This window comes from Zavarzinia aquatilis (genome assembly GCF_003173035.1).
GTDB classification, from domain to species: Bacteria; Pseudomonadota; Alphaproteobacteria; order Zavarziniales; family Zavarziniaceae; genus Zavarzinia; species Zavarzinia aquatilis.
Genome location: NZ_QGLE01000011.1, coordinates 1 through 54,866, shown reverse-complemented (window position 1 = coordinate 54,866; position 54,866 = coordinate 1). Strand labels below are relative to the sequence as shown.

At 67.9% G+C, this 54,866-nt stretch carries 52 protein-coding genes, 3 tRNA genes and 1 pseudogene (1 of these 56 running past the window's edge); 27 read left to right on the top strand and 29 right to left on the bottom strand.

Translation table 11 applies throughout. From position 1 onward, the window contains the following. The 4 genes in view from gatC to DKG74_RS16725 are tightly spaced (at most 15 nt apart) and all read left to right on the top strand, a layout consistent with a single transcriptional unit that may run on beyond the window. Positions 1-241, top strand: the 3' portion of a protein-coding gene (gatC, locus tag DKG74_RS16740; RefSeq protein ID WP_109907324.1) for an Asp-tRNA(Asn)/Glu-tRNA(Gln) amidotransferase subunit GatC. The gene continues 47 nt to the left of window position 1, outside the view; 241 of the gene's 288 nt are visible here — the last part of the coding sequence; the start codon falls outside the window, past its left edge; it ends in the stop codon at positions 239-241. Then, the gene (gene gatA / locus DKG74_RS16735; RefSeq protein ID WP_109907323.1) at positions 241-1,719 is read left to right on the top strand and encodes an Asp-tRNA(Asn)/Glu-tRNA(Gln) amidotransferase subunit GatA; all 1,479 of its coding nucleotides are present in this window, start codon (positions 241-243) and stop codon (positions 1,717-1,719) included. The genes gatC and gatA overlap by 1 nt, the downstream gene beginning before the upstream one ends. 1 nt (position 1,720) lies before the next feature. Beyond that, entirely contained in the window at positions 1,721-3,175 is a 1,455-nt protein-coding gene (gene gatB / locus DKG74_RS16730) for an Asp-tRNA(Asn)/Glu-tRNA(Gln) amidotransferase subunit GatB (RefSeq protein ID WP_109907322.1), read from the top strand. 15 nt (positions 3,176-3,190) lie between these two features. Continuing rightward, positions 3,191-3,436 carry a hypothetical protein gene (locus tag DKG74_RS16725; protein WP_133251614.1) on the top strand — a complete coding sequence of 82 codons (246 nt, stop codon included), beginning with the start codon at positions 3,191-3,193 and terminating at the stop codon, positions 3,434-3,436. 12 nt (positions 3,437-3,448) lie between these two features. Here DKG74_RS16725 and DKG74_RS16720 read toward each other — a convergent pair whose 3' ends face one another. The 5 genes from DKG74_RS16720 to DKG74_RS16700 all read right to left on the bottom strand — a co-directional run bounded on the left by DKG74_RS16720 (position 3,449) and on the right by DKG74_RS16700 (position 9,398). After that, complete coding sequence (locus DKG74_RS16720; RefSeq protein ID WP_109907320.1) at positions 3,449-4,723, bottom strand: amidohydrolase family protein; 1,275 nt, start codon at positions 4,721-4,723, stop codon at positions 3,449-3,451. Then, complete coding sequence (locus DKG74_RS16715) at positions 4,720-5,664, bottom strand: ABC transporter permease (RefSeq protein WP_109907319.1); 945 nt, start codon at positions 5,662-5,664, stop codon at positions 4,720-4,722. The genes DKG74_RS16720 and DKG74_RS16715 overlap by 4 nt, the downstream gene beginning before the upstream one ends. Next, entirely contained in the window at positions 5,657-6,724 is a 1,068-nt protein-coding gene (locus DKG74_RS16710; RefSeq protein WP_109907318.1) for an ABC transporter permease, read from the bottom strand. The genes DKG74_RS16715 and DKG74_RS16710 overlap by 8 nt, the downstream gene beginning before the upstream one ends. Positions 6,725-6,851: 127 nt before the next feature. Further along, positions 6,852-8,360, bottom strand: a complete 1,509-nt coding sequence (locus DKG74_RS16705; protein ID WP_109907317.1) for an ABC transporter ATP-binding protein — start codon at positions 8,358-8,360, stop codon at positions 6,852-6,854. 6 nt (positions 8,361-8,366) lie between these two features. After that, positions 8,367-9,398: a BMP family protein gene (locus DKG74_RS16700; RefSeq protein ID WP_109907432.1), complete on the bottom strand. Its 1,032-nt coding sequence runs from the start codon at positions 9,396-9,398 to the stop codon at positions 8,367-8,369. A gap of 183 nt (positions 9,399-9,581) precedes the next feature. Between DKG74_RS16700 and DKG74_RS16695 the strand changes: the two genes are divergently transcribed. Both DKG74_RS16695 and msrA read left to right on the top strand, forming a co-directional pair. Continuing rightward, entirely contained in the window at positions 9,582-10,244 is a 663-nt protein-coding gene (locus tag DKG74_RS16695; RefSeq protein ID WP_109907316.1) for a TetR/AcrR family transcriptional regulator, read from the top strand. Positions 10,245-10,339: 95 nt separating this feature from the next. After that, positions 10,340-10,963, top strand: coding sequence for a peptide-methionine (S)-S-oxide reductase MsrA (gene msrA / locus DKG74_RS16690; protein ID WP_109907315.1), 624 nt, complete (start codon positions 10,340-10,342; stop codon positions 10,961-10,963). A 29-nt stretch (positions 10,964-10,992) separates the two neighbouring features. Here msrA and DKG74_RS16685 read toward each other — a convergent pair whose 3' ends face one another. Continuing rightward, positions 10,993-12,585: a serine protease gene (locus DKG74_RS16685; protein ID WP_207779392.1), complete on the bottom strand. Its 1,593-nt coding sequence runs from the start codon at positions 12,583-12,585 to the stop codon at positions 10,993-10,995. Positions 12,586-12,861: 276 nt separating this feature from the next. Here DKG74_RS16685 and DKG74_RS16680 point away from each other — a divergent pair, with 276 nt between their 5' ends. Both DKG74_RS16680 and DKG74_RS16675 read left to right on the top strand, forming a co-directional pair. Next, entirely contained in the window at positions 12,862-14,724 is a 1,863-nt protein-coding gene (locus DKG74_RS16680) for a hypothetical protein (RefSeq protein ID WP_109907313.1), read from the top strand. A gap of 83 nt (positions 14,725-14,807) precedes the next feature. Next, complete coding sequence (locus DKG74_RS16675) at positions 14,808-15,962, top strand: DUF3089 domain-containing protein (protein WP_109907312.1); 1,155 nt, start codon at positions 14,808-14,810, stop codon at positions 15,960-15,962. Positions 15,963-15,999: 37 nt separating this feature from the next. Here DKG74_RS16675 and DKG74_RS16670 read toward each other — a convergent pair whose 3' ends face one another. Beyond that, positions 16,000-16,752, bottom strand: a complete 753-nt coding sequence (locus tag DKG74_RS16670; RefSeq protein ID WP_109907311.1) for an esterase/lipase family protein — start codon at positions 16,750-16,752, stop codon at positions 16,000-16,002. Between the two features lie 124 nt (positions 16,753-16,876). Between DKG74_RS16670 and DKG74_RS16665 the strand changes: the two genes are divergently transcribed. The 4 genes from DKG74_RS16665 to DKG74_RS16650 all read left to right on the top strand — a co-directional run bounded on the left by DKG74_RS16665 (position 16,877) and on the right by DKG74_RS16650 (position 21,590). Further along, entirely contained in the window at positions 16,877-17,449 is a 573-nt protein-coding gene (locus DKG74_RS16665) for a glutathione peroxidase (RefSeq protein WP_109907310.1), read from the top strand. An 89-nt stretch (positions 17,450-17,538) separates the two neighbouring features. Then, positions 17,539-18,333, top strand: a complete 795-nt coding sequence (locus DKG74_RS16660; RefSeq protein WP_109907309.1) for a lipase family alpha/beta hydrolase — start codon at positions 17,539-17,541, stop codon at positions 18,331-18,333. Between the two features lie 58 nt (positions 18,334-18,391). Next, entirely contained in the window at positions 18,392-19,648 is a 1,257-nt protein-coding gene (locus tag DKG74_RS16655; protein ID WP_109907308.1) for a DUF445 domain-containing protein, read from the top strand. A gap of 151 nt (positions 19,649-19,799) precedes the next feature. Further along, positions 19,800-21,590 (top strand): putative bifunctional diguanylate cyclase/phosphodiesterase, encoded by a 1,791-nt coding sequence (locus tag DKG74_RS16650; RefSeq protein ID WP_109907431.1) that lies wholly within the window; start codon positions 19,800-19,802, stop codon positions 21,588-21,590. A gap of 171 nt (positions 21,591-21,761) precedes the next feature. On the opposite strand, the gene DKG74_RS16645 is transcribed toward DKG74_RS16650, so the two are convergent. Beyond that, complete coding sequence (locus tag DKG74_RS16645) at positions 21,762-22,709, bottom strand: alpha/beta fold hydrolase (RefSeq protein WP_109907307.1); 948 nt, start codon at positions 22,707-22,709, stop codon at positions 21,762-21,764. 133 nt (positions 22,710-22,842) lie between these two features. Here DKG74_RS16645 and DKG74_RS16640 point away from each other — a divergent pair, with 133 nt between their 5' ends. From DKG74_RS16640 to DKG74_RS16625, 4 genes are all read left to right on the top strand, one after another. Further along, the gene (locus DKG74_RS16640; protein ID WP_109907306.1) at positions 22,843-23,493 is read left to right on the top strand and encodes a CGNR zinc finger domain-containing protein; all 651 of its coding nucleotides are present in this window, start codon (positions 22,843-22,845) and stop codon (positions 23,491-23,493) included. A gap of 91 nt (positions 23,494-23,584) precedes the next feature. Then, entirely contained in the window at positions 23,585-24,127 is a 543-nt protein-coding gene (locus tag DKG74_RS16635; RefSeq protein WP_109907305.1) for a GlcG/HbpS family heme-binding protein, read from the top strand. A 145-nt stretch (positions 24,128-24,272) separates the two neighbouring features. Continuing rightward, positions 24,273-24,524: a BufA2 family periplasmic bufferin-type metallophore gene (gene bufA2 / locus DKG74_RS16630; protein WP_109907304.1), complete on the top strand. Its 252-nt coding sequence runs from the start codon at positions 24,273-24,275 to the stop codon at positions 24,522-24,524. A 159-nt stretch (positions 24,525-24,683) separates the two neighbouring features. Further along, positions 24,684-25,370 carry a DUF1223 domain-containing protein gene (locus DKG74_RS16625; protein ID WP_207779390.1) on the top strand — a complete coding sequence of 229 codons (687 nt, stop codon included), beginning with the start codon at positions 24,684-24,686 and terminating at the stop codon, positions 25,368-25,370. On the opposite strand, the gene DKG74_RS16620 is transcribed toward DKG74_RS16625, so the two are convergent. Next, positions 25,367-26,254, bottom strand: coding sequence for an AraC family transcriptional regulator (locus DKG74_RS16620; RefSeq protein ID WP_109907303.1), 888 nt, complete (start codon positions 26,252-26,254; stop codon positions 25,367-25,369). The genes DKG74_RS16625 and DKG74_RS16620 overlap by 4 nt on opposite strands. A gap of 179 nt (positions 26,255-26,433) precedes the next feature. On the opposite strand from DKG74_RS16620, the gene DKG74_RS16615 reads away from it, so the two are divergent. Next, entirely contained in the window at positions 26,434-27,165 is a 732-nt protein-coding gene (locus DKG74_RS16615; RefSeq protein WP_109907302.1) for an SDR family oxidoreductase, read from the top strand. A gap of 7 nt (positions 27,166-27,172) precedes the next feature. On the opposite strand, the gene DKG74_RS16610 is transcribed toward DKG74_RS16615, so the two are convergent. The 7 genes from DKG74_RS16610 to DKG74_RS16580 all read right to left on the bottom strand — a co-directional run bounded on the left by DKG74_RS16610 (position 27,173) and on the right by DKG74_RS16580 (position 35,403). Further along, positions 27,173-27,946 (bottom strand): haloacid dehalogenase type II, encoded by a 774-nt coding sequence (locus DKG74_RS16610; RefSeq protein WP_109907301.1) that lies wholly within the window; start codon positions 27,944-27,946, stop codon positions 27,173-27,175. 7 nt (positions 27,947-27,953) lie between these two features. Then, the gene (locus DKG74_RS16605) at positions 27,954-28,673 is read right to left on the bottom strand and encodes a cytochrome c biogenesis CcdA family protein (protein WP_109907300.1); all 720 of its coding nucleotides are present in this window, start codon (positions 28,671-28,673) and stop codon (positions 27,954-27,956) included. Positions 28,674-28,685: 12 nt separating this feature from the next. Further along, entirely contained in the window at positions 28,686-29,087 is a 402-nt protein-coding gene (locus tag DKG74_RS16600) for a thioredoxin family protein (RefSeq protein WP_109907299.1), read from the bottom strand. Positions 29,088-29,103: 16 nt separating this feature from the next. Beyond that, positions 29,104-29,754 carry a peroxiredoxin-like family protein gene (locus DKG74_RS16595; RefSeq protein ID WP_207779389.1) on the bottom strand — a complete coding sequence of 217 codons (651 nt, stop codon included), beginning with the start codon at positions 29,752-29,754 and terminating at the stop codon, positions 29,104-29,106. 137 nt (positions 29,755-29,891) lie between these two features. Then, positions 29,892-31,988 (bottom strand): calcium-binding protein, encoded by a 2,097-nt coding sequence (locus tag DKG74_RS16590; protein WP_109907297.1) that lies wholly within the window; start codon positions 31,986-31,988, stop codon positions 29,892-29,894. Positions 31,989-32,068: 80 nt separating this feature from the next. Beyond that, positions 32,069-34,510, bottom strand: coding sequence for a GcvT family protein (locus DKG74_RS16585; RefSeq protein ID WP_109907429.1), 2,442 nt, complete (start codon positions 34,508-34,510; stop codon positions 32,069-32,071). A gap of 2 nt (positions 34,511-34,512) precedes the next feature. Next, complete coding sequence (locus DKG74_RS16580) at positions 34,513-35,403, bottom strand: choline kinase family protein (protein WP_109907296.1); 891 nt, start codon at positions 35,401-35,403, stop codon at positions 34,513-34,515. 434 nt (positions 35,404-35,837) lie between these two features. Here DKG74_RS16580 and leuA point away from each other — a divergent pair, with 434 nt between their 5' ends. Then, complete coding sequence (gene leuA / locus DKG74_RS16575) at positions 35,838-37,529, top strand: 2-isopropylmalate synthase (RefSeq protein ID WP_109907295.1); 1,692 nt, start codon at positions 35,838-35,840, stop codon at positions 37,527-37,529. Between the two features lie 150 nt (positions 37,530-37,679). On the opposite strand, the gene DKG74_RS16570 is transcribed toward leuA, so the two are convergent. Beyond that, a complete protein-coding gene (locus DKG74_RS16570) occupies positions 37,680-38,075 on the bottom strand; it encodes a rhodanese-like domain-containing protein (RefSeq protein ID WP_109907294.1) in 396 nt (131 codons plus the stop codon). Between the two features lie 86 nt (positions 38,076-38,161). On the opposite strand from DKG74_RS16570, the gene ftrA reads away from it, so the two are divergent. Further along, the gene (gene ftrA, locus DKG74_RS16565) at positions 38,162-39,214 is read left to right on the top strand and encodes a transcriptional regulator FtrA (RefSeq protein ID WP_243404155.1); all 1,053 of its coding nucleotides are present in this window, start codon (positions 38,162-38,164) and stop codon (positions 39,212-39,214) included. Positions 39,215-39,293: 79 nt separating this feature from the next. Further along, on the top strand, positions 39,294-39,599 hold the full coding sequence (locus DKG74_RS16560) for a hypothetical protein (protein WP_109907292.1): 306 nt from the start codon (positions 39,294-39,296) through the stop codon (positions 39,597-39,599). A 36-nt stretch (positions 39,600-39,635) separates the two neighbouring features. Here the strand turns inward: DKG74_RS16560 and DKG74_RS16555 are convergent, their stop codons facing one another. The 4 genes from DKG74_RS16555 to DKG74_RS16540 are packed head-to-tail and all read right to left on the bottom strand — an operon-like array spanning position 39,636 to position 42,928. Continuing rightward, positions 39,636-40,406, bottom strand: a complete 771-nt coding sequence (locus DKG74_RS16555; RefSeq protein WP_109907291.1) for a hypothetical protein — start codon at positions 40,404-40,406, stop codon at positions 39,636-39,638. Between the two features lie 29 nt (positions 40,407-40,435). After that, positions 40,436-40,861 (bottom strand): DUF350 domain-containing protein, encoded by a 426-nt coding sequence (locus DKG74_RS16550; RefSeq protein ID WP_109907428.1) that lies wholly within the window; start codon positions 40,859-40,861, stop codon positions 40,436-40,438. 11 nt (positions 40,862-40,872) lie between these two features. Next, positions 40,873-42,501 (bottom strand): DUF2491 family protein, encoded by a 1,629-nt coding sequence (locus tag DKG74_RS16545; RefSeq protein WP_109907290.1) that lies wholly within the window; start codon positions 42,499-42,501, stop codon positions 40,873-40,875. A 16-nt stretch (positions 42,502-42,517) separates the two neighbouring features. Further along, complete coding sequence (locus tag DKG74_RS16540; RefSeq protein WP_109907289.1) at positions 42,518-42,928, bottom strand: DUF4332 domain-containing protein; 411 nt, start codon at positions 42,926-42,928, stop codon at positions 42,518-42,520. A gap of 162 nt (positions 42,929-43,090) precedes the next feature. Between DKG74_RS16540 and DKG74_RS16535 the strand changes: the two genes are divergently transcribed. Both DKG74_RS16535 and DKG74_RS16530 read left to right on the top strand, forming a co-directional pair. Next, positions 43,091-43,531: a universal stress protein gene (locus DKG74_RS16535; RefSeq protein WP_109907288.1), complete on the top strand. Its 441-nt coding sequence runs from the start codon at positions 43,091-43,093 to the stop codon at positions 43,529-43,531. A gap of 74 nt (positions 43,532-43,605) precedes the next feature. Next, complete coding sequence (locus DKG74_RS16530; protein WP_109907287.1) at positions 43,606-45,642, top strand: NAD(+) synthase; 2,037 nt, start codon at positions 43,606-43,608, stop codon at positions 45,640-45,642. 6 nt (positions 45,643-45,648) lie between these two features. Here DKG74_RS16530 and DKG74_RS16525 read toward each other — a convergent pair whose 3' ends face one another. Continuing rightward, a complete protein-coding gene (locus tag DKG74_RS16525) occupies positions 45,649-46,065 on the bottom strand; it encodes a DUF3775 domain-containing protein (protein ID WP_109907286.1) in 417 nt (138 codons plus the stop codon). A gap of 358 nt (positions 46,066-46,423) precedes the next feature. Here DKG74_RS16525 and pncA point away from each other — a divergent pair, with 358 nt between their 5' ends. Together pncA and DKG74_RS22315 are read left to right on the top strand one after the other, a co-directional pair. Further along, positions 46,424-47,077, top strand: a complete 654-nt coding sequence (pncA, locus tag DKG74_RS16520) for a bifunctional nicotinamidase/pyrazinamidase (protein ID WP_109907285.1) — start codon at positions 46,424-46,426, stop codon at positions 47,075-47,077. Continuing rightward, a pseudogene (locus DKG74_RS22315) lies at positions 47,074-48,330 on the top strand (DNA cytosine methyltransferase); the annotation flags it as partial. The gene pncA and the pseudogene DKG74_RS22315, both read left to right, overlap by 4 nt. A 70-nt stretch (positions 48,331-48,400) precedes the next feature. Here DKG74_RS22315 and DKG74_RS16510 read toward each other — a convergent pair. The 7 genes from DKG74_RS16510 to DKG74_RS16480 form a co-directional block, all read right to left on the bottom strand. Continuing rightward, positions 48,401-48,476 (bottom strand) — tRNA-Thr (locus DKG74_RS16510). A gap of 77 nt (positions 48,477-48,553) precedes the next feature. Continuing rightward, positions 48,554-49,492 (bottom strand): oxidoreductase, encoded by a 939-nt coding sequence (locus DKG74_RS16505; RefSeq protein ID WP_207779388.1) that lies wholly within the window; start codon positions 49,490-49,492, stop codon positions 48,554-48,556. A 28-nt stretch (positions 49,493-49,520) separates the two neighbouring features. Beyond that, on the bottom strand, positions 49,521-50,426 hold the full coding sequence (rlmB, locus tag DKG74_RS16500; RefSeq protein WP_109907284.1) for a 23S rRNA (guanosine(2251)-2'-O)-methyltransferase RlmB: 906 nt from the start codon (positions 50,424-50,426) through the stop codon (positions 49,521-49,523). Between the two features lie 36 nt (positions 50,427-50,462). Then, positions 50,463-51,596: an ABC transporter permease gene (locus DKG74_RS16495; protein ID WP_109907283.1), complete on the bottom strand. Its 1,134-nt coding sequence runs from the start codon at positions 51,594-51,596 to the stop codon at positions 50,463-50,465. Next, positions 51,593-52,519, bottom strand: coding sequence for an ABC transporter ATP-binding protein (locus DKG74_RS16490; RefSeq protein WP_109907282.1), 927 nt, complete (start codon positions 52,517-52,519; stop codon positions 51,593-51,595). The genes DKG74_RS16495 and DKG74_RS16490 overlap by 4 nt, the downstream gene beginning before the upstream one ends. Further along, on the bottom strand, positions 52,516-53,469 hold the full coding sequence (locus DKG74_RS16485; RefSeq protein ID WP_109907281.1) for an HlyD family secretion protein: 954 nt from the start codon (positions 53,467-53,469) through the stop codon (positions 52,516-52,518). The genes DKG74_RS16490 and DKG74_RS16485 overlap by 4 nt, the downstream gene beginning before the upstream one ends. Then, positions 53,466-54,125, bottom strand: coding sequence for a TetR/AcrR family transcriptional regulator (locus DKG74_RS16480; protein WP_165837728.1), 660 nt, complete (start codon positions 54,123-54,125; stop codon positions 53,466-53,468). Before DKG74_RS16480 ends, DKG74_RS16485 begins: the two co-directional genes overlap by 4 nt. 271 nt (positions 54,126-54,396) lie before the next feature. On the opposite strand from DKG74_RS16480, the gene DKG74_RS16475 reads away from it, so the two are divergent. From DKG74_RS16475 to DKG74_RS16465, 3 genes are all read left to right on the top strand, one after another. Continuing rightward, positions 54,397-54,482, top strand: a tRNA-Tyr gene (locus DKG74_RS16475). A gap of 81 nt (positions 54,483-54,563) precedes the next feature. Next, positions 54,564-54,637 (top strand) — tRNA-Gly (locus DKG74_RS16470). 106 nt (positions 54,638-54,743) lie between these two features. Further along, the coding region (locus tag DKG74_RS16465) for a GTP-binding protein (RefSeq protein WP_243404149.1) at positions 54,744-54,866 on the top strand (123 nt) is incomplete at its 3' end.

Below are 54,866 nucleotides of genomic sequence, written 5' to 3'. Positions count from 1 at the left end.
GATTCGCGTCGATGACGCCGAACTGCCCGCCCTCGCGGACGAGGTGAACGGCATTCTTCACTTCGTCGAACAGCTCCAGTCCGTCGATGTCACCGGCGTCGCGCCGCTGACCAGCGTCGTCCATCGCTCGCTGCCGCTGCGCGCCGACGTCATCACCGATGGCGGCGATCCGGAAAAGGTGCTGGCCAATGCGCCCGACCGGCTGGAGAGCTTCTTTACCGTGCCGAAGGTGATCGAGTGATGGCTTCCGATCTGACCCGCCTCTCCCTCGCCGAGGCCCGCGAGGGCCTGCGCGCCCGCAAGTTCTCGGCCGTCGAGCTGACCCGCGCCTATCTCGGCGCGATGGAAGCCGCGCGCGGCCTCAACGCCTATATCACCGAAACGCCGGACCTCGCCCTCGAGCAGGCGGCGGCCTCGGATGCGCGGCTCGCGGCGGGCACCGCCGGCAGCCTCGAAGGCCTGCCGCTGGCGATCAAGGACCTCTATGCTACGCGGGGCGTGCTCACGACCGCCGCCTCCCACATTCTCGACGGCTTCACGCCGACCTATGAGTCGACCGTGACCACCAGCCTGTGGCGCGAAGGCGCGGTCATGCTGGGCAAGGCCAATATGGACGAGTTCGCCATGGGCGGCTCGAACGAGAATTCCTACTACGGTCCGGTGGTGAACCCGTGGCGGCGCAACGGCGATACGGCCGCGCTCGTCCCCGGTGGCTCCTCCGGCGGCTCGGCCGCGGCGGTGGCGGCCGACCTCTGCGTCGCCGCGCTCGGCACCGACACGGGCGGCTCGATCCGTCAGCCGGCGGCCTTCACCGGCACCGTCGGCATCAAGCCGACCTATGGCCGCTGCTCGCGCTTTGGCATCATCGCCTTCGCCTCCTCGCTCGAACAGGCGGGGCCGATGACCAAGACGGTGACCGATGCCGCCATCCTGCTCGGCGCCATCGCCGGCCACGATCCGCATGATTCGACCAGCGTGCCGGTGCCGGTGCCCGATTACGCCGCCGCCCTGACCGGCGACCTGCGCGGCAAGAAGATCGGCATTCCGAAGGAATACCGGGTCGACGGGATGCCGGCCGAGATCGAGGCCTGGTGGCAGAAGGGCGCCGACTGGCTGCGCGCCGCCGGGGCCGAGGTGGTGGAGGTCTCGCTCCCCCATTCGAGGCACGCCCTGCCGGCCTATTACATCGTCGCGCCGGCCGAAGCCTCGTCCAACCTCGCGCGCTACGACGGCGTCCGCTTCGGCCTGCGCGTGCCGGGCAAGGACCTGACCGAGATGTATGAGAACACGCGGGGTGAAGGCTTCGGCAAGGAAGTGCGCCGCCGCATCCTGATCGGCACCTATGTGCTCTCGGCCGGCTATTACGACGCCTATTACAGCCGGGCGCAGAAGCTGCGCCGCCTGATCGCCAATGATTTCGAGACGGCCTTCGAGACGGTCGACGCCATTCTGGCGCCGACGACGCCGTCGGCCGCCTTCGCCTCGGGCGAGAAGGCCGATCCCCTCTCGATGTATCTGGGCGACGTCTTCACCGTGACCGCCAATCTGGCCGGCCTGCCGGCGATGTCGGTGCCCGCCGGCCTGTCGGCGGAAGGGCTGCCGCTCGGCCTGCAGGTGATCGGCAAGGCCTTCGACGAAGCGGGCGTTCTCAATGTCGGCTATGCGCTGGAGCGCGCCGCCGGCTTCGACGCCAAACCCGCGGCCTGGTGGAGGGCCTGACATGTCCGAACTGATCAAGGGCGCGACCGGCGATTGGGAAATGGTCATCGGCCTCGAGGTCCATGCCCAGGTGGTGTCCAACGCCAAACTGTTCTCGGGCGCGGCCACGGCCTTCGGCGCCGCCCCCAATTCCCAGGTCTCGACCGTCGACGCCGGTTTCCCTGGCATGTTGCCGGTGATTAACGCCTATTGCGTCGAACAGGCGGTGCGGACGGGTCTTGGCCTCAAGGCGAAGATCAACCTGACCTCGGTCTTCGACCGCAAGAACTACTTCTATGCCGATCTGCCGAACGGCTATCAGATCTCGCAGTACAAGGACCCCATCGTGGGCGAGGGGCGCCTGCTCCTCGACATGCCCGACGGCTCGACGCGCGAGATCGGCATCACCCGCCTGCACCTCGAACAGGACGCGGGCAAGTCGCTGCACGACCAGCACCCGAACCTGACCTTCGTCGACCTGAACCGGGCCGGCGTCGCGCTGATGGAAATCGTCTCCGAGCCGGACATGCGGACGGCGGAGGAAGCGGCGCTCTACATCACCAAGCTGCGCACCGTGCTGCGTTACCTCGGCACCTGCGACGGCAACATGGAGGAAGGCTCCATGCGCGCCGACGTGAACGTCTCGGTGCGCAGGCCCGGCGCGCCCTTCGGCACGCGCTGCGAGATCAAGAACGTCAACTCGATCCGCTTCGTGCGCGCGGCGATCGAATACGAGGCGCGGCGCCAGATCGAGATCCTCGAGGACGGCGGCGAAATCCGGCAGGAAACCCGCCTGTTCGATTCCGTGAAGGGCGTCACCCGTTCCATGCGCTCGAAGGAAGACGCGCATGATTACCGCTATTTCCCGGACCCGGACCTGCTGCCCCTCGTGCTCGATGCCGAATGGGTGAAGGGTATCGAGGCCGGCCTGCCGGAGTTGCCGGACGAGAAGAAGGCCCGCCTCGTCGCCGAATATGGCATCAAGCCCTATGACGCCTGGGTGCTGGTCGCCGAGCGCGAACCGGCCGACTTCTTCGAGGCGGTGGCGAAGGGCCGCGATCCCAAGCTGGCGGCAAGCTGGGTCATGGGCGATTTCTTCGCCATGCTGAACCGCCTCGGCAAGTCGGTGACGGAAAGCCCGGTGTCGGCGGAAAGCCTTGGCCAGCTGATCGACCTGATCTCCGACAACACGATTTCCGGGCGCATCGCCAAGGAAGTGTTCGAGGCGATGGTCGAGACCGGCAAGGCCCCGGCGGCCATCGTCGAGGAAAAAGGCCTGCGTCAGGTCACCGACACCGGCGCCATCGAGGCGGCGATCGACGACGTGCTGGCCAAGAACCAGGACAAGGTCGCCGAATATCGCAGCGGCAAGGACAAGCTCTTCGGCTTCTTCGTCGGCCAGGTGATGAAGGCGACCCAGGGCAAGGCCAATCCGGCGGCGGTGAACGATATCCTCAAGGCGAAGCTGCAGGGCTGAGCGAAGGGGAAGCGCATGTCGCGTCGGGATAGCCAGTCGGCGGTGGAGCGCCGCATCCGCCGCATCGCGGTGCGTTACGGCCTCAACCTCCTCAAGGCGCAGAAGCCGGACGCTCAGGTGCTGAAGCACGGCGGCTATATGCTGCGCGACGAGGAGACGGCGAAGATCGTCTTCGGCGAGAAGGACTACCGCTTCTCCGCCAGCATCGAGGACATCGAGGACTTCCTCACCCGTCTCGGCGAGACGGGTGAGGAGGCGTGACACGCCCGCCCGTCAGCGGGTGAAGTCGAGCGTGCTCCCGGCGCCGCCGAGGTTCAGATGCGCCTCGACCTTGGGGGTTTGCGCGATGACCGCGCCGCCCCGGATCACGAACAGGCGCGCGGGCTTCAGGCGCAGAGCCTCGAAGGGGCTGCGCGCCTGCAGGATGACGAGATCGCCCCGGCAGCCCCTGGCGATGCCGTAACCGTCGAGGTGCATTACCCGGGCGCCGTTGCCGGTGACCGACTGGAACATGGCGTCCATCTCGGCGACGCCGGTCATCTGGCCGACGTGCAGGCCCATGCTGGCGACTTCCAGCATGTCGTGGCTGCCAAGGGGATACCAGGGGTCCATCACGCAATCATGGCCGCAGGCGAGGGTAAGGCCGGCGGCGATCAATTCCTTCACCCGGGTCATGCCCCGGCGCTTGGGGTAGCTGTCGTGGCGGCCTTGCAGGGTGATGTTGATCAGCGGATTGGCGATGACATGCAGGTCCGCCTCGCGCATCAGGCCGATCAGCTTCGAGACATAGTAATTGTCCATCGAATGCATCGAGGTCAGATGCGATCCGGTCACCCGGCCCTGAAGGCCAAGGCGCGTGGTCTCGTAAGCCATGCTCTCGACATGGCGCGACCAGGGATCGTCGGATTCGTCGCAATGCATGTCGACGAGGAGGCCACGGTCCGCCGCGATCTCGCACAGCGCCTTCACCGAGGCGGCGCCATCCGCCATCGTCCGCTCGAAATGGGGAATGCCGCCGACGACATCGACGCCCTTGTCGAGGGCACGCTTCAGGTTCTCCACCGATCTGGCATAGCGGAAATAGCCGTCCTGCGGGAAGGCGACGAGCTGGAGGTCGAGCCAGGGCTTCATCTCCGCCCGGACTTCGAGCAGGGCATCGACCGCCAGCAGCCGGTCGTCGCAGACATCGACATGGCTGCGGATGGCCAGGGTGCCGCGGGCGATCGCCAGTTTGCAGAATTCGAGCGCGCGGGACTTGATCGCCTCGACGGTCAGATGCGGCTTCAGCTCGCCCCAGAGCGCGATGCCTTCGAGCAGCGTGCCCGACAGGTTCATGCGCGGCATCCCCAGCGACAGGGTCGAATCCATGTGGAAATGGCTGTCGACGAAGGGCGGGGTTGCCAGGAACCCTTCGCCCTCGATCACGCGGCCGGCCTCGGCCTCGATGCCGGGGGCAACCTCGACGATCACGCCCTTGTCGATGGCGATGTCGATGCCCGTGCGGCCATCGGGCAGGGCGATGTTGCGGATCAGGAGATCGAAACTCATCTCTCTTCCTTGCGGAACGGGGTCAACAGCGCGGCCGGCGCCCGGGCGTTGCGCGAGACCGCGGCCATGGCGACGATGGTCAGGACGAAGGGCAGCATCAGGAAGACCTGATAGGGCACGTCGATGACATTGGACGCCTGCAGGCGCAGCTGCAAGGTGTCGATGGCGGCGAAGATCAGGGCGCCCGCCGCGCATTTCCACGGGCTCCACTGACCGAAGACGACGAGGGCGATGCAGACCCAGCCGCGCCCCGAGATGACGCCGAAGGTAAAGGCGTTGAACTGCGCCATGCTGAGGAAGGCGCCGGCCGCGCCCATGAAGGCGCCGCCGAGGATCAGCGCCTGATAACGGGTGAGGGCGACATTCACCCCCGCCGAATCCGCCGCGCGCGGGCTCTCCCCCACCGCGCGCAGGGACAGGCCCCAGGGCGTGCGGAACAGGACGAAGGCGGCGACGGGCACGGCGAGCAGGGCGATATAGACGAGGGCGAACTGGTCGAACAGCACGGGACCGATCAGCGGAATATCGGACAGCAGCGGCACCTTCACGGTGGCGAAAGCCTCGATCGAGGGCGGCACGCCCGGCTGACCGAAGATCAGGCGATAGAAGAAGAAGGCGAAACCCGTGCACAGCAGGGTGACGCCGATGCCCGAAACATGCTGCGACAGGCCGAGGCTGACGGTGAGGAGGCCCATCAAGGCGCCCATGACCATGCCGGTCGCCATGGCGGCGGCAAGGCCGAGCCAGAGCGAGCCGGTGAAATAGGCGGTGGAAAAGCCGGTCATGGCCGCGAGCAGCATGATGCCCTCGATGCCGAGATTGAGCACGCCCGCCCGCTCGGCGAACATCTCGCCGAGCGAGGCGAGGATCAGCGGCGTCGCGATGCGCAAGAGGGCGGCGAAAAAGCCGACCTGGAAGATCTGGCCCCAGATGTCATCCATGGCCCACCCCCTTGAGACGCAGGCGATAGCGCGTGAACAGCAGCGCGATCAGCATGGTGATCAGGGCGGTGCCCTGGATGACGTCGGACAGATAAACGGGAATGCCGGTCGCCCGGCTCATCGCCTCCGCCCCCGTGATGACGATGGCGAAGAAGAAGGCGGCGGGCACGACGCCGAGCGGGTTCAGCCCGGCCAGCATGGCGATGACGATGCCGGTATAGCCGTAACCGGGCGAGATCCCGGCCATCACCTGATAATGCAGCCCGGCCACTTCGCCGACCCCGGCGAGACCGGCCATGGCGCCGGACAGCAGCGCGGTCGCCATGGTGACGCGGGCGGTGGAAAAGCCGGCATAGGCGGCGGCCTGCGCGTTCTCGCCGACGGCGCGAATGGCGAAGCCGAGCACGGTCTTGCGCATCAACACGAAGACGAGGGGGGCGGCGATCAGGGCGAGGCCGACGCCGAGATGAAGCCGCGTGCGGGGCAGCAGGATGGGAAAGCCCGCCTCCTCCCGGATATCCGGCGAATCCGGATAGCCGGACAGCGGGTCTTTCCACACGCCGTCGAGCAAGGCCATCATGCCGTAGAAGACGATGAAATTGAGGAGGAGGCTGACCACCACCTCGTCGACCTTGTAACGGGTGCGCAGCAGGGCGGGCACCAGGGCCCATATCCCCCCCGCCAGCGCCCCGGCGAGGATCATCAGCGGGATCAGCGAGACGGCGGGCAAGCCCTCCCGCCCGCCGATGAAGGCGGCGGCCATGGCGCCCATCAGCAATTGCCCCTCGCCGCCGATGTTCCAGAACTTCGCCCGGAAGGCGATGGCGACGGCAAGGCCGGTGAAGATCAGCGGCGCCGCCTTCACCGCCGTCTCGACCAGCGCGAAACGCGAGGCGACGGGGGAGAGGAACAGGGTACCGTAAGCCTCGATCACATCGCCGCCCGCGAGTACGACGAGCCCGGCGCAGAGCAGCAATGTCGCCAGCATGGCGGCGACCGGCAGCGCGACATAGAACCAGGCGGGTGTCGCCGCCCGCTGTTCGAGACGCAGGCGGATCATGGTGTGGCCACCGCGCCGCCCACCTCACCCCCCGCCCTCTCCCCCCGCGAGCGGGCGGAGAGGGGGCCATTTCTCCCTCTCCGCCCTTCAGGTGGGGAAGGCTCGATCCCCCATGCAACACCCGCCATCACGCCGCCTCCTGCCCGCTCATGAGAAGGCCGATGCGGGCGACCGAGGCCTGCGCGATGGGCAGCACATCCATGACCCGGCCTTCGAAGAAGACGGCGATGCGGTCGGAAATCTGGAACAATTCCTCGAGATCCTCGGAAATGACGATGACGGCGCGGCCGGCGGCGCGCAGGGCCAGGAACTGCTCATGCACGAAACGGGCGGCGCCGACGTCGAGGCCGCGAATGGGCTGGGCGGCGAGCAGCACGCGCGGGTCCTGCGACAGCTCGCGGGCCAGCAGCGCCTTTTGCAGATTACCGCCCGACAGGGTGCCGGTGCGGGCGTCGGGGCCGGCGGCGCGGATGCCGAAGGCGGTGATCTGTTCGGTCACGAAGCGGCGGATGGCGCCATGGTCGATGAAGCCGAAGCGGCTGAACGGCTTCTTGGCCACCAGGGGCAGGACCATGGAATCCGACAGCGGCAGGCTGGTGATCAGGCCGGTGGTCATGCGGTCTTCCGGCACCCGGCCGATGCCCAGGGCCTGCATGACGCGGGGCGAGGTCTCGCGCACCGCGAGGCCGCCGACCTGAAGCGTGCCCGAGGCGACGGGCAACATCCCGGCGATGACATCGGCCAGTTCGCGCTGACCATTGCCCGAGACCCCGGCGATGCCGAGGATCTCACCGCCGCGAACCTGAAGGCTGACATCGCGCAGCCGCACCCGGCGCCCGCCCGCGGTCGAGACACCATCGAGCGACAGAAGAACCTCGCCGGTCTCGCTCGCCGGCTTCACCGGCGGGGTCAGCTCGTGGCCGCACATCAATTCGGCCAGCTGGCGGTCGGTGATCGCGTCCGACATGGCGAGGCTGGCGGCGATGCGGCCCTGGCGCAGCACCGTGACCTTATGGGTCAGGCTGCGGATTTCGTGCAGCTTGTGCGAGATGAAGACGACGCCGAACCCCTCCGCCGCCATGGCGCGCAGGGCGGCGAATAGGCCCTCCGCTTCCTGCGGGGTGAGGACGGCGGTCGGCTCGTCCAGGATGACGATGCGGGCGCCCCGGAACAGCACCTTGATGATCTCGAGCCGCTGCTGCTCGCCAATGGCGAGGCCGGAGACGAGGGCATCCGGGTCGAGACCGAGGCCGAAACGTGCCTTCACGTCGGCGAGGCGGGCGCGGGCACCGGCTTCGTCCAGCCGCAGGCCCTTGCCCGGCAGGCCGATCATCAGGTTTTCCAGCACCGTCATCGACGGCACCAGATGGAAATGCTGATGCACCATGCCGATGCCGAGGGCGAGAGCATCCGCCGCCGAATGGATGGCGACCGGCTTGCCGTCGATCGCGATCGTGCCCTCGTCCGGGGCATAGGTGCCGAAGAGGACATTCATCAACGTCGTCTTGCCCGCGCCATTCTCGCCAAGAAGGCCGAGAATGTCGCCGGGCAGGAGGGAGAGGTCGACGCGGTCGTTGGCGACGACCGCGCCGAAGCGCTTGGTGATGCCCCGCATCTCCAGCAGGGCTTGCGCCATTGAAGATTACTCCGACTTCGGAATGGATTCGTCGACGTCGACGCGATAGGTGCCGTCCATGATCTCGGCCGTCTTCTTGGCGACGAGATCCTTCACCTCGGCGGGCAGGAGGGTGTCGAACTTGTGATAGGGCGCGAGGTAGGAGCCGCCCTTGGCCATGGTCGAGAAACCGCCGAAATCCTGCGCGGTGAAGACGCCGGCCTTCACCAGCTTCACCGCCTGGGCGATGGTCGGGCCCATGTCCCAGACCGGGCCGGTGATCACCGTGTCGGGGCCGAGCGAGGACTGGTCGGACATGTTGGAAATCGCCAGCACCTTCTTCTCGACCGCCGCCTCGATCACGCCGAAACGCTCGGCATAGATGACGTCGACGCCGGATTCGATCTGGGCGAGGGCGGCTTCCTTGGCCTTGGGCGGGTCGAAGAACGAGCCGATGAAGGAGAATTTGCACTTCACCGCCGGGTTCGCTTCCTTGGCCCCGGCGCAGAAGGCGTTGACGAGGCGGTTCACCTCGGGGATCGGCATGGCGGCGACGGCGCCGACCACATTGGTCTTGGTCATCTTGCCGGCGATCAGGCCCGACAGATAGGCCGGTTCGTGAATCCAGTTGTCGAAGACGCCGAAGTTGGGCTCCGCCGGGCCGATGCCCGAACCGAAGACGAAGGCGACGTCCGGGTAATCCTTGGCGACCTTGCGGGCGATGCGCTCGGCCCCGAAGGCATCGCCGGTGATCAGCTTGTAACCCTTCTCGGCATATTCGCGCATCACCCGCTCGAAATCGGCGGATTTCACGCTTTCCGAATAGGCATAGTCGATGCCGTGCTCGGTCTTGGCCTTTTCGAGCGCGACATGGATCTGGTTCACCCAGGGTTCCTCGATCGGGGTCTCGAACACGGCGGCGACCTTCAATTTCTCCTCGGCGGCGGCGGGCGCAGGCGATACGAAGGTGCCGACGAGAAGCGCGGCGGCGGCGAAAAGCCCGAACAGGCCGCGCCTGGTGGCGCCCCGGCCGACGGAAAGACGACGGACTGACAGCATCTGATCCCCCATGGTGCCCTGATTTTCGGCAAGCTTCGCGGCCCAGCCCGCGAGTGCCCGAAACTTTCCCATCCGCTTCGGGGGCGATCAAGAAAAATTGTCCAACTGGTTAGGTTTTCGGTCGCGGCGCCACTTCCTTTCGCTGTCCGCATCCGTTAACGATGGAGGGTGAGGGGAGGCGCGATGGTGCACAGCTTCGACATCGAAGACGACGGCGGCGCCGACGAGGCGCCCCAGGGCGGACGCATCCGTCAGCGCAACAAGGCGCGCATCATCGCGGCGGCGGAAAAGGTCTTCGCCGAACGCGGCTACGACGGCGCGACCACGGCCGAAATCGCCGAGATCGCCGGCCTCGCCAAATCCAACGTGCATTACTATTTCGGCACCAAGGAAGCGATCTACCGCGAGGTGGTGGCGGGCATCGTCGACCTGTGGCTGAAGGCTTTCGGCGAGATCACGGCCGAGGACGATCCGGCGACGGCGATCAGCGCCTATATCCGGCAGAAGCTGCTCTATTCGCGGAAACGCCCGCTGGCCTCGCGCATCTTCGCGACCGAGATCATCCGAGGCGCGCCCATCCTGCGCCCCTTCCTCGAGGTTGACCTCCGCGACTGGGTGGAGGCGAAGGCGAAGGTCCTCGCGCTCTGGGCGGCGCAGGGGCGGATGGACGCGGTCTCGCCCCATCACTTCTTCTTCATGATCTGGGCCGCGACGCAGACCTATGCCGACTTCGCCAGCCAGATTTCCGCCGTCCTCGGCCACAAGCGCCTGCGCGAGGCGGATTTCGAGCAGGCAATCGCGACGGTGACCGCCATCGTCCTGAAGGGCTGCGGCATCAAGGCCTAGCTTTACGCAAGCCTGGCATGACCGTAACCTTGGGTCCGGACCGGCGAACCTGTCCTTGCGGCAGGCGATGCCGCGACCGAGACGGAGAAGACACCATGACCTCCTGCCCGATTCCGACGGGGCGCGGCCTGAGCCCCGCCCAGTTTCCCGATCCCGCCCGCGACCTCGCCCCGGCGAGCGGCGAACAGGTCGCGGTCATCGCGGGCGGCTGCTTCTGGTGCACCGAGGCGGTTTACCGCGTGGTCGACGGCGTGATCGACGTCGTGCCCGGCTATGCCGGTGGCACGGCGGAAACCGCCGACTACAAGACCGTCTGCACCGGAAGAACAGACCATGCCGAGGCGATCCTGATCCGCTACGACGCGGGCAGGACCAGCTATGGCCAGCTGCTGAAGCTGTTCTTCTCGGTCGCCCATGATCCGACCCATCTGAACCGCCAGGGCAATGATGTCGGCCGGCAGTATCGCTCCGCCATCTTCTTCGCCAACGACGAGGAAAAGGCGGTGGCGGAGGCCTATATCGCCCAGCTGGAGGCGGCCGGCGCCTATACCGCGCCGATCGTCACCACGCTGGAGCCGCTGACCGCCTTCTACGAGGCGGAGGATTACCACCACGATTACGCGGCGCGGAACCCCTATCAGCCCTATATCGCCCATGTCTCGCGGCCCAAGGTCGACAAGCTGAAGGCCTATTTCCCCGAGCGGCTGAAGAAGGCGTAACGGCGGGGAGGGGGGCGTCGCCCCCCTCGTCAGTGATTGCCCGCGCTCGAGCCCGGGCGCAGGAATTCCTCGGCGGCGATGGCGAAATTCAGGTTCTGGGTATCCTTCAGCATGAAGGTGGTGATGCCCAGCAGGTTGCCGCGCGAATCGAACAGCCCGCCGCCGGACGAGCCGGGCGAGATGGGCGCGCTGGTCTGGACATATTGCTGGCCCTCGTGCCGGCGCTTCGACGAGACGAGACCCTCGCCCAGCGTCAGGTCGAGGCCGGAGGGGGCGCCGATCGTATAGGCGCGCTCGCCGATCACCACGTCCGAATGGCTGCGGATGGTGACGAAGCTCGGCAGGTCCGGCTTGTCGACCCGGATGATGCAGCGGTCCCCTTCCTCGTCGCGCAGCTTGATCGAGACGGGGCGCAGGTCCGACATATCCTCGTTCCTGAAGATGCCGAAGAACTGCTGGCCTTCGAGGACGTGGCAATTGGTGAACAGATGCTGGGCGGTCACCGCGACGGCAGAACCCTGGCTGTAACCATCCTCGAGATAGGGCTGGCCATTACGCATGGGCGCGGCGACGACGACCCAGACCGCGTCCTTCACCTTCTGAAAGACGCCCGAAGGGTCGAGAACCTGGGTCGCGACCGGCATCGGCAGGGTGGGCAGCGGCACCTGATCGCCGGCCTCGGCGGCGGCGGGCGGGCGGGCGGGCTTTCCGGGCTTGTCGGGGCGGCCCGGACGGGCGGGCGCGGCCGGTTCGTCCCCGGCGACATCGGGGCTGGAGGCGGTGGAGCCTTCCCGCGCCTCATCCTTGGCATAGAAGCCGACGGTGGTGTCGGGCGGCGTCGCCTCGGGCGGGCCGAGGCGGTCGGGCACGACGAATTCCGAGACGATGGCGGCGACCAGGCCCTTGTTCGCCGGCTCGTCGCCCGGCGGGAAATAATAGGTGAAGCCGACGAGGCCGTTTTCGCGCCGGTCGACCCGGCCGACAAAGCGCTGGCCGTCTTCCGTCCCCTCGAAGACGAAATAGGCGCCCATGTTGGTCGCCTTGGTTACCCGCTTTCCGCCGTCCTTCAGATTGCGGACAGTGTTGAAGAAGGTGAGGAAATCGGCTGCCGACATGGCGTCGATCACTTCGACGTCGAGGCGGCGCGATTCGTCGGCCGAGACGAAGGAGCGTCCGCCGCCGTCGCCGGGCTTGGTCTTGGTCAGCTGGACCGCCGGATAGCCGACGCGAAAGCCGAGATCCTGATTGATATAGGAGGTCCAGCCGACCTTCGCCCGTGCCTCCGCGCCGATGCGCAGCAGCTCCAGCGTCTGGTCGGTGGTCAGCGTGCCGGTGGGGCGGACGCCCGTGTCGCGCTGGAACGCCTTGATCGCATTGCGCGACGCCTCGTCCAGCGTGCCCGTCGCGATCTCGGTCGAATAGCCGGCCCAGATCAGGGCCAGCTGCAGGATGCGGGGATCGTTGGCCGCGGCGATTTCGGACAGCCCGTTGCTCGAATCGCCCTCGACCGAGCCGGCGGGGCCGGAGGGGGCTGCCGCCTCAGGGGCAGGGCGCGCGCCGCCCGGCCGGATGGAGCCTTTTTCGCCCGCCGCCGCGCCCTGCGCCGCGAGCGCCAGAACCATGATCGCCGCCGAAACGGACGATCCAAACCGCATCGCCATAAAAACGCCGCCTGTATGAGTTCCCCCTGAGGACACCGAGCCTATGCGATCCGGCCCCGCCGGCCAATCCCGGCGAGGGGCCGGGCGAAGAAATGCGGCGTCAACGTGTGACGAACAGCATTGTCTCGCCTCGGCGAAGCTGTTGGGCTAGGTTGCGCCCAGGAAACGGTCCGGTTCCCGTGCCGGGCCTGGGGGAGGCCCGGGACGGGCAGAGCATATCCACCGAGAGGGGAGACCATGAACAAGATTGTCGTTGGCGCTGTGACCGCCGTCGTGGTGGGCGTCGGGGCCGCCGCCGGCTGGTATTTCATCGGTAAGGAAAGCGGTCCCGGTGTCGCCGGTGTCTCGGGTGCGCCGCCGCTCGACTGCGCCAACATCAAGACCGATGTCGATGCGACGCTCGCGGCCCTGCCGCCGGAGCTGAAGGCGACCTATTCGGGTCTCGAATGCTCGGGCTCCAAGCTCAGTTTCGCGGAACTGCGCTTCGGCGTCCTTGGCGCGGGCGCGGTCGAGGAGGGCGCGGTCAAGATGACCGGTGTCGTCGTCGACGGCGGATTCGCCGCCAATGCGAAGAAAGTGTTCAACCCGGCATCCTATGTCGCCGGTCAGGCCCCCTCGGCCGAGCGGCTGCCCATCGCCTCGCGCATTACCGCGACCAAGGTGAATATCGGGCCGGAAACCGGCGGCGGCATCAGCTTCGAGAATTTCGAGATCGCGGACCTTTCGGCCCGGCAGTTCGCCAAGGCGCCGCCCGCGACCCTCGCCGACCTCGGCACCTCCGGCCCGGCCGAAGTCGCCGATCTGCTGCAGGCTTTCGGATTCTCCTCGATCGGCTTCAAGTCGATCGCCGGCGGCCCGCCCCCGGCGGAAGGCCAGACCGCGACGCCGGTGGTCTCCATCGCCTCGGTCGTGCTCTCGGCCTTCGACGGCCAGCGCCTCGGCGGCTTCGACCTGACCGGCCTGACCGGCAAGCCCGATTCCGGCAGCGGCAGCTTCGGTCTCGGCAGCCTGTCCCTCAAGGGGCTCGGCGTCGGCGACCTCGCCGCCATCTTCACCTCGGCCGCGGCCACCGGCATGGCCAATGCCGATGCCATGCAGGCCAAGGCCCTGCTGGCCATCAGCGCGGAATCGGCCAGTCTGAAGGATTTCAGCGTCGTCGGCTTCCAGGCCGCGACGGACGAGATCAAGATCGCCAGCATCACCCTCGACCAGTTCAAGGCGCTCAGCTTCTCGCAGCTGGCGATCGACGGCCTGTCCGGCCATGTCTCGGAAATCGGTTACGATTTCAAGCTGGCCCATCTCGCGCTCAAGGGCGTTGACGTCGGCGTGATGCTGCAGGATGTCGCCGCCGGCACCGCGACCGAGCCCGACTTCGCCAAGCTGAGGGTCGATGGCTATGACCTTTCGGACCTGTCCTTCGGGCCGAAGGACGGCGAGAAGGTCACCCTCGCCTCGATCGTCGCGACTTCGAGCGATTATGTCGACGGCATCGCGACCAAGGGCACGGGCAAGCTGACCGGCTTTGCCATGCCGATTTCCATCATCCCCGAGGAATACCGCGGCCCCTTCACCGATCTTGGCTATCCGACGATCAAGCTCGAGATGACGACGGATTACAGCTTCGATCCCAAGGCACTGTCGCTCGACGTCAAGGACGTGACCTTGAAGCTGATCGACGGTGGTGCGCTGTCGCTGAAGCTCAACCTCGGCAATTTCGACATGAAGGCGATCCAGGCGTCGTCCCAGTCGATGGAGCCGCCGGCGGCCCTGTTCGCGGCCAAGGTCGTTGCCGCCACGCTGGCCTATACGGATGACTCGCTGGTTTCCCGCGTGCTCAAGCTGATCGCCAAGGAACAGGCGACGACGCCGGAAGCCCTGCTGGAACAGGCCAAGGCGATGCTGAAGATGCAGGCGGACACGGCGCCGGGTCCGGTGACCAAGGCCTTCATCCATGGCCTCGAAGGCTTCGTCACCGGTCAGAAGAGCCTGACGATCAGTGTCGCGCCGTCGAAGCCCCTGTCCTTCGACGATATCGGCAACAAGTTCGAGAACCCCGAGGACGCAGCCGCCGCCCTCAAGCTGACCGCGGTCGGCAAGTAACGCGAACATGAGGGGCGCCGTCGGCGCCCCTCATTCTTGCCGGCGCCGGCTCGGTCCGCCGCCGGAACCAACGGGCAGGGTCAATGCGCCGCATCATCCTGATCATTCTCGCCGTCCTGGTCCTGCTCGGCATTGCTGCCTACCAGTACCGCTTCGCCTTGCTCGCCTTCATGGTGACGCCGTCCGGCGCCTTCGATGCGGCGAAGCTGCCACCCGCTCCGGACTATAGCCGGCCCGAGTCCTGGCTGGCCCTGCCCGAGCGACAGGATTCGGCCGACGAGGTGCCGGCGGGCGCCGTGCCGGGCGACAATCAGGGCCGGGCCCCGGCCGATGTTTTCTATGTCCATCCGACGACTTATGTCGATCCCGCGGGCTGGAACGCCCCCTGGGACGACCCGGACGCCGCCGAACTCGCCGCCGAACTGACCCAGGCTTCCGTCTTCAACGGATGTTGCCGTGTCTTCGCCCCCTATTATCGTCAGGCGACGCTGGCCACCTTCATGGAGGAGAGCCGGGCCGACGGCCGCGCGGCTCTCGAGGTCGCCTATGGCGACGTCGAACGGGCGTTCCGTCAATATCTGGCTGCCCGTGCCGACGACCGGCCCTTCATTCTCGCCGGCCACAGTCAGGGGGCCCTTCTGCTGCAGCGCCTGCTGGCGCGGGTGGTCGCGCCCGATCCGGCCCTGCGGGCCCGGCTCGTCGCCGCCTATGCCGTCGGCTATCCGTTGCCGCTCGACCAGTTCGATGGCGTGCTGGCGCCGCTCGGCCCCTGCAAGGCTTCGGGCATGACCGGCTGCGTGCTGACCTGGTCGTCGGTCCTGCGCGGCGGTGACGCCGGCTTCTATCAGCGCCGGGCGGAAATCTGGAACCCGGCCTCGGCCACCGGCTTTTCGCCCGTGGCCGGGCGCCCCATCCTCTGCGTCAATCCGATCAGCTTCCGGATGGACGACATCCAGATCCCGCGCGAGGCCAATCGGGGCGGCACGGTGCATTCGATGATCTCGGACGGGCCGGAGCCGCTGACCCGCGGTCTCGTCGATGCCCAGTGCCTCGACGGCATCCTGCGCATCTCGGAGCCGGAGCCCTTCGTTTTCCGGGCGATCCTGCTGCCCGGCAAGGACTATCACATCTACGATTACGCCCTGTTCTGGCAGGACATCCGGCTCGACGCCATCGCCCGGGTGAATGCCTATGTCGCGGCGCGCGCTCCCGCGCCTGTGCCGGCGCAGATGCCCTGAACCTGAACCTGAGCCGGTGCAGGCCCCCTGAGATCGGTCAGCGCGCGCCGATCTGGGCCTGACGATAGGGCCGCCACAGGCCTTCAGGCTGGGCGAGGCGGTCGGCGATGATGCGCAGGGCGAGCGGATTATGGGCGAGACCGAGGTGGCTGGAGAAAACCTCCACGCTCTCGTGCATCGGCCCTTCCGCCTCGAGACAGGCGCGCCATGACACGAGGCCGTCAGTCGGGCTGTAGATCGCCGTGGTCGGCACCGGTGGTGCCTTGGAGATACGCTCGCGCATCGAGCCGACCGCGAGACGCAGCGCCTCGATCAGGCTGACCGGTGCGTCTTCGCTGAACACGTCTTCCGAAGGCTGGCGGGTCGGGGTGCCGAGCGTGATCACCGTGCGGACCGAGCCCGGCCGGCTCTTGGCCGCTTCGCGGGCATAGATGCCGCCGACGGAGACGCCGATCAGGCTGACCCTTGTGCCGTGCAGATCGGCGAGATGGGCCACGCGGGCCTGGAGGATGGACATGACATCCGGCCGGGGCCCCAGATTGAAGCCCTGATCCCAGCCGTAGACGGCATAGCCCCGGTCGGCGAGGAACTGGCGCAGGGGCCAGGTGGCGATATCCCCGGTCAGAAATTCGGGAATGACCAGAACGGGATGGCCATCGCCCCTTGCCGTCGCCGACAGAAAACCCCAACTGGCAGCAAGGCCCGCCAATTCGAGGCCGGCCCGGGCCTCCGCCGCCAGCAGGAAGGAGCGGCGAAAGAAACTGAAGGCGCTGGTGATGCGGTCTGCCATGTCCTGCCTGTCGCGGCGTCTGTCGTGTTTATAATACGCCCAATGCCAACAAGGCGACTATCGCATCTGTCCGTCCTGGTGCATTGATGGACAAAAGGCGAAGACAAGGCCGAAGGAGAGCGCAATGCTGGGGAAACTGGGGAAGCTCCTGACCGATAATCCGCTGACCGGCATCGCTGCCGCGGCAATCGACAAGGCCACGGGCAAGGCGCCGGCCGGTTCGGCTCATCAGTTCAGTTTCGAGGCGCTGCGCGGCGGGGCCCTGCCTCTGTCGCAATTCGCCGGCAAGCCGCTGCTGGTCGTCAACACCGCCTCGAAATGCGGATTCACCCCGCAGTACAAGGGGCTCGAGGCGCTTTACGAGAAATATCACGACCGGGGCCTCGCCATCGTTGGCGTGCCGTCCAACGATTTCGCCAATCAGGAGCCGGGCGGCGCCGACGAGATCGCGGAATTCTGCGAGATCAATTACGGCGTCACCTTCCCCCTCGCCGCCAAGGTGCCGGTAACGGGCGAGGAGGCGCACCCCTTCTTCAAATGGCTCGCGGACGAGCGGCCGATGGCGCGTCCGCGCTGGAACTTCCACAAATATCTGTTCGACGGTCAGGGGCGGCTGGTCGAGGCCGTCGCTTCGGTCACCAGCCCGTCGACGCTGGCGCCCGCCATTGAAAAACTGCTCGCCACCCCGGCCAAATAGACCATGTCTTTACCATCGGACTGGTCGAATGCTGGAGTGGAGAAGCCGTGGCGGCCTATGGTCCGCCGGTAACGAGGTAGCGTGAACTGATGCATTCGATCGACAAGGATCCGGCCCCGCCGTCCACCCTGCTCGCCCTCGCCGAAGTGCGGGCGCTGGCGGAATTGTTGCAGTCGATCCAGGCGACGCCGCTGCTGCGCCTGGCGCCCCGGGGCGATGGTCACCCGGTGCTGGTGCTGCCGGGCTTTCTCGCCAGCGACCTGTCGACCGTGCTGTTGCGCCGCTTCCTGAAGCACCGCGGCTATACCGTCCATGCCTGGGATCTCGGCCGCAATCTCGGCCCCAACGCCGCGGTGGAGGAGGGGCTGCGCGAGCGCCTCGTCGATATCGTGCGCGAGCACGGGCGCAAGGTCTCGATCATCGGCTGGAGCCTTGGCGGCGTCTATGCCCGGGAAATCGCCCGCGAGGCACCGCAACTGGTGCGTCAGGTGATCACCCTCGGCAGCCCCATCGCCGTCGGTCCGAAATCGACCAATGCCTGGCAGATCTTCGAGCGCCTGAGCGGCCAGTCGGTGGACGAGGTGGCTCAGGAATATGTAGAGCGCCTGCGCCAGCCGGTCGAAGGTGTGCCCTCGACCGCGATCTTTTCCAAGTCGGACGGAATCGTCGCCTGGCGCGGCTGCCTCGAGGCGGATGGTCCCTTGCGCCAGAACATCAGGGTGCGGGGCAGCCACTGCGGTCTCGGCCATAATCTGTCGGTGCTGTTCATCATCGCCGACCGACTGGCGCAGGCCGAAGGCGCGTGGAAACCCTTCGTTCCCAGGGCGCCCCTGTCCTTTTTGCTCCCGGGGGGCGACCACCATCGCCGGTTGGCATCCGCTTGACCGCGCGCAGCGAATTGGCGACGACTGACAAATTATCGGAAACAACCGACCAGAGGCCATGTCACAAGCCCTGCCCATTCCCTTGAGCGACGAAGAAAAGGCGGCGGCCCTGCGCCGCATGAAGATCATGGCGGGGTCGATGATCCTCGTCATGGCCGCCGTCTTCCTGGCCAGCCGGTTCCTCGCGCCCATGACGCCCTGGGTCGAAATTCCAGGGGCCTTCGCCGAGGCGGCGCTGGTCGGCGGTCTCGCCGACTGGTTCGCGGTCACGGCCCTGTTCCGCCACCCCCTGGGCATTCCGATCCCCCACACGGCGATCGTGCCGCGCAATCAGGCGCGGATCGGCAGCACGCTGGGCCGCTTCGTCGCCAACAACTTCCTGAAGCCTGAAGAGGTGACGGCGAAACTGCGCCAGATCGACCTGCCGCGCATCATCGCCGACTGGCTGGACAAGCCGGAAAATCGCCACCGCGCGGCCGAGCGCATGGCGAAATCCGTGCCCGGCATCCTGAACGCCCTCGATGACGAGGATGTCGGCCGCTTCATGCAGACCAATCTGTCGGCCCGGGTGCGAGATATCGGCGTCGCGCCGATCCTCGGCCAGATCGTGCAGCTGCTGACCAACGAGGGGCACCACCAGCGCCTGCTCGACGAATTGCTGGAGAGAGCGGCGCGCCTCGTTCATGACAACCGCGAATTGATCGAGAAGCGGGTGGACGAGCAATTGCCGCGCTGGCTGCCCAAGGCCGTCGACCGCGCGGTCTATCAGAAGGTGCTCGCGGCCCTCGACAACACGCTCGAGGAAATCCGTAATCCCGAGGGGCCCTGGCGCCAGCAGTTCGACGAGGCGACGAGGGCCTTCGTCCACGAACTCCGCACCAGCCCCGAAATGCGGGCCAAGGGCGAGGATTTCCTGCACCGCCTGCTGAGCAACGACACGCTGAAGCAATATTTCCGCGATATCGCCCGCAGCCTGAAGGAGCGCATCCAGAAGGACGCCCTGTCGGACGATTCCGCGCTGCGTCGCCAGATCGACAGCGCCATGCGCGTCTATGGCGAGACCCTGACCCGCGATCCGGCGATCCGCGAGACGTTGCAGCACTGGATCGAACAGGCGGTGAATTCGACCGTGGTCGGCCGGCGCGAACAGATCGGCGAATGGATCGGCTCCATCGTGCAGAAATGGGATCCGGACACGATCGTGACCAAGCTGGAAACCCAGGTCGGCCGCGATCTTCAGTTCATCCGCATCAACGGCACGGTGGTCGGTGGCCTGATCGGACTGTGTCTCTATCTGGTCGAGCGCCTGATCTGAGGTAACGGGGGGCCGGCATCGCCTGCCGCATTCACGCTTGCAATTCTGCGTGCGAAGGCGAAATGTTCGCGTGGGGCGCAGCGGCCGCGGGTGGAAATACACGGGACGCTGGTGATTCTGCGGGGTGCGCCCGATGGCGGAGGTTGACACCATGGCGGAGCGAAGCCCGGTGTTCCAGATTGCAGCCAGCGCAGAGTCTTTCGAAACTCTGCTCGATGCCCTTCCCGCGCCCATTTTCGTGATGGGGCGCGACCATGGGATCGTGATCGCCAATGCGGCGGTGTGCCAGTTTTTCGGGGTCTCGCGCGAGGCGTTGCTTGAAAAGGGCGACGCTGCTGTGCTGGGCGAACAGCAGCGCAGCACGGTCCGGCAGGTCAATGACCGGGTCTTCGATACCGGGCAGCCGATCGACAACGAGGAGGTCGTGCCGAACGGTCGCGGGGGGCTGCGTGTCGTCAGGACATCGAAACGCCTCGTTCATCTGGACACAGCGTCCGGGCGGCAGCCGTTCATCGTCGCCTATATTCTCGACATCACCGAAGTCCGCGAGACCGAGGCCAACGCGCGTTACCGGGCGGAGCATGACGACCTGACCGGCTTGCTGAATCGTGGGCAATTCCTGTCCCGATTGTCCGCCGCGACGGGGGAGGCGGCCGATACCGGCAAGCTGGGTGCGCTGCTCATGCTCGACGTCGATGGCTTCGCGGCGATCAACGATCTTCACGGCAGCATTCTGGGCGACGAATTCCTGCGTAATCTGGCGCGGCGCCTCACCGGCCTCGTGCGCAGCAGCGATGTACTGGCTCGCATCGACGGTGACTGCTTCGGCATCATCGTTTCCGAGTTGCGTCGGCTGACCGATGTCGATCGCCTGGCCGAGCGCGTCCTGTCGGCGATCGGTGCTCCGCTGACGCTGGGCGGGCACGAATTTTCCCCTTCGGTTTCCATTGGCGCGGCGATTTTTCCGGTCGATGCCAGCACGGTCGAAGGTCTCGTGCGGCGTGCCGAGAACGCGATGCTGCGGTCTCGCAGGACCAAGCGCCACGCCTATCTGAGGGCGGATGGCACCAGCCCGGAAGAAATCCGTTCGGGCGAGCATCTGGCCCGGGACATGCGGGAGGCTCTCGGTCGCAACGAGTTCTACCTGGCTTTCCAGGCGCAGGTCGACGCCCGCACGGGTGAAACCACCGGCTTCGAAGCGTTGGCGCGCTGGCACCATCCCGAGCAGGGCCCGATATCGCCGGAAATTTTCATCGGCCTCGCCGAGGCGACGGGGTTCATCCATGAACTCGGGCGCTGGGTTCTGATCGAAGCCTGCCGCAAGGCCAAGGCCTGGCCCTGGCCGCTGCGGGTCGCGGTCAACGTCTCGCCGGTTCAACTCGAATCTCCGGATTTCCCGTTGTCGGTCGAGGCTGCGCTGGCCGAATCCGGCCTGCCTGTGGAGCGCCTGGAAATCGAGGTGACGGAGAGCGCGCTGCTCGGCAATACCGAGCAGGTGGTGCTCGCCATCGACCGGCTGAAGGCGCTCGGTGTCGCCATTGCCCTTGACGATTTCGGCACCGGATGGTCGTCGCTGGCGACGCTTCAGCGGTTCCGTTTCGATCGCCTGAAAATCGACCGCACCTTCGTCGAGCGCATGGAATATGACACACGCTCGCTGGCGATCGTGCGCGCGGTACTCAACCTCGGATACGCCCTTGATGTCCCGGTGACGGCGGAGGGGGTCGAGCAACTGGGCCAGTTGGTTGCCCTCCGCCAGATGGGGTGCACCGAAATCCAGGGCTTTCTGCTGGGCCGCCCGGAGGTCGAGGCGACACTGGTGACGATGGCGCCCTGGAACGCCAGATCGGTTGCGGGCATGGAAGACGGGCGAGGGGGCGGGGCATCGGGCACACCGGCTTCGGTCCGCCCCTCCGGACGTTCAGGGGGCGCGGAAGCGTAACCGATAGGGATGCGAACCTGCGCGCCCGGCTCTGAGTTTGTCCGGTCCCCCGGGCGGGCGGATTTCCGGGCAGGCTTCCTGGAGTATCGGCAGAATGATTGTCATTCCGCCGAGGCTCCAACCTTTTGATTTGATGCGTCTTCCGACGGCCGAGCCGTTTCCGCTTCGCCTCTAGCGTTTTACCTTGCGGTCCAGAAAGTCGTGGACCAGCGCGGCGATCTCGGGGCCGCGGCTTTCCAGGGCGAAATGCCCGGCGTCGAGCAGATGGATTTCCGCCGACGGTTGATCGCGCCGGTAGGCTTCGGCCCCTGCCGGCAGGAAGAAGGGATCGTTCCGGCCCCAGGTCGCCAGCACGGGCGGATGCTGCGTGCGCAGGTAGCGCTGGAATTCGGGATAGAGCGAGACATTGCTCTGATAATCGCCGAACAGGTCGAGCTGAATCTCGGCATTGCCCGGCCGCGCCAGATAGGCCGCATCGAGCGCCCAGGCATCCGGCGTCAGGCTTTCCGGATTGGAAACGCCATGGGTGTATTGCCACTGTACCGTCTCGGGTTTCAGAAAGCCGCGCAGCGCCTCGCGGTTGGCGTCGGTCGGGTCCTTCCAATAAGCCTGGATCGGGTTCCAGCCGTCGCTCAGGCCTTCGAGATAGGCGTTGCCGTTCTGCGAGACGATGGCGGTGATCCGCTCCGGGTGACGCAGCGCGAGGCGGAAGCCGACGGGCGCGCCATAGTCGAAGACATAGAGCGCGTAATGCGACAGGGCGAGGCGCTCGGTGAAAGCCTCGGTAACCTTGGTCAGGTTCTCGAACGTATAGGCGAATTCGCCGCGCGGCGGCGCGACGGTCTGGCCGAAGCCCGGCAGGTCGGGCGCGACCACGTGATAGCGGTCGGCCAGCGCCGGGATCAGATCACGGTACATATGCGACGAAGTCGGGAAACCGTGCAGCAGCAGGACGGTCGGCGCTGCCGGGTCGCCCGCCTCGCGGTAGAACATGGTGACGCCGGCGACGTCGACCGTGTGGTAGCTGGTGGCACGGGCCGGTGCCGGCGTCGAAGCGGCCGAGGCGTCGAGCGGCGACAGGCAGGCTGCAGTCAGCAGGGAAAGGGCGATGAGGCGCATGGTGATCCTTTTGGGTTGATAACCACTAAACATGGCCAATAACGGTTACTGAAAAGGAAGTAACTTGTAAATCGGGATTTACCGGTTATCCTGGTCGCTGCCGGATGTCGCCGGCCCTCCCCCGGAGACCGCCTTGCCGGACCTGCGCCCCGCCCCCTTTTTCATCGCCGATGATCGGGCGCTGGATTTCCTCAATTCCATCGCGTCACCCGCGGGCGCGCCGATCGAGTGGATCGCCGATGGGCGCGACCTGCTGGACTGGATGGTGGCTGCGGGTCTGTTGCCGGCGGAGGTCGCCGCGCGCTACCGCGCCGAAGCCGTGCTCGACGAACTCGATTCGGTTGCCGCCCGGGCCCGGGCGCTGCGCGAATGGTTCCGCGGCCTGATGGCGGCACATGCGGGAAGACCGGCGGAACCGGCGCTGGCCGCTGAAATCGAGCCGCTGAACCGGTTGCTGCGCCGGGATATTCGCCATCGGGAAATCGGCCTCGCCGAGGCGGGCGCCGGTGCGGAGGCAGGGCAGGGCGTGCTGCGCTGGCGCGATATCCGCCAGTTCGCTACGCCGGACTCGCTGCTTGCGCCGCTGGCGGAAGTAATGGGCGATCTGCTCTGCCGCCGCGACCTTACCCTGGTGCGCCCCTGCGAGGGGGGGGGCTGCACCCTGTGGTTCTTCGATGCCAGCAAACGCCACGGCCGGCGCTGGTGCAGCATGGCCGCCTGCGGTAACCGGGCGAAGGCCGCCGCCCATCGGAGTCGGCAACGCCCGAATCTTCGCTGCGATTAGATCGGCACGATTGATAACCTCTGAAAAATAAAATAATAGGTTATCAATGGTCGGCCATCGGGGCCGACCCCGATCTGTCCGAGGTAACGACATGAAGACGATGTTTATGCGCGCGGTCGCCCTTGCGGTCGCGGCGGTAGGTGCGTTTGCGCCCGCGATGCAGGCTGAAGCCCAGGTGGCGAAAAGCGGGGCGGTATTGCCGCTGTCCCTCGCGATGGAGGCGGCGAGCGCGGCCATCGCGGCCTGCGAGGCCGGCGGCTATAATGTCTCGGTCGCCGTCGTCGACGCTTCGGGCGTGGTGAAGCTGCAGGCCAAGGGCGATCACAGCACGATCCACACCAGGGATTCGAGCTTCCGCAAGGCCTATTCCGTGGTCACCCTCGGCCCCGTGTTCAAATTCGAGACCAGCGGCGATCTGGCGGCGCTGGTGGCGAAGAGCCCGGCCGGGCCGGCGCTGGCCTCGCTTCCCGACATATTGCCGCTGGCCGGCGGCGTCGCCATCAAATCGGGCGATGAGATCATCGCCGCCATCGGGGTCGGCGGCGCGCCGGGCGGCGACAAGGACGAAGTCTGCGCGCAGGCCGGCGTCGCCCGCATCCGCGACCGCATCCCGACCGGACCTCATGCGTCCTGAGACGCGGAAAATTTCCCGGTCCGGGGCGTAACCTGCCGCTGCGCTCCGGCGAACCTGTCAATACGGCCCCGGAGACGACCGGGGCTGTCGGCGGAAGAGAAGAAAAGCCGCTGCCCCCCACCCCCGATGTTATCTGGAGCATACCATGAGCAGGACCGGTCTTACTCTCGCCGCGGCGGCCGCCGCCCTCTTTTCCGCTGGCAGCATGATGCTGGCGCCGGTCGCGGCCAATGCGGCGGGCGGCGTGCATTGCGTCGGCGCCAATGCCTGTAAGGGCCAGAGCGCCTGCAAGACCGCCACCAATGCCTGCAAGGGCCTCAACGAGTGCAAGGGCCAGGGCTTCGTCGAACTCGACAGCAAGGCGGCCTGCGAGTCCGCTGGCGGCCACGTCGGCTGATAGCGGAAGGATCGCGGCCGCGCAGCCCACGGCCGTCCGGCGCGCACCCCCCGACGCCGGACTGCTCCGCGCGGTCCACGATCTTTCCCGGCACGGATCCGGCGCGCCCCCCGGATCCGTGCGCCCCTTGGCCCACGGGCGCGGACAGGAGAATTCGCCGTGCGCCTCGCCGCCCTCGCGCTGATGCTCGCCGCCGCCGCGCCCGTCGCGGCCAACGCCGGCAAACCCGTCGTCGTGGAACTCTTTACATCGCAAGGGTGCTCGTCCTGCCCGCCCGCGGACGATTATCTGCGCAGTCTCGCAGCGGCCGGGGACGATGTCCTGCCCCTCGCCTTCCATGTCACCTATTGGAACCAGCTTGGCTGGTCCGATCCCTATGCGCTGGAGGCGGGCACGCAGCGTCAGCGCCTCTATGCCTCGTTGCTCGGCCAGCGCCAGGTCTATACGCCGCAAATGGTGATCGACGGCCGCTGGCAGGCGGTCGGCTCGGATCGCGCCGCCGTCGGCCGCCTGATCCGCGACGCCGCGGCGAAGACCGAAGCCGTCGCCATCGAGGCGCGGCGCGAGGGTGCTGATGTCGGCATCCGTATCGGCGCCGCCCCGGCGGCCGGGCGTGGCCTGATCCTCCTCGTCGGTTACGATCCCGAGCATCGCACCGCCGTCGGCCGGGGCGAGAACGGCGGTCGCACCCTGACCGAGGCCAATATCGTGCGCAGTCTCGATATCGTCGGCGAATGGCGGGGCGACAGCCTGGAGCTGCGGGCTCCCCTCGGCGAGGGTGCGCGTTTCGCCATTTTGCTTCAGGCCGGGGACGGGCGCATCATCGGCGCGGCCCGCGCGGATTAATCGACGGCCAGCACGGCCGGCGCCGCCTTCAGCCGGGCGATGTCCCGCACCGGCGGCGCCCCGAACAGGCGGCGATATTCCCGGCTGAACTGGGATGGGCTTTCGTAACCGACGGCGTGGCCGGCGCTGGCGGCGTCCGAAGCCTCGGCCAGGATCAGGCGCCGTGCTTCCTGCAGGCGGATCTGCTTCTGGAACTGCAGGGGGCTCATGGCGGTCACCTGCTTGAAGTGTAGATGCAGCGCCGATGGGCTCATGCAGGCAATGGCGGCCAGCGCCTCGATCGACAGGGGGGCCGTGTAATTTTCCTTGATCCAGGCGATCGCCCGGTTGATCTGGCGCATCCGGCCTTCGCCGGCCGCGATCTGGCGCAGGCGCGCGCCCTGATCGCCCCGCAGCAGGCGGTAAAGGATTTCCCGCTCGGCCAGCGGCGCCAGCGCCGCGATGTCGGGGGGACTGTCCAGCAGGCGGACGAGCCGGGTCATGGCGTCGATCATTTCCGCCGTCAGGGTGCCGACGGCGATGCCGGGCATGGGCATGGCCGGCGCCGGGCCGGCATCGGTCTCGAGGATCAGCGCCGCCAGCAGATGCGGATCGAGATCGAGCCGCAGGGAGGCATAGGGCGCCTCGGTGACCTGCCCGGTCACCGGCACGTCGATGGAAACGATCAGGTAACGGGCCGGGTCGTAGACGTGGAGCGCCTCGCCGCTGATCACCTGCTTGCTGCCCCTGGCGACGATGCAGAGCGCCGGCTGATACAGCACATGGGTGGGCGCGGAGGGCTGGCGCGCCGCGAACAGCGACAGGCGCGGGATGGCGGTCTTCAACGCGCCGTCGCCGCCGGTGAATCGTTCAATGAGATCGGCCAAGGCCGAGACCGCCGTCATGGTGAAGCCCCCATCCTGGCCAAAGGTTCCATGCCGCCATGGTCCCCGCCCGTCGGCTGCCGGTCAAGCACCGCTGGAGGATCGTGCAATGATCGTCGAGGATCGGTCTACCGCCCGGCTTGGCTGCGGGAGCACGGTGTTCCGGCGCCGCGATGCGACGCAGATGAAGGAATGCAGCCATGACCACCATCGACAAGATCATCCTGATCACCGGCGCCAGCAGCGGCATCGGCGAGGCCGCCGCCCGTCTGCTGGCGGCGCGGGGCGCCCGGGTCGTCCTCGGCGCCCGCCGGCTGGATCGCCTCGCCCGTATCGTGGGCGAGATCGAGGCGGCGGGCGGCCGCGCCCGGGCGATGGCGCTCGACGTGACCGATGCGGCGCAGATGAGGGCCTTCGTCACCTTCGCCGAAGCCGAATTCGGCGCGCCCGATGTCATCGTGAACAATGCGGGTCTCATGCCGCTGTCGCCCATGGCCGCCCTGAAGACGGAGGAATGGGAGCGCATGGTCGATGTGAACATCAAGGGCGTGCTGAACGGTATCGCCGCCGTGCTGCCCGGCTTCCTCGGCCGCAAGGCGGGCCATGTCGTCAACATCGCCTCGATCGCCGCGCATCGGGTCATTCCAACCGCCGCCGTCTATTGCGCGACGAAATTCGCCGTGCGCGCCCTGTCCGAAGGCCTGCGCATGGAAAGCCCGGACATCCGCGTGACCGTGGTCAGCCCCGGCGTCGTCGAATCCGAACTGGCGGAGACGATCACCCATGAAGCGACGCGCGAGATGATCGAGAATTATCGCGCTTCCGCCGCGCTCACCGCCGACGCCATCGCCCGGGCCATCGCCTATGCCATCGAGCAGCCCGAGGATGTCGACGTGAACGAAATCATCGTCCGCCCGACAAGGGCCGCCTGAAGAGGCTTCAGGCCAGCACTGCCGCCGCGAGGGCGGGCATCCCGGGCACCGTGACCTCTGCCCCGGCCTCCAGCCCCTCGGGCGGCAGGCCGGGGCGGTTGAGCCAGTAGCTGCGATAGCCGAACCAGCGCGCCCCCACCGCGTCCCAGCCGGCCGAGGCGACGAAGCCTATATTCCCGGCCGACAGGCCGAAGGCCTCGGTGCCGAGGGCATAGGCGGCCCGGTCCGGCTTGTAGGTCTTCGCCGCGTCGGTGCTGAGCACATGGTCGAACAGACCGTGCAGGCCGCTGTTGGCGAGCGCGCGGTCGAGGAAGGCGCGTGAAGGATTGGCCAGCACGGCCAGGCGAAGGCCGGCCTGCCGCAGGGTTCCGAGGGCAGGCGCGACATCCGGGAAGGCGGCGATGGTGGCGAAACCGCCCAGCAGGCTGTCGCGATCCCCGGACGACAGGGCGAGGCCGAGGGAGGCCACGGCGAAATCGAGGGCACCGGCGATGCAGCGCTCGAAAGGTTCATAACGGCCGGCCGCCACACGCAGCCAGGTATATTCGAAGATGCGGCCGCGCCAGGCGGCGGACAGCGCGGCCCCCTTGCCGGGAAAGATCGCCTCCGCCCGGGCGAAGACGGGGGCGAGGTCGAACAGGGCGAAACCGTCGAAGGCCAGCGCCTTCGGCCGGGTCGCCGCCAGGGCGGGGCGCCGGCCAGCCACCAGCAGGGCGGCCGCCCCGGCGCCGATCATCTGGCGGCGGTCGAGGGCGAGGGGATGCGATGTCACGGGTTTCATGGGGGCCTCAATATCGGGTGGTCAGTTCGGTCAGCCAGGCGGGCGAGAGATCGACCAGGAGGGTTTCCACGCTGCGGTCGACGCCGCTGAGGATGAAGACGCCGAGCAGGCCGAGCATGGCCCCCAGCAAGCGCTTGCCGCCCGTGCCGGCGCCGAGCAGGTGGCGGCGCCAGCGCATCATCGCCTCGCGCGAGGCCAGGCCGATCAGGACGAGGGGCAGCGCCGCGCCGATGCCGAAGGCGGTCATGACCAGGGCGACCTGACCAAGGTCGCGGCCCTGCGCGGCGAGCACCGAGGCGGCCCCCAGCGTCGGCCCGACACAGGGCGACCAGACCGCCCCCAGCAAAAGGCCGAGGCCGAACTGGCCAGCGGGGCCGCCGGGCTGCAGCCCGCTCAGCCGTTGCCCCGCCCAATTGCCGACCGGCCCGGCGAGGGCGCTCAAACGGTCCTGCAGGGCCGGCACCAGCAGCGTCACGCCCGCGCCCAGCAACAGGACGGCGCCCGCGCGCCGCACGACGGCACCATCGAAGCCGAGGCCATAGCCGATGGTGGCGACGAAGAGCCCGATGGCGACGAAGGACAGGGCAAGGCCTGTGGCAAGGCCGAGCGGACCCAGCGGGTGCCGCGCCCCGGCAGCGCCCAGCACGATGGGCAGCAGCGGCAGGACGCAGGGCGACAGGATCGACAGGACCCCGGCCAGAAAGGCCAGGGCTTCGTGACCGAACATGATACGCCGCCTTCAGGGCGCGACGGCGCTGTGGATCAGCGCGGCGATGGAGCCGGGCTGGGTGTCGCCGATGGAACGGCCGGTCTCGACCTTGCCGCGATAGGCGATCAGCGTGCTCTGGCTGCGGGCATCGAAGGTGCGGACGATATCGGCCTGCCGGTCGAAATCGACCTCGAACACCAGCAGGGTCTCGTTGCCGGGGGCGGCCAGCAGGCTGTCGATGATCGGGCGCTGCGCCCGGCAGGTCGGGCACCAGTCGGCGGCGATGTCGATCAGGATGGGCGCGCCGATGGCCTGCGCCTCGGCGAAGGCGGCGGGATCGAAGGGCAGGCGGCTGCCGGACCAGGCCGGGCCGGCAAGGGCGGCAAGGGTGGGCACGGCCAGAAGGGTGGCCAGAAGCTGGCGTCGGTTCATCGGATTGTCCTTGGGGTCAGAGATCGCCCAGCCAGCGCAGCAGCAAGGCGGGCTCGAGCCGGCGGCGGTAATCGGCGGTCAGGAAACTGTGGGCGATGATGCCGCCCCGCGTGACGACATAGGTGGCGGCGAGCGGCAATTCCCAGCTGTCGTCACCGTTGCGCGCGGGCAGGTCGACACCGAAGGCGGCATAGATCGGCCGCAGACGGGCATCCAGCGCATAGACGAGGCCGAACTGGCGCGCGACCCTGTTGCCAACGTCCGAGAGCACGGGGAAAGCCAGATTCAGCTTCTGCCGCATGTTCATGGACTCGTCGGGCAGGGTGGGGGCGATGGCGACCAGGGTCGTGCCGCGTTCCGCGATGGCGGGCAGGTATCGTTGCAACGCCGCCAGTTGCAGATTGCAATAGGGGCACCATTCGCCGCGATAGAAGGTGACGACCAGCGGTCCCTTTTGCAGCAGGTCGCGGCTGTCGACCGTCCGGCCGGTGGCGTCCGGCAGGGTGAAATGCGGCATCGCATCGCCGATGCTTAGGGCCCTGCCGGCGATGCCGCTGTCGGCCAGCGCGGCCATGGCGTCGGCCATCAGGGCGACGACATCGCCGGGGGCCTGCGCCGCGAAGTCGCGGGTGAGATGTTCGAGTTGCTGTTCCAGCTCTCCGGCCACTATCGCCTCCATGCCCTCGTGTCGACCGGCATCGCGGTCTCACATCGGGGTTCGCCGGCAGGGTCCGAAGGTTTCATGCCGGCAGGGCATGGGAGGTCTGACGAGGGCGGGACGCACACCCGCCCTCGGCCCCGCGGTCAGGCGATCAGCAGGAAATCCGCCTTGGCCAGGGTCTCGACGCCGTCGAGGACGGCGATTTCGATGGCCGCGATCGCGCCTCTGCCGTCCGCGTCGTAGGACAGGGTCTTGCTGTCGGTGTCGAACAGGAAGGTCGGGGCATCGCGGTTCGGGCGGGGCGCGTCATTGGCGATGACATAGAAGGTCTCGCCCACGACGGTGGCCCGGATCGAGATGACATCCTCCCCCCGGGTGAAGTCCGTGATCCGGTCGACGCCGTCGCCGAACGCGGCATAGCGGAATTCATCCCGGCCGCCGCCGCCGGTCATGGTGTCGTCGCCCGCGTTGCCGATCAGCAGGTCATCGCCCGCCCGGCCGACCAGGATGTCGTCGCCGGCCATGCCGTCGAAGACATCGGCCCCGTCGCTGCCATGGAAGGCATCGCCGAGGTGCGAGCCGCGAAACTGCTCGATCGAGGTGATGACATCGCCCGCGGCATCGCCGGTGTTCAGCGAGGCGTCGAGCAGGTCGACGGTGACGGCATTGTCGTAACGCAGGAGATCGCGGCCGGCGCCGCCGTCGATCCGGTCCGCTCCGGCGCCACCGATCAGAATGTCGTTGCCGTCGCCGCCACTGATGCGGTCATTGCCGGCGCCGCCGTCGATCTGGTCCTTGCCCGCGCCGCCCGCCAGCGTATCGCCATAGGCCGTGCCGATGATGACGTCGTTGTCGGCCGTCCCGTCGGTGACCAGCGGCCCCGCCGCGGTATCGAGCACGCGGGACAGGGTCTGGCCGTCGTCGGTCCAGGTCAGCTGCACCCGGCCGTCGCCGAGGGCATCGAGATCGAACCAGCCGCCGTCGGCATCGGTGATCTTCAGGGTGGCGCCGACCCGGTGGCCATCCGCGTCGAGCTGCTGTAACACGATGCGGTGATCGTCGCCGCCCGAAACACCGTCGCCGTCGACACCGAAGGCGAGCAGCACGCCGCCGTCCGGCAGGGCGACCAGCGAGACATCGCCCAGATGCTCGGCGCTGGAACCGGTCCAGCGGCCGCCCGCGATCCGGGTCAATTCACCCTGCTGGTGCAGGCCGGCGTCGAATTGCACGAGGTAGGGCACATTGCCGATCTCGACCACGGCGAAGATGTCCTTGTTCGTCGCCGATGTGGCCGCGACCAGGGTGGGCGCGCCCGAGAGCGCGCCAAGGTCGATCGCCGTGTTGAAGGTTCGCGCCACGGTGCCATCGGGCCGCAAGGCGGCGAGCGACAGGGCCAGGGCCGAGACCGAGGCCGCGTTGATCCAGAGCACGCCGAGCTGGCCGCCCGCCCGCTCGATCAGGACGCCGGTCCCCACGGGCGAGGTGTCGAGCACGACCGCCGCCGGCTGCGAGCCTCCGCCAGGCAGAACCACCTGGGCATAGAGCGTGGAGCTGTGGTCGTTGATCGGGATGCTGCTGCCGTAGTCTCGGACATAAGTTCCCACCCGGTCGTGATCGAGGCGATAGGTGTAGAGATAGGCCGCGCTGTCGAAGGCCATCGGATCGGCGGCATCGACGACCTCATGCGTCGAGATGTGCCAGTCTTCGCTTAGATAGTCGCCATAATATTCGCCGTCCTCTTCCCACTCGACCCAGAAGAGCTGCTCGAAATCTTCCTGTACGTCGTGGCCGGTCGCGAGATAGCGGTAGTCGGCATAGGCTGGACTTCCGCCCAGTTGATAGGCGGTGTGGAAGTCGAAGGTCGCAGTGCGTTCGATATAGGGCTCGGCATAGTCCGACGGCTCGCCCTCTTCACCGCGATAATCCGCCTGATTGCCGGACAGCAGGATACCCGTGCCGTCCGCCAGGGTGAGAACACTCGAGAAATGGGCGGGCGTGTTGCCCTCCCACCAGGTATCACCGCCGAGGTCGCCCCAGGGGCGCAGGGATTCGTCGGTGTTCGGGACAACGAGCACCGTCTCGCCCGCGCCGATACCGCCCAGCCTGTCCTGAGCCATGGCCGTGACCGTGGTCGCCGCGGCATCGGTCGCGCTCAGGTAATAGGTTGCCCGGCCGTTCAACACTTCGGTCGCGAAGGCCTGACCGTCAGCGACGACGGTCCGTTCACTCCAATAGCGCATGACGGCTCCTTTCGATGCGGTTCCCGCTTTCGTTGAGGGGCTATGCTATCGCAAATCTTCGAGGGAAACCTTGATGGGCATCATGCCCGCACGCGCTCGCTCTTGGGGTCGTAGAAGGGCTGCAATGAGACTTGTGCCGGGAAGCGCTCGGTGGCGATTTCGAGTTCGTAAGCGCCCGACAGCACGAAATCGGCATCGACGCCGGCCTCCCGCCGGACATAGCCGTAGCCGATGGCCTTGCCCAATGTGTAGCCGAAGCCGCCGGAGGACAGCCAGCCCACCCGCTCGCCGTCGCGGTAAATGGTCTCGCGGCCCAGCAGGACGGCGCGGGGATCGTCGACGGTAAAGCCCGCCATCAGCCGGGGCAGGGGCTTCGCCTTCGCCTCGACCAGCGCCTCCCGGCCGAGGAAGGGGATGCCGGATTTCAGCTTCACCGCGAAGCCGAGGCCGGCCTGATAGGGATTGTGGTCCGGTCCGATGTCCGAACCCCAGGCGCGGTAGCCCTTCTCGAGCCGCAGGCTCTCGATGGCACGGTAGCCGGCGTCGGCAAGACCAAGGTCCGCGCCCGCCGCGAACAGGGCGTCGTAAAGCGTCGCCGCGAATTCCGTGGGGACATGAAGTTCCCATCCCAGCTCGCCGACATAGGTGATGCGGATGGCGAGGACCGGCGCGCCGCCGATCTGGATCTGCCTTGCCGTGCCGAAGGGGAAGGCTTCGTTCGAGATGTCGGCGTCGGTCAGCCGCGCCAGAATGTCCCGGCTCCTCGGCCCCATGAGCGAGAGGGCGGAGAAGCCCGAGGTGACATCGACCAGATGGGCGTCCAGCCCCGCCGGAATATTGCGCCGGATCCAGTCCATGTCATGGGTGGCGAAGCCGGTGCCGATGACGATGTAATAGCGATCCTCGGCCAGCCGGGTCAGGGTCAGGTCGGTCTCGATGCCACCCTTCGCGTTCAGCATCTGGGTGTAGATCACCTTGCCCGGCGGCTTGGCGACATCATTGGCGCAGATCCAGCCAATCGCCTTTTCCGCGTCGCGGCCGATGACATGGGCCTTGGCGAAACTGGTCTGGTCGAAGACGACGGCGGCCTCGCGGCAGGCCTTGTGCTCGCGCCCCACCGCGTCGAACCAGCCGGGCCTGGTGAAGGAATAGCGGTCGGCCGGGGTCTCGCCTTCGGCGGCGAACCAGTTCGGCCGCTCGAAGCCCAGCTTCTCGCCGAAACAGGCGCCTTTCGCCTTCAGCCGGTCGTAGAGCGGGGAGCGGCGCAGGGGCCGGCAGGAGTTGAACTCTTCCGCCGGCCAGGCGATCGTGTAGTGACGGGAATAGGCTTCCAGTGTGCGGTCGCGCACGAAACCGGTATCGAGATGGTTACGGCCGAAACGGCGGATGTCGACGGGCCAGAGGTCGTAGGGCGGCTCCCCGTCCGCGACCCATTCGGCGAGGGCCATGCCCGCGCCCCCGGCCGAGGCGATGCCGAAGGCGTTGAAGCCCGCGCCGATGAAGAGGCCGGGCGCCTCCGGCGCCTCGCCGATCATCCAGTTGCCGTCGGGGGTGAAACTCTCGAGGCCGTTGATCATCTGTTTCACGCCGGTCTCGCCCAGCGCCGGCACCCGGCCGAGGGCGAGTTCCATGATCGGCTCGAAATGGTCGAAATCATCGTCGAGCAGGCGGAAGGCGAAATCCTCCGGCGCGCTCTGCCCGGTCCAGGGAATGGGATTGGGTTCGTAACCGCCCATGACCAGGCCGCCGACCTCTTCCTTCCAGTAGGTCAGACGGTCGGGATCGCGCAAGGTGGGCAGGCTGGAGGTAACGCCCGGGATCCTGTCCGAAATGATATATTGGTGGCGGATGGGATAGAGCGGGACATTGACCCCGGCCTTCGCCGCCAGCAGCCGGGTCCACAGCCCGCCGCAGAGCACGACCTTCTCGGCCCGGACCGTGCCCTTGTCGGTGACGATGCCGCGCACGCGGCCGTTCTCGATCACGAAATCGGAAACCGAGACATTTTCCGCCATCTTGGCGCCGGCCATGCGCGCACCCTTGGCCAGGGCCTGGGTGATGTCGGACGGGCTGGCCTGACCGTCGGTCGGAAGAAAGGCCGCGCCGACGAGATCGTCGATCGTCATCAGCGGCCACAGGTCCTGCGCCTCCCTGGGGCTGAGCAGATGCATCTCGAGGCCGAAGCTGCGCGCCGTGGTCGCCTGACGTTTCACCTCGATCCAGCGGTCCGCGTTGCAGGCGAGGCGCAGGCCGCCGTTCATTTTCCAGCCCGTGGCCTGCCCGGTCTCGGCCTCGAGCTTGCGGTAAAGCTCCACGGAATAGCCCAGCAGCTTGGTGATATTGGCCGAGGTGCGCAGCTGGCCGACGAGACCCGCCGCGTGCCAGGTGGAGCCGGCGGTGAGCTGGTGCCGCTCGACCAGCAGGGTCTCGATGCCCCGCTTGGCCAGATGATAGGCCGTGGAACAGCCGACGATGCCACCGCCGACGACGATGACTTTGGCGCTTGCAGGCAGATCGCTCATGATCATTCCATGTCGAGGAAAAGGGTCCAGGCGGCTTCGAAACGCGCCAGGTTCTCGCCCGTATAGGCGATGTAGTCGAATTCGAGATCGGAATGGAGCTCCGAGACCATGCTCCACATCGCCTCGCGCAGCAGGGAGGCGCATTGCACCGCCTTGAAGCGGCGGCGAAGTTCGTCGGTCGGCGCCCTGTCGTAATAGAGCGCCAGCATGGCGTCGTCGTCTTCGGCGCCGAAGCCGTTGTTGGACGACAGGCCGCCCAGGTCGAACAGCGGCGTGTTGAAGCCGGCGTAATCCCAGTCGAGCAGCCACAGGCGCCTGCCGTCGTCGATGAAATTGGCGGCGAGCAGGTCGTTGTGCCCGAAGACGAGGTCGACGGCCCCCGCCGCCCGCTCCAGCCGCGCCGCCCTGTCGGCGAATTCGGCCAGCCGGTCGAGCAGGCGATGGTCGCCGTCCCGCAGGGCATGGCCATAGTCGCGCAGGATATGGAAGGTGTTGAACGACAGCAGGGGACCGCGCAGGTGATCGGTCATGTCGCGATGGGCGCGGGCGACGAGTGCCGTGCAGTCGTCGCGCCGGGCCCGCACCATGGCGGCGTCGAAGGTCTGGCCTTCGATATAATCGAGGACGAGCAGCCCGGGGCCGGTCGCGATCACCGCGGGGGAAATGCCGGCGGCGGCGGCGGCCCGGCTCGCCGCGTGTTCGTTGAAACGCATGATGCCATGCACGGGGATATCGCCGCCGACCCGGACGACCGCCCGGCGGGTGCCATCCCGGACCACGAAGTTGCGGTTGGTGATGCCGCCGGACAAGGGGGAAATGTCGATGGGGCCGTGCCACAGCGGCAGGGCGCGGATGGTTTCCTCGGTGGGGTCGACGTCCTCGGACCGGGACATTCCATCCTCGCCAAAAGCACTGACCGGCGGATTCTCTCCCTTTCCCGCGAGCTTGGCAATGCACGCCATGCAGGGCCATGCGCGTTGGCGCGCGGAATAAGGGCTTGACCTTTCGGCCTCCCGCCGGTCATGGTACGGCCCATGATGACCCGCACGACGTGGACCCTTCTTAGCCGACTTATTTGACCGGCGCCTTTCAGGTGTCGGGCGGAACCTTGTGTTCCCAGTTGTCGTCTTCGGTCCATCGCCTCCGGTAAAGCATTCTCCCATGCCCGCTTCCTGTCGCCCCCTGTCGGTCGTTCATCGCGCCCTTGCCGTGGTTCCGCATTCGCTTGCGCGACTTACCTGGGCCGTGGCGCGGCTATCGCCTGCCGCCGCGGCCTGACCCCCGAGACGCCGAACACAGACCCCATTCGAATTTCAGGAATACTTCCATGTCCGTCATGCCCGTCGAGAAATACCGCGCCGTCCAGCCCATCGACCTGCCCAACCGTCAGTGGCCGGGCAAGGTCATCACCAAGGCTCCCCTGTGGTGCTCGGTCGACCTGCGCGACGGCAATCAGGCCCTGATCGAGCCTATGGGCCACGATCGCAAGCTGCGCATGTTCCGCACCCTGGTGAAGATGGGCTTCAAGGAAATCGAGGTTGGCTTCCCCTCGGCCTCGCAGACCGATTTCGATTTCGTCCGCTATCTGATCGACAATGGCGAGATCCCGGACGATGTCACCGTCCAGGTGCTGACCCAGGCCCGGGAAGAGCTGATCATCCGCACCTTCGATGCGATCCGCGGCACCAAGCGGGCCGTCGTCCATCTGTATAATTCGACCTCGACCCTGCAGCGCCGGGTGGTCTTCGGCCTGGACCGCGCCGGCATCATCGACATCGCGGTGAAGGGCACCCAACTGGTCAAGAGCCTGGTGCACAAGATCCCCGACACCGAGATCGTGCTGGAATATTCGCCCGAGAGCTTCACCGGCACCGAGCTGGATTTCGCCAAGGAAATCTGCGAGGCGGTGATGGACGTCTGGCAGCCCACGGCGGAAAAGCCGATGATCTTCAACCTGCCCTCGACCGTCGAAATGGCGACACCCAACGTCTACGCCGACCAGATCGAATGGTTCATCCGTAACGTGAAGTGGCGCGACCGCTATCTGCTGTCGCTGCACCCCCATAACGACCGGGGCACCGGCGTCGCCGCGACCGAGCTGGCGCTGATGGCCGGCGCCGACCGGGTCGAAGGCACGCTGTTCGGCAATGGCGAGCGCACGGGCAATGTCGACGTCGTCACCCTGGCCCTGAACATGTTCACCCAGGGCGTCGATCCCGAACTGGTGATCGACGATATCGACGAGCTGCGCCGCACCGCCGAATATTGCAACCAGCTGCCGGTGCACCCGCGCCATCCTTACGCCGGCGACCTGGTCTTCACCGCCTTCTCGGGCAGCCATCAGGATGCGATCAAGAAGGGTCTGGCCGCGCGCCGCAAGCAGAACGACGTCGTCTGGGAAGTGCCCTATCTGCCGATCGACCCGGAAGACCTGGGCCGTAGCTACGAGGCGGTGATCCGCGTCAATTCCCAGTCCGGCAAGGGCGGCGTCGCCTATCTGCTGGAGCAGGACTACGGCCTGCACCTGCCGCGCAAGCTGCAGATCGAGTTCAGCCGCGTCGTTCAGGGCCATACCGATCTGACCGGCAAGGAAGTGACCTCGGCCGACCTCTACGGCATGTTCACCAAGGAATATTTCGAGGCGAAATATCCGCTGGAATTCGTCCATCACAACACGCTGCCGGCGAACAGCGCGGGCGAGGAAAGCTCGATCACCTCGCGCGTGAAGGTCTATGGCGAGACCAAGGAAATCCATGGCTCCGGCACCGGCCCGATCGACGCCTTCTGCGACAGCCTGGCCAAGGAGCTGGGCATCGACATCGAAGTCGTCGACTACAGCCAGCACGCCGTCGGCCAGGGCGCCGACGCCGAGGCCGTGACCTATGTCGAGATGAAGGGGGAGGGCAACATCACCCTCTTCGGCGTCGGTCGCGACCGCAACGTCACCGTCGCCTCGCTGAAAGCCGTCGCCAGCGCCGCCAACCGCATCCACGCGGCGGCGGCTGCCGGGGCGAAGTAAGCGATACCCGGCGTCCCTCCTCACCCCACCCTCTCCTCCCGGGAGGAGAGGGCTCAATCCCCCTCTCCGCCCTTTGGGGGGAGAGGGACGGGGTGAGGTGGGGGGCGGCAGCCCTAATGTGCTTCAGCCCCCTCGAAGGCGAAGCCTTCGTTAGCTTCCCTCGAAGGCGAAGCCTTCGGCGGCCCAGCCGGTCATGCCGCCGATCATCAGCTTCACCGCCCGGCCGAGGCCGGCGAGGCGAAGGGTGGCGCGGTCGGCGCCGTTGCAATGGGGACCGGCGCAATAGACGACGAACAGGGTCTCCGCCGGCCAGGCGTCCAGCCTGCGGGCGTTGATGTCCCGATGGGGCAGGCTGACCGCGCCCGGGACATGGGCGCGGGCGAAGGCTTTCCGGCCGCGCACGTCGAGCAGCACGAAATCGGCAGCCCCTGCCGCGAGCGCGGCGAAGACATCGGCGCAATCGGTCTCGAAGGCGAGCTTGCGGCTGAAATGGGCCAGGGCCTCGGCGGGGCTGGCGGCGGGATGTTCGGCGACGGCACTCGGCATGGCGGGCTCCTGCGAGGGGATGGCGCAGTCTCGCCCGATACGCTTCCCGGTGGCAGATGGCGCCATTGCCAAGTATCGTCAAGATCATGCCAAACGAAACCGGGCCGCTGGTCGTCGTCCTCGCCTATGACGGGCTGTGCACGTTCGAGTTCGGCCTCGCGGTCGAGGTCTTCGGCCTGCCGCGGCCCGAAATGGGGCCGGGCTGGTATCGCTTCGCCGTCGCCGGCCTCGATCCCGGGCCGCTGCGCGCGACCGGCGGCGTGCGCCTGCTGGTCGACGGCGGGCTCGATCTGCTGGAGGCGGCGGAGATCATCGTCGTGCCGGGCTGGCGCGGCGCCGATGTGCCGGTGCCCGATGCCTTGTGCGCGTCCTTGCGCCGGGCGGCGGCGCGGGGCGCCCGGCTGCTCTCGATCTGCTCCGGCGTGTTCGTGCTGGCGGCGGCCGGGCTGCTCGACGGGCGGCACGCGACCACCCACTGGCGCCATGCCGCGCGGCTGGCCGAACGCTACCCGGCCATCGCGGTTGAGGCCGATGTGCTCTATGTTGACGAGGGGCAGGTGCTGACCTCGGCCGGTTCGGCCGCCGGCCTCGACCTGTGCCTGCATCTGGTGCGGCGCGATTTCGGGGCCGAGGCAGCCAATGCGGTCGCCCGCCGGCTGGTGGTGCCGGCGCATCGCGACGGCGGTCAGGCCCAGTTCATCGAACGGCCGGTGCCGCGCGCCCCGGTGGGGGCCCGGGTGGCGCCGGTGCTGGACCATATGCTGGCGCGGCTGGACCGGCCGCATCCCTTGCCCGCGCTGGCCCGGATCGCGGGCATGAGCCTGCGCAGCTTTCTTCGCCATTTCCGCGCGGCGACCGGGCTTGCGCCGGGGGAATGGCTGCTGCAACAGCGGCTGGAGCGGGCGCGCGAATTGCTGGAGACCGGCAATGCCGGTATCGAGCAGATCGCGCAGGCCTGCGGCTTCGGCACGGCGGCAACACTGCGCCACCATTTTCATCGCCGGCTCGGCCTCGGCCCGTCCGATTATCGCCGCCGATTCCGCCGGGAAGGCGCAGGGGCGCAGGCTTTTCCCCGTTCAAAGGTGCAAGGGCCAGTCGTCCCCCCGCCCGCCACCGGCCTTGCCCCGGGGGATGGCTGAACTTAGGTTCAGGACAGGAATGTTCTCCCCCCGATTCCGTTCGCCGGTAGCCTTTGCCGGAAGGACAAGGAGTTGCGTCATGTCCGCCTCCCGTCTTCGCCTTCTCGCCGGTCTTGGCCTGACCTTCGGTCTGTCCGTCGCCGGCTCGCTCGTCGCTCAGGCCCAGCAGGTCCAGGGACCGGACGACGAGAATCGCCCGCCCCTGCTCTCGGCCCCGCCGACCGGCGCGGCGGCACCCGCCACCGATGCCGCGCGGCGCGACCCGGCGGCGGACGGCGATCAGGTGCCGACCACGACCTTCTTCGACGATTACCCGCCGGCCGTCGTGCCGCCGTCGGCGACCCGGCGCGACCCGACGCTGGAAGGCAGCTCGGCCGTCAAATAAGGCCGGGCCCCCGCGCCGGGCGGGGGCCCGCAGCCCTCACTTGCCCAGCTTGGCCTTGATCGCGGCGAGGCGGTCGGTAACCGTCACCGGCTTCGGGCCGGCGGCGGCGGCGAGGGCGGCGGCGATATTCGCATCCTCTTCCTCGGGCTTGGTCGGTTTCAGCAGGCTGGCCTTCGAATTGGCGGCTTCGGCCGCGACCAGATCCTTTTCCGCCGCGTCCTGCATCGCCTTCAGCGCGACGCTGAGGCCCGAGGTGGTGCTGGCAAGGCCGGCGGCCCGCTTGGCGGCATCGGCCTGACGTTCCGCCATCTCGCGCTGCTGTTCGGCCCGGCTCATCTGGCGCTGGGCGCGCTCCAGCTCGCTGCGCGCTTCCTTCAGCTTGGCGCCGGCCGTGGCATAGGCTTCCTCGAGCTGGGCGAGGAAGCTCTGCGCGTCCTCGGCATCCTTTACCTCGCGGTCGATCTCCGGCGCCATCTCCTCGAGCAGCTTGAGGAGCTGGGCGAGGCTCTTTTCCAGGCTGACCTTGCGGTCCGGGTCGTTGGCGGCATCGGCCTGGGCCTGCAGGCTTTCGGCGGCGGCGAGGCGCTGTTCACTCAGGGCCTTGATCGCATCCGCTTCCTTCTTCTCCTTCACAAGGGCGAGACGGGCGCGGGCGACCTCGGTGCCGAGCTGGTCGAGATGCTGTTCCATGGTGCGCAGTTCCGCCTCGGTCGCGGCCTTGGGATCCCAGCGCACCAGCGCCTCGAGGCCGGACTGCACCGCCTGGTCGGTCTTCACGCCCAGCAGATTCTTGATGAAGGTCAACATGGCTTTCCTCTTCGGGACAGATGGGACGATCAGCCGGCCATGGCGCCGGCGTTGAGCAGGGCGACCGCGACTTGTGCCGCGGCAAGGCCGAGGGCGGCGGCGACATTGCCGGCCTCGACCCCGGCCTTCAGGCCGCGGAAGACGAGGGTGATGACGAGAAAGGTCACAAGCTGGATGACGAGGGCGACAAGGCCCCAGACCACGATGTCGGCGAGCACGGTCGAGGTCGCGAGCGTCGCCGCCAGCGGGATCGCCAGCGCGAGGATGGAGCCGGCGAGGACGACGCCGGCCGCGACATTGCCTTCCGCGATCAGGCGGCGTTCGTGGAACGGGGTGATCGCCTGATAGACGGCGACACCGATCCCCAGCAGAACGACGGTGGCGCCGAGCTGTGTCAGGAGCACCGGCAGGCCGGTCCCGAGGATGGTGAGGATCTGGTCGAGGGTCGACGGCATGGCAATGTCCATCAGCTGAGGGAAAGCGCGCTGGGGTTGATGTCGATGCCGGCGTGCAGGGCGACATAGGCTTCGCCCGCGCCCCTGACCGCCGTCACCAGCAGATATTCGGTTTCAGGGGCGGGCGCCTTGCCGCCAGTCGTCCGGGCATAGAGCATGGCGCTGTGGCCGACCTCGGTCTTGCCGTTCAGGTCTTCGCGCGTCTCCTGCATTTCGCGCGGGGGCACGCGATTGGGGCCGGGGCTCCACACCCGCTTATACAGTTTGCCGTCCTTGGTCTCGAATTCGGGCCAGCCGATCATGCCGTCCTCCTTGCCCAGCCAGAACGACCATTCGTCGCGATCCGCCGGCTGCACCTCGTCGAACTGCCGGAAGTAGCGGCATTCCGACGGGAAGCCCTGGGCGTCGAGAACGAGCTGGAAGAAGGCGCCTTCGTCTTCGAGGTAAAGCCGGTGATAGGTGCCGCCCTTGTCGGTCAGCGTGCCGACAGCGTCGACCCCGATCATGCCGTTGTCGGTCGCCGCCTTGGGCGCCGCCACCTTGGTCAGGCCTTCGGCCAGGATGAAGGGCGTCGGGTCGAGGGTCAGCGGCATCCCGACCCGGAACAGGTCCGGCCGATAGACCGCGCCTGACATCTTGTTGCGCAGGATCGCCGCGGCCGAGCCGAGGGCGCTGCCGTTGCCGCCGATGGTTTGCTTCACGTCGCTGACCTTTCCCGCCGGGCCGGCGCCAGTCGTGGACTGGCGCAGATTCTTCACGATCATGAACAGGATGACGCCGAGAATGAGCAGCGCGATGACAAGGCCGAAGCCGCCGCCGGAAGACGGAGGCGGCGCGACGTCCGCCGGCAGTTGCCCGGCGCGCGACGGATCGCCCGGCGCCGCCGCCAGCTGGGCGTCGAGGGCATCGAGCTTGGCCTTCAGCGCAGGGTCGGTTGCCGCCGCCTTGTCCGCCTCGGCCCGCCATTCGCGGTAGCCCGGGTCGTCGCGATTGTCGCGGAAGAAGTCGGCGTGGCCGCGGTCGCTCAGGGTATCGAGCAGGAACCACAGCATGACCGCGTCGAAGACACCGAAGCTGGAGCGCCCGCCATAGGCATAGTCCGGTGTGCGATAACCGCGGCTGCCGTAATAATCGGTGGTCGTGCGCCGGCGCGGCGCGGGCGCGCTGCCATAATCGCCCCAGCTGCCGCTGCCCGCGGTGCTGCCGCTGTCCCGGGTCGAGGGCGTGCGCGACGGCGCGGGGCTGAGGAAATCGTCGAGCGCGTCGCGCGACTGGCTGCGCGAGGCCGAACGGTCGGAGCCGGCGGAAGAGCCGCCCCAGCTGCCGGACGACGAGCCGCCGCTGCCCGGGCGGGTGTAGCCGCCGCTGGACGACGAACCGCCGCCGAAGGAGGGCGTGCGGCTGTAACCGCTGCTCGACCCGCTGCCGGGCCGGCTGTAGCCGCCGCTCGATCCGCCGCGTCGCTTCGCCTCGGCATCGCTCGCCCCGGGGCCGAGCCACAGGGCGGTGACGGCGATACCGGTGGCGAGGCGGATCGTCGGCGCGGACAGGCCCGCGCCGACCGGGCCGAGCCCGAGGACGGCGGCAAGTACGAGCGACAGCAACCGGCGCCCGCGGCCCCGGTTGTCGACATGGGTCATGATGGGGCCCCGGCCCTCAATAGGTCAGGGTGGGGGGCAGGGACTTCGCCTGTTCGATCCAGTCGGCGACGTCGGCCTCGCTCGGCAGGCGGCGCACCAGGCTCTTCGCCTCGTTCACCTCGACCAGCTTCTTGTGCAGATTGGCCGGCACGCGGTGCTGCAATTCCTTCACCGTGTCGACCCCGGCGAATTCCAGCAGGTCGCCATATTCCTCGCCCACGCCCTTGATGCGCATCAGGTCGGAGCGATTGGCCCATTCGAGGATTTGTTTGGTGGTCAGGCCGGTCTTCTCGGCGAGGGACTCGCGGCCGGCGGGCGTCGTCGCCGCCTTCAGCAATTCGCCGGTCGTGTCGATGCCGACCTCTTTCAGCTTGGCGCCATAGACTGGGCCAATGCCTTCGATCTTCTCGATGGGATAGGATGACATGGTGGCAGCTCCCCTCCTTTGTCACGCGGAAAGGGTACAGTCTGAAGCCGGCAAGGCAATCGTTAATATCCGGATCGCTTCGGTCGGCGGCCATTGATTTCGATCAAGGGGCGCTTCGCCCGCGCGGGCCTAAACTGAACGTGTCAGATCAAGGAAAGTGCCATGTATAAACATCTCCTCGTGCCGACCGACGGTTCCGCGCTTTCGCTGGCGGCGGTCGATTCGGCCTTTGCGCTGGCAAAGGAAATGGGGGCGAGCGTTTCCGTGCTCGCCGTCGCCGAGCCCTATCCGACGATCTATTACACCGAGGTTCTGCAGGTCGACACGCTGCGCGCCGAGTTCGAGCAGCGCGCCCTCGATCAGGCCAAGGCCGCCGTGGCCGACGCCAGGACCAAGGCGGAGGCTCTGGGCCTTGCCTGCGACGCCGCGGTGGTCGTCCATGCCGAGCCTTACAAGGCGATCGTCGATCAGGCGGATGCCAAGGGCTGCGACCTCATCGTCATGGCCTCGAATGGCCGCCGGGGCATATCTGCCCTGCTTCTGGGCAGCGTGACCACGAAAGTGCTGACGCACTCGAAAATTCCTGTACTTGTCTATCGCTGAGCGCGGCCCCGACGCGGCCCGCCCGGTAAAGCCCGCCGCAGCGGCGGCGGGCCGCAACAGGATCTGTGCCGCCGATGGATTTCGCTTCGCTCTATGCCCATGACTTCGTCCGCGTCGCGTCCTGCGTGCCGCGCGCGGCCGTGGCCAATCCGGCCTTCGCGGTCGAGGAGACGCTGAAACTGGCCCGCGCGGGCGATGTCGACGGCACGGCCGTGCTGCTCTTCCCCGAACTGGGCCTGTCGTCCTACGCGATCGACGATCTTCTGTTCCAGGATGCCCTGCTCGACGCGGTGGAGGCGGGCATCGCTCGCCTCGCCGACGAATCGAGGGACTTGCTGCCCGTCCTCGTCGTCGGCGCGCCGCTGCGGTGCGAGGGGCGGCTTTACAACACCGCCGTCGTCATTCACCGGGGCGAAATCCTCGGCGTGGTGCCCAAGGCCTATCTGCCCAATTACCGCGAATTCTACGAGCGGCGTCATTTCACCCCCGGGCTCGGCGTCGTGGGGCGCGCGATCACGGTCGCCGGCCGCAGCGTGCCCTTCGGCATGGATCTGCTGTTCCGCTCGACCGGGACCATCGCCTACACCTTCCATGTCGAGATTTGCGAGGATGTCTGGGTGCCCCTGCCGCCCTCGACAAGGGGCGCGCTGGCCGGGGCGGAAATCCTGCTGAACCTGTCCGCCAGCAATATCACCATCGGCAAGGCGGAGGATCGCCGCCTGCTCTGCGCCAGCCAGTCGGCGCGCATGATCGCCGCCTATGCCTATTCGGCGGCGGGGCCGGGCGAATCGACCACCGATCTCGCCTGGGACGGCCAGGCCGCCGTGTTCGAAAACGGCCGCCTGCTGGCCGAGACCGAGCGTTTCCCCACGATGGCGGAAATGGCGACGGCGGATATCGACCTCGCCCGCCTGCGACAGGAACGGATGCGGGTGAACACGTTCGGCGACTGCCAGCGGGAGGAAGGGGACACCCCCTTCCGCATCGTCGCCTTTACACAAGGTGCGCCCGAAGGCACCGTCACCCTCGGCCGGGAGGTGGAACGCTTCCCCTTCGTGCCGGCCGATCCGGCGCGCCTGCGCGAGGATTGCTACGAGGCCTATCACATCCAGGTTCAGGGCCTCGCCCGGCGCCTGCAGGCGACCGGTCTGTCCAAGGCGGTGATCGGCGTCTCCGGCGGGCTCGATTCGACGCAGGCGCTGATCGTCGCGGTCAAGGCGATGGACCTGCTCGGCCGGCCGCGCTCGGATATCCTCGCCTATACGCTGCCCGGTTTCGCCACCTCGGACGAGACGAAGGGCAACGCCTGGGCGCTGATGCGGGCGCTGGGCGTCACGGCGGCGGAAATCGACATCCGGCCGGCGGCGCGTCAGATGCTGGCCGACATGGGCCATCCTTACGCCGAAGGGCGGGCGGTTTACGACGTCACCTTCGAGAATGTCCAGGCGGGCCTGCGCACCGACTATCTGTTCCGCCTCGCCAACCACCACGGCGGCCTCGTCGTCGGCACGGGCGATCTGTCGGAACTGGCGCTCGGCTGGTGCACCTATGGCGTCGGGGACCATATGTCCCATTACAACGTCAACGCCTCGGTGCCGAAGACGCTGATCCAGCACCTGATCCGCTTCGTCGCCCGCTCGGGCGATGTCGATCAGGAGACGGTCGAGATTCTCCAGGCGATCCTCGCCACCGAAATCTCGCCCGAACTGGTGCCCGCGGCGGCCGGTCAGCCGATCCAGTCGACCCAGCAGATCGTCGGGCCCTATGCCCTGCAGGATTTCACACTCTATTACCTGACCCGCTACGGCTTCCGGCCGTCGCGCATCGCCTATCTCGCTCTTCATGCCTGGGCGGACGCGGACAGCGGGGTCTGGCCGATGGACCTGCCGGCGGCGGAGCGCCGGGCCTATACGCTGGCCGAAATCCGGCGCTGGATGGAAGTGTTCCTGCGCCGTTTCTTCACCAGCCAGTTCAAACGCTCCACCCTGCCGAACGGGCCGAAGATCAGTTCGGGCGGTTCGTTGTCGCCCCGGGGCGACTGGCGCGCGCCCTCGGACGGCGATGCCTCGGTCTGGCTGGCCGAGCTCGCCGCCCATGTCCCGGCGGACTGATTCCGTTCAGAGCATCTCGGTTTCGAGTTCCGAGAGCGAGGCGCCGAGCTGCTCCAGCCCTTCCTCGACGAAGTCGCCGACGAGGGGAATGCCCAGCAGATAGCGGGCGGTGCGGTGGTTGTTGGCCGCCGCCTGCGCGCGCAATTCCTCCCAGTCGTCGGCATCGCCATCACCCCGGCCGAGCCACACGAGGGCGACCAGATCGACCTTCTCGTCGTCGTTCAGACCCTTGATGAAGGCATAAAGCTCGGCCCGCACCGGATCGTCGCCGTGATCCTCGAGCACCGAAACCATGCCGTCGTCGCTGGCGTTGGAGCTGCCGTCGACATCGCTCGGCGCGTCCTTCACGTCGTATTCGCGGACCTTGACCACGAAATAGGCCAGTTTTTCGAGGGAAATGGTCAGGTCGCCGGCATCGGCCATGGTTGTTCTCCGTTATCGTTGCGGCGATCCTGGCCCAAAGGCGGGGCGTTTCGCGTTGCGCTGGATCAAGCGGCAGCCGGCCATGCTGGCGTCCCTGTCTGAAGAAAATTCTCGTCACCCCGGCGAAGGCCGGGGTCTTTCGACGACGAAAGCGCCCACTCCGGCCCGCGTTGCCGGCCTTAGCCGGCAGGATGAAACGAGATGCCGGCCTTAGCCGGCAGAATGAAACGAGATGCCGGCCTTCGCCGGCATGACGAAACGAGTTGCCGGCCTTCGCCGGCATGACGAGAAGGGCGAGTGCTTTCGTCCGGCGAAAATCGACACTAGGATCGGCGCGGTGACGCGGCGGGAGTGCGCGATGGTGTCGAAGCCGGGACAGGTGGGCGCGGGCGATCTGCTGCTGGTGGTCGACGTGCAGAATGATTTCTGCCCGGGCGGGCGGCTCGCGGTGCCCGATGGCGATGCGGTGGTGCCGGTGGTGAACAGCCTCGCCCGCCACTTCGAGCGCGCGGTGCTGACCCAGGACTGGCACCCGGCCGGCCACAGTTCCTTCGCCAGCGCCCATGCCGGGCGCCAGCCGTTCGAGACCGTGGCCATGGCTTACGGGCCGCAGACCCTGTGGCCCGATCACTGCGTCCAGAACACCGCCGGGGCCGCGCTGCACCCCGCCCTCGACATTCCGAACAGCCAGCTTTTGCTGCGCAAGGGCTGGGACCCGGCGATTGATTCCTATTCCGCCTTCTTCGAGAACGACCGCGCGACCCCGACCGGCCTTGCCGGTTACCTGCGGGAGCGGGCGGTGACGCGGGTCTTCGTCGCCGGTCTCGCCCTCGATTATTGCGTCCGCTACACGGCGGAGGATGCCCATGCCGCCGGTTTCGAGGTCGTGGTGGTCGAGGACGCCTGCCGCGCCATCGACCTTGGCGGCTCGCTGGATGCCGCGCGCCGGGCCTTCGCCGCGCGCGGCATTCCCTGTGTCGGCGCCGGGGATCTGAGCCGGGGGCGGGGGTGAGGGCTGCGCCCGGCTGGATCCGGCGGGAGCGGCTGGCGCGCGCCCTCAGCCAGGCGGCGCTGGCCCGGCTGACCGGCCTGCCCCAGCGTGCCCTCTCGCAGTGGGAGCGGGATTTGCGCCGGCCCGACCCGGCTTCCGCCGCCCTGATCCGCGCTGCCTTCCGCCGCCTCGACGCCGATGATGCGCGGCCCCGCGCCAAGGCGCGCTGGCGCCTCCTCCACGGTGGTGGGGCCGAGGCGGCGCCGCGCGGTCGGATCGAGCGGGCGGCGGCCGAGGCTTTCGTTCGCGACCTCGATCCGCCGGACGGCCACCGCCGGGCGCTGGCGCAGGCACCGCGAGGCGGCCCCACCGCCCTGTCCCTGTTTTCAGGTTGCGGCGGGCTGACCGCGGGTTTCGCCTGGGCCGGCTTCGATGTCGTCGGCCATGTCGAGATCGAGGCGGCGGCGCGGGCCGTGCACCTGCGCAATTTCCCCGATTGTCGTGCCCTTGGCACCGACATCCGGCAGGTGACGGCGGAAGACCTCGCCACCCTCGGGCCGGTCGATGTCGTCTTCGGCGGGCCGCCCTGTCAGGGCTTCAGCCTGACCGGCAAGCGCCGGGTCGACGATCCGCGCAATCTGCTGTGGCGGGAATTTCTGCGCGTCGTCGACATCCTGCGGCCGGCGGTCTTCGTCATGGAGAATGTCCGCCTGATGGCCTCGATGCGGACACCGGCGGGCGGGCTGGTGATCGACGAGATCGCCGGGGCCTTCGCCGCCCTCGGCTATCGCCTCGCCATGGGCGGTCTCGACGCGGCGGATTTTTCCGTGGCGCAGTCGCGCCGACGCTGGTTCGTGATCGGCGCTCGGGATGGGGCGCCCGGCCTGCCGACAGCGCCGGGCGGACCGCCGCGCCCTTTACGCGCCGCCATCGGCGACCTCGCCCCGCTCGAGGCTGGCGAGGCCGATCCGCGCGATCCCCTGCATGTCGCCGTGCGCCACCCGCGCCATGTCGTCGAGATGCTGCGCGACGTGCCCGAGGGGATGAGCGCGCATGACCATCCGGACCCGGCCCTGCGGCCCCGCTCGGGCTACAACACGACCTACAAGCGTCTGCGCTGGGATGCGCCGGCCGCGACGGTCGCGACCACTTTCGCCATGATCTCCGGCTCCAGCAACGTGCACCCGCAGGCGACGCGCGCCCTGACCATCCGCGAGGCGGCGCGCTGCCAGAGCTTTCCCGACGATTTCGTCTTTTTCGGCACCCTCGGCCGGGTGCGCGCCATGATCGGCAATGCGGTGCCGCCCTTGCTGGCGCTCGCGGTCGCGCGCCATGTCCGGGGGATGGTGCCGCGTGTCCGACTTGAACGGACGACCTACCGCTTACAAGGCGGTTGCTCTACCAGCTGAGCTAACGCGGCCCTGGACCGGGTGTCCGGGGGACAGGCGACCTTATAAGCGGGAGCCCGGCCCGAGGGAAAGAGCAAATGGTGGCCCTTCAACCCGCGCTCGAGAGGTAGGCGACGCCGGTCAGCGTCTCCGACAGGGACCAGAGCGCGGCGCCCTTCTTTTCGCTGCGGGCGGCGCCGGTGCTTTTCGCCGGGGCGGCGGCCTTGCCCCACAGCTCGAAGGCGCCGTTCGGCCCCCAATAGCTGCCGGGGGCAAGGTCCGGGGCGGTCGCGGCGTGCAGGATCGGGATCGCGCCCTGCACGGCCGACTGGGCGAACAGCCCGCCGCCCGCGACCATGGCGATCTTGCCGAGGGTGGAGTTTTCCATCCTCGGCCCGACCATCAGCAGGTTGGTGGCGGCGAAGCCCGGGTGTGCGGCGATGCTGACGGTACGGCAGCCGGCGGCGCGCAGCCGGCGGTCGAGTTCGAGGGCGAAGGACAGATTGGCCAGCTTGGCCTGGCCATAGGCGCGCCATTTGTCGTAGCGCCGCTTGTGCCAGTTCAGATCCTCGAAATCGAGACTGCCGGCCTTGTGAGCGAGGCTGGCGACGGTGACGACGCGGGGCGCGGGCGCGGCTTCGAGGAGGGGCAGCAGCCTTCCGGTCAGGGCGAAATGGCCGAGGTGGTTGGTGCCCACCTGCATCTCGAAACCGTCCCGAGTCCTCGTCAACGGCAGGGCCATGACACCCGCGTTGTTGACGAGCAGGTCGAGCGCGCCGAGATCGGCCGCGAGGCTTTCGGCGAAGGCGCTGACGCTGGCGAGGTCGGCCAGGTCGAGGGGGCGGACCTCCACCTGCGCCTCCGGGAAATTGGCGCGGATCGCGGCCGCCGCTATTTCCGCCTTGGCGGTGTCGCGGCAGGCCATGATCACCCGCGCGCCCTTGGCGGCGAGGGCATTGGCGGTGTGATAGCCAAGGCCGCTGTTGGCGCCGGTGACGACGGCGGTGCGCCCCGTCTGATCCGGCAGGACGTCGATCGACCAGGCCATGATTTCCCCCGTTGTTCGTCTTCGCAGGTCAGCCCGCGCGCACCAGTTCGTAAAGCGCGACCGCCGCCGCATTGGAGACATTCAGCGATTCCATGCCCTGGATCGGCAGTTTCGCCATGACGTCGCAGCGCTCCCGCGTCAGGCGGCGGAGGCCGACGCCCTCGGCGCCGAGGACGATGGCGACCGAACCCGTGGTGTCGCATTCGGCGAGGCTCTGGCCCGCGTCGGCGTCGAGGGCGATGCGCCAGTAGCCCATCTCGCCCAGCTCGTCGAGGGCGCGGGCGAGGTTGACCACGCGGACGAGGGGAATGACGTCGAGCGCGCCCGAGGCGGATTTCGCCATGACGGCGGTCGCGCCCGGGGCATGGCGGTCGGTGACGATCACCGCCCGCGCGCCGAAGGCGGCGGCGGAGCGCAGGATGGCACCGACATTATGCGGGTCGGTCACCTGATCGAGCACGACGACGATGGCCCGCTCGCCGTCGTCGCGGGCGCAGGCCTCGTCGAGGGAGAGTTCTTCCAGCGGCTCGACCTTGAGGGCGAGGCCCTGATGGACCGAGCCGGGCGGCAGCATCCGCTCGAGGACGTCGCGGGTCACGCTTTCGACCGGGATGTCGCGCGCCTCGATCGCCTGGACGAGGGCGGGGGGCAATTCGTCCGCGCTTTCGACGCTGGTCACCAGGCGGTGGCAGCGCCGCGCCTCGTTGCCGAGGGCGGCCAGCACCGGGTGATGGCCATAGAGCCACAGGCCGGCCTCGCGCGGGGCGCGGCGCTGGCGCTCGGGTGCAGCACCCTGCGCGCTCTGCGCCGGGCGGCCGGAAGGCTTGCCCGCCGGCTTGGCGGGGCCGCGTTTCGGGCCGAAGGGGGGCTTGCCGCCGCCGGTGGCGCCGGGCTTGGCCGAATGCGGGCGGCCACCGGATTTTCGCTTGTCCATGGCCCCGTGTTTAGCCCGCCGCCCCGCCGCGCGCAATCAGTCCAGCGTCTGCTTGTAGCGGTTGAGGGCGACGAAGGTGACGACGGCGAGCACGGCCAGCATGGGCCAGGCATTGACCGCCACCTCGGGAAAGCCGTTGCCCCGCAGCATGACCCCGCGCACGACGCGGAGGAAATGGGTCAGCGGCAGCGCCTCGCCGATCACCTGCGCCCAGCCCGGCATCCCCCGGAACGGAAACATGAAGCCGGACAGCAGGATCGAGGGCAGGAAGAAGAAGAAGGACATCTGCATCGCCTGCAACTGGTTGCGGGCGACGGTCGAGAAGGTGAAGCCGATGCACAGATTGGTGGCGATGAACAGCATCACCGCCAGCATCAGGGCGGGGAAGGAGCCGGTCATGGGCACGCCGAACAGCGCCCGCGCCGCCAGCAGGACGACGCCGACCTGGATCGCCCCCATGCCGATAGGCGGCACGATCTTGCCCGCCATCACCTCGATCGGGCGGACCGGCATGGCCAGCAGGTTTTCCATCGTGCCGCGTTCCCGTTCGCGGGTCATGGCCATCGCCGTGGTGATCACCATGGTCATGGTCAGGATGACGCCGATCAGGCCGGGCACGATGTTGTATTGGGTGATGCCATCCGGGTTGAAGCGCCGGTGCACGGTCAGGCCGAAGGGCGGTGCCGTCGTCGCCACCGGCAGGTCGCCCGCGTCATGGGCGAGGGCATCCGTGGTGATGCGCGACAGGGCGGCGATGGCGTTGCCGGTCGCCGACGGATCGCTGGCATCCGCCTCGATCAGGATCTGCGGGCTCTCGCCGCGCAGCAGGGCGCGCTCGAAGCCGACGGGGATGGTGATGGCGAATTGCACCCGTCCGAGTTCCAGCGCCCGGTCGACCTCGGCGCGGGAGGTGGCTTCGCCCGTGAGGTCGAAATAGCCCGAATTGCGCAGGGCCGACAGGATGCTGCGGCCGTGCGGCCCGGATTCGGCCTCATGGACGATGGTCGGCAGGCCCTTGGGGTCGTTGTTGATGGCGAAGCCGAACAGGGTCAGCTGGATGATCGGAATGCCGATCAGCAGGGCGAAGGTGACGCGGTCGCGCCGCATCTGGATGAATTCCTTCACCACCATGGCGCCCAGCCGGGCGAGGGAGAGGCCGCGCCCGCTCATGCGAAATTATCCGCGGATTGGCCCATCAGCAGGATGAAGACATCCTCCAAGGTCGGCTGGTCGGGGCTGGCAGTGAAGGCAAGACCTTCGCCGGCGAGGCCCTCGATGCTGGCCGACAGTGCCTGGCGGTCCCGGCCCGAGACGTGAAGCAGAGTGCCGAAAGGCGCGACCAGCTCCACCCCCGGCAGCCCGTGCAGACGGCGGGCGAGGGCGGCCGGCGCGTCCGAGCGCAGGGTGAAGGTGGACAGGCCGGCCCCGGCGACGACCTCAGGCACCGTGCCCTCCGTCAACTTGCGGCCGTAGGCGACATAGGCGATGCGGTGACAGCGTTCCGCCTCGTCCATGTAGTGGGTAGAGACGAGCACGGTCATGCCCTCGGCGGCGAGCAGATGGATCTCGTCCCAGAAATCGCGCCGCGCCTTGGGGTCGACACCGGCCGTCGGCTCGTCGAGCAGGAGGAGCTTCGGCTCGTGCATGATGCAGGCGGCCAGCGCGAGGCGCTGCTTCCAGCCGCCCGAGAGCGAGCCCGCCAGCTGGTGGCGCCGGTTGGCGAGGCCGAGGCGGTCCAGCGTCTGCTGCACCCGGCGGCGGCGGTCGGACAGGTGGAAGATGCGGGCGACGAAGTCGAGGTTCTCGGCGATGGTCAGGTCTTCGTAGAAGCTGAACTTCTGCGTCATGTAGCCGACGTGACGGCGGATTTCCTCGCTCTGGCGCAGCACGTCGAAGCCAAGGCAGCTGCCCTCGCCGGCATCGGGTTTGAGAAGGCCGCAGAGCATCCGGATCGTCGTCGTCTTGCCCGAGCCGTTGGGGCCGAGGAAGCCCATGATCTCGCCCCGCGCCACCCGCACCGAGACATCGTCGACCACGCGGCGGCCACCGAAACTCTTGACGAGGCCGGCGACGTCGATGGCGAAGGCGCTCATGGCAGCACCAGCGTGACGTCGAGCGGCTGACCCGGGCGGAGCAGGGTGCCCGGCTCCGGCCGTGCTTCCACCAGGAAGACGAAGCTGCGCCGGTTCTGCACGGTATAGACCGTGGGCGGGGTGAATTCCTCCTTCGGCGCGATATAGCTGATGCGGGCGGCGAGGCCGGCCGGGCAGCCGTCGCAGGCAAGGGTGACGCGGCCGCCCTCCGTCACCTTCGGCAATAGCGGCTCCGGCAGGAAGAAGCGCACCTTTACCGCGTCGGGCGGCAGCAGGGTCAGGACAGGTGTGCCGGCGGCGATGCTCTCGCCCGGGTCGCGCAGGGTCTCGCTGACGATGCCGGCGACAGGCGCCGTCACCCGCCGCTCCGACAACTGCCAGTCCGCTGCGGCGAGGGTGGCTTCGGCCGCGGCGACATTGGCCCTGGCGGCGTCCAGCTGGTCGGCGCGGGCGGGCAGGACGGCGGCGGCGCGCTCGGCCCTCGCGGAGGCGAGGCGGGCGGCGGCCTGTTCGGCCGTGCTGCTGGCCCTGTCCAGCGCCTGACGGCTGGCATTGGCCGAGACTTCGAGGCGCCGGGTGCGGGTCAGCTCCAGCTCGGCATTGTCGAGGGCGGCCTTGGCCTCGGCGATGCGGGCGTCGATGACCGCGAGGTCTTCGGGCCGGGCACCTTTCTCGAGATCGGCGAGGCGGGATTTCGCCTCCGCGAGGCTGGCGGTGGCGCGGTCGCGATTGGCCCGTGCCTCGGTATCGTCGAGGGTGAAGAGCAGGGCGCCGGCCGCGACATTCATGCCGCGCGTCACCGGCCGGGCGGTCAGGCGGCCCCCGGCGGTCGGCGCGACGGCGACGAATTCCCCCTCGGCATAGCCCTGGACATGGGCCGGGGCGTCCGACCCGTCGCAGGCGGCGAGGCCGAGCGTGGCGAGCAAGGCGGCGGCAAGGCGTTTCCTCATGGCAGGTCCTTTCCGGCCAGGGCACCCAGCCCCGCGGTCAGCACCGCGGCATGGGCGCGAATCACGGCGACCGCGTCGAAGGGGCGGTCGTCGATGGGGGCGAAGGTGGTGCGCCAGAGCGCGGTGATCAGCACCGGGCCGATCGCCAGCTTGGTCGCGACCTCGACCGGCAGGTCCGGAAACTCCCCGCCCAGGACACCGAGCCGGTAGATGCGGCCGAACAGCGCCTCACCCCGGGCGATCACCTCGCTCCGGTAAAAGCGCGCGATCTCGGGGAAATTGCCGGCCTCGCCAATGACCAGTTTGGCGACGAGGGCGAGGTCGGTGGTCGCGACCTGCACCCCCAGGGTCTCGATGATCTTGCGCAGCAGGGGCGCCACCGGTCCCTCATGGCCGCCGATCAGGGCTTCCGCGAGGTCGAGGCGGGGCATGACGGTCTCGCGCACCAAAGCCTCGAACACCGCCTGCTTCGAGGGAAAGTAGAGGTAGACCGTGCCCTTGGTCACTCCGGCGGCACGGGCGATGTCTTCCATGCGGGCACCGGCGAAGCCTTTGGCGATGAAGACGCCGAGGGCGGCCGACAGGACTTCGGCGGGCCGGGCATCCTTGCGCCGGCGCCAGCGGGGGGTGTCTTCGAAGGGAGGGGTGTCGCTCACGGTGGCGCCATTACTAACTAACTGGTCAGTTATTTTCTACGCCGGGCGCAGAATCGGCGCAAGCGGATTCGGTGGGGCGCCCTCCGGCACTTGCAATCGGGGACGGGCGGGGCCATATGCGGACGACCCTGTTTCAGCGAGGAACCGCAGGCTTTGCGCGCCGCTCGCCGGGCTTTGGCCCGATGTTTCTGTTTCCGATTGACACCGGCCGCCAAATCACCATAGTGCGGCGCTCTGGCGGGCAGGTCCTCCTGCGCGTCACGCCCCAAGTGGAGGGGTGGCCGAGCGGTCAATGGCAGCAGACTGTAAATCTGCCGACGAATGTCTACGTTGGTTCGAATCCAACCCCCTCCACCAAACGGCCCTTCGGGGCCAGCCGGGGCGGCGGGTGGCACCGGACGGGCGGCAAGGTCGGAAGATCGGTTTGAAGCCAGGCACGCGGGTGTAGCTCAATGGTAGAGCCCCAGCCTTCCAAGCTGGTTGTGTGGGTTCGATTCCCATCACCCGCTCCAGGCTTGGTGGCTGAATGGCCGGTAACGGCCAAAACGAGTTTCGGGGGCAGCGGCATCCGCCGTCTGTCCATTCACTTTGGGTCGATGTTTTAGACGGACTGCGGAAATGGCCAAGGAAAGTTTCAAGCGGACGAAGCCGCACTGCAACATCGGCACGATCGGTCACGTCGACCATGGCAAGACGTCGCTGACGGCGGCGATCACCAAGGTTCTGGCAGAGACCGGTGGT

Excerpts from the sequence above, each read along its gene's own strand:
- gatA (WP_109907323.1), top strand. The coding sequence starts at position 241 with ATGGCTTCCGATCTGACCCGCCTCTCCCTCGCCGAGGCCCGCGAGGGC.
- gatB (WP_109907322.1), top strand. The coding sequence starts at position 1,721 with ATGTCCGAACTGATCAAGGGCGCGACCGGCGATTGGGAAATGGTCATC.
- DKG74_RS16725 (WP_133251614.1), top strand. The coding sequence starts at position 3,191 with ATGTCGCGTCGGGATAGCCAGTCGGCGGTGGAGCGCCGCATCCGCCGC.
- DKG74_RS16720 (WP_109907320.1), bottom strand. The coding sequence starts at position 4,723 with ATGAGTTTCGATCTCCTGATCCGCAACATCGCCCTGCCCGATGGCCGC.
- DKG74_RS16715 (WP_109907319.1), bottom strand. The coding sequence starts at position 5,664 with ATGGATGACATCTGGGGCCAGATCTTCCAGGTCGGCTTTTTCGCCGCC.
- DKG74_RS16710 (WP_109907318.1), bottom strand. The coding sequence starts at position 6,724 with ATGATCCGCCTGCGTCTCGAACAGCGGGCGGCGACACCCGCCTGGTTC.
- DKG74_RS16705 (WP_109907317.1), bottom strand. The coding sequence starts at position 8,360 with ATGGCGCAAGCCCTGCTGGAGATGCGGGGCATCACCAAGCGCTTCGGC.
- DKG74_RS16700 (WP_109907432.1), bottom strand. The coding sequence starts at position 9,398 with ATGCTGTCAGTCCGTCGTCTTTCCGTCGGCCGGGGCGCCACCAGGCGC.
- DKG74_RS16695 (WP_109907316.1), top strand. The coding sequence starts at position 9,582 with ATGGTGCACAGCTTCGACATCGAAGACGACGGCGGCGCCGACGAGGCG.
- msrA (WP_109907315.1), top strand. The coding sequence starts at position 10,340 with ATGACCTCCTGCCCGATTCCGACGGGGCGCGGCCTGAGCCCCGCCCAG.
- DKG74_RS16685 (WP_207779392.1), bottom strand. The coding sequence starts at position 12,585 with ATGGTTCTGGCGCTCGCGGCGCAGGGCGCGGCGGCGGGCGAAAAAGGC.
- DKG74_RS16680 (WP_109907313.1), top strand. The coding sequence starts at position 12,862 with ATGAACAAGATTGTCGTTGGCGCTGTGACCGCCGTCGTGGTGGGCGTC.
- DKG74_RS16675 (WP_109907312.1), top strand. The coding sequence starts at position 14,808 with ATGCGCCGCATCATCCTGATCATTCTCGCCGTCCTGGTCCTGCTCGGC.
- DKG74_RS16670 (WP_109907311.1), bottom strand. The coding sequence starts at position 16,752 with ATGGCAGACCGCATCACCAGCGCCTTCAGTTTCTTTCGCCGCTCCTTC.
- DKG74_RS16665 (WP_109907310.1), top strand. The coding sequence starts at position 16,877 with ATGCTGGGGAAACTGGGGAAGCTCCTGACCGATAATCCGCTGACCGGC.
- DKG74_RS16660 (WP_109907309.1), top strand. The coding sequence starts at position 17,539 with ATGCATTCGATCGACAAGGATCCGGCCCCGCCGTCCACCCTGCTCGCC.
- DKG74_RS16655 (WP_109907308.1), top strand. The coding sequence starts at position 18,392 with ATGTCACAAGCCCTGCCCATTCCCTTGAGCGACGAAGAAAAGGCGGCG.
- DKG74_RS16650 (WP_109907431.1), top strand. The coding sequence starts at position 19,800 with ATGGCGGAGCGAAGCCCGGTGTTCCAGATTGCAGCCAGCGCAGAGTCT.
- DKG74_RS16645 (WP_109907307.1), bottom strand. The coding sequence starts at position 22,709 with ATGCGCCTCATCGCCCTTTCCCTGCTGACTGCAGCCTGCCTGTCGCCG.
- DKG74_RS16635 (WP_109907305.1), top strand. The coding sequence starts at position 23,585 with ATGAAGACGATGTTTATGCGCGCGGTCGCCCTTGCGGTCGCGGCGGTA.
- bufA2 (WP_109907304.1), top strand. The coding sequence starts at position 24,273 with ATGAGCAGGACCGGTCTTACTCTCGCCGCGGCGGCCGCCGCCCTCTTT.
- DKG74_RS16620 (WP_109907303.1), bottom strand. The coding sequence starts at position 26,254 with ATGACGGCGGTCTCGGCCTTGGCCGATCTCATTGAACGATTCACCGGC.
- DKG74_RS16615 (WP_109907302.1), top strand. The coding sequence starts at position 26,434 with ATGACCACCATCGACAAGATCATCCTGATCACCGGCGCCAGCAGCGGC.
- DKG74_RS16610 (WP_109907301.1), bottom strand. The coding sequence starts at position 27,946 with ATGAAACCCGTGACATCGCATCCCCTCGCCCTCGACCGCCGCCAGATG.
- DKG74_RS16605 (WP_109907300.1), bottom strand. The coding sequence starts at position 28,673 with ATGTTCGGTCACGAAGCCCTGGCCTTTCTGGCCGGGGTCCTGTCGATC.
- DKG74_RS16600 (WP_109907299.1), bottom strand. The coding sequence starts at position 29,087 with ATGAACCGACGCCAGCTTCTGGCCACCCTTCTGGCCGTGCCCACCCTT.
- DKG74_RS16590 (WP_109907297.1), bottom strand. The coding sequence starts at position 31,988 with ATGCGCTATTGGAGTGAACGGACCGTCGTCGCTGACGGTCAGGCCTTC.
- DKG74_RS16585 (WP_109907429.1), bottom strand. The coding sequence starts at position 34,510 with ATGAGCGATCTGCCTGCAAGCGCCAAAGTCATCGTCGTCGGCGGTGGC.
- DKG74_RS16580 (WP_109907296.1), bottom strand. The coding sequence starts at position 35,403 with ATGTCCCGGTCCGAGGACGTCGACCCCACCGAGGAAACCATCCGCGCC.
- leuA (WP_109907295.1), top strand. The coding sequence starts at position 35,838 with ATGTCCGTCATGCCCGTCGAGAAATACCGCGCCGTCCAGCCCATCGAC.
- DKG74_RS16570 (WP_109907294.1), bottom strand. The coding sequence starts at position 38,075 with ATGCCGAGTGCCGTCGCCGAACATCCCGCCGCCAGCCCCGCCGAGGCC.
- ftrA (WP_243404155.1), top strand. The coding sequence starts at position 38,162 with ATGCCAAACGAAACCGGGCCGCTGGTCGTCGTCCTCGCCTATGACGGG.
- DKG74_RS16560 (WP_109907292.1), top strand. The coding sequence starts at position 39,294 with ATGTCCGCCTCCCGTCTTCGCCTTCTCGCCGGTCTTGGCCTGACCTTC.
- DKG74_RS16555 (WP_109907291.1), bottom strand. The coding sequence starts at position 40,406 with ATGTTGACCTTCATCAAGAATCTGCTGGGCGTGAAGACCGACCAGGCG.
- DKG74_RS16550 (WP_109907428.1), bottom strand. The coding sequence starts at position 40,861 with ATGCCGTCGACCCTCGACCAGATCCTCACCATCCTCGGGACCGGCCTG.
- DKG74_RS16545 (WP_109907290.1), bottom strand. The coding sequence starts at position 42,501 with ATGACCCATGTCGACAACCGGGGCCGCGGGCGCCGGTTGCTGTCGCTC.
- DKG74_RS16540 (WP_109907289.1), bottom strand. The coding sequence starts at position 42,928 with ATGTCATCCTATCCCATCGAGAAGATCGAAGGCATTGGCCCAGTCTAT.
- DKG74_RS16535 (WP_109907288.1), top strand. The coding sequence starts at position 43,091 with ATGTATAAACATCTCCTCGTGCCGACCGACGGTTCCGCGCTTTCGCTG.
- DKG74_RS16530 (WP_109907287.1), top strand. The coding sequence starts at position 43,606 with ATGGATTTCGCTTCGCTCTATGCCCATGACTTCGTCCGCGTCGCGTCC.
- DKG74_RS16525 (WP_109907286.1), bottom strand. The coding sequence starts at position 46,065 with ATGGCCGATGCCGGCGACCTGACCATTTCCCTCGAAAAACTGGCCTAT.
- pncA (WP_109907285.1), top strand. The coding sequence starts at position 46,424 with ATGGTGTCGAAGCCGGGACAGGTGGGCGCGGGCGATCTGCTGCTGGTG.
- DKG74_RS16505 (WP_207779388.1), bottom strand. The coding sequence starts at position 49,492 with ATGGCCTGGTCGATCGACGTCCTGCCGGATCAGACGGGGCGCACCGCC.
- rlmB (WP_109907284.1), bottom strand. The coding sequence starts at position 50,426 with ATGGACAAGCGAAAATCCGGTGGCCGCCCGCATTCGGCCAAGCCCGGC.
- DKG74_RS16495 (WP_109907283.1), bottom strand. The coding sequence starts at position 51,596 with ATGAGCGGGCGCGGCCTCTCCCTCGCCCGGCTGGGCGCCATGGTGGTG.
- DKG74_RS16490 (WP_109907282.1), bottom strand. The coding sequence starts at position 52,519 with ATGAGCGCCTTCGCCATCGACGTCGCCGGCCTCGTCAAGAGTTTCGGT.
- DKG74_RS16485 (WP_109907281.1), bottom strand. The coding sequence starts at position 53,469 with ATGAGGAAACGCCTTGCCGCCGCCTTGCTCGCCACGCTCGGCCTCGCC.